Raw genomic sequence first — 57,671 nt, forward strand, 5'->3', positions numbered from 1 at the left:
CTTCTCATCACCTGCGTTGACCACCTTTCGCCTAAGCTATGGTGCCATTTTGATGTCGTCTCTATTGGTGATACAAAGAGAGCGATTGAAAATAAGTTACTTTCTGCAGATGTATCTAGTAACGGCCAGCAGTATATGAATTTTTTTGTGCTTTGTCATCTGGCAACTCACATTAGCTGTTATCAACTGCTTATATTTTATGCTGAATTAACAAAAAGGCGCCGAGTTGGCGCCTTTTGTGTCGTAGAGTAGCTACTTACTCGTCTAAGAAGCTTTTTAATACTTCTGAGCGGGAAGGGTGGCGTAACTTGCGTAGCGCCTTGGCTTCGATTTGCCGGATCCGCTCGCGCGTTACGTCAAATTGCTTACCTACTTCTTCCAGCGTATGGTCGGTATTCATATCGATACCAAAACGCATCCGCAGTACTTTGGCTTCGCGGGCCGTTAAGCCAGCTAAAACTTCGTTAGTCGCGTTTTTCAGGCTTTCCATGGTGGCAGAGTCCAGTGGTGATTCACCACCTGAATCTTCAATAAAATCACCTAAATGCGAATCTTCATCGTCACCAATAGGGGTTTCCATGGAGATTGGCTCTTTAGCGATTTTCAGCACCTTACGAATTTTATCTTCTGGCATTTGCATGCGTTCTGATAATTCCTCTGGTGATGGCTCGCGCCCCATTTCTTGCAGCATTTGCCGTGAAATACGGTTTAGCTTGTTAATGGTTTCAATCATATGCACCGGGATCCGGATAGTCCGGGCCTGGTCCGCAATAGAGCGGGTGATGGCTTGACGGATCCACCAGGTCGCATAGGTTGAAAACTTATAACCACGACGGTATTCGAACTTATCTACTGCCTTCATCAAGCCGATATTACCTTCCTGAATTAAATCCAGGAACTGTAAACCACGGTTGGTGTATTTTTTGGCAATAGAGATAACCAAACGTAAGTTCGCTTCTACCATTTCTTTTTTGGCGCGGCGGGCTTTGGCTTCACCAATCGACATACGGCGGTTAATATCTTTAATTTTAAAGATACTTAAGCCGGTTTCTTCTTCGACTTTTTTCAGCTTTTCAATGCTGCGCACCAGCTCTTCCTGCAGCTCTAACAGCTTCGGAGAATAAGGTTTGTTGGCCGCAATTTCAGCTGATAACCAAGCCGTTGAAGTTTCAAAACCAGTGAAAGCTTTAACAAAGTTTTTCTTCGGCATTTTGGCGTATTCAACGCAATGCTTCATCACTAAGCGCTCTTGCACCCGCACCCGGTCCATCATTTCGCGCATGTTTTTAACTAAGCGATCGAATTGTTTCGGTACCAGGCGGAAACAGCGGAAGACTTCGCTTAGTTTCTCAATTTCTTCTTTGGTTGTAGGATGCTCACGGCCATTCTTAACGATTGAATTGCGCGTAGTATCGTACTGAGTACGCAGCTCAGTGAATTTAATCCGTGCCAGTTCAGGATCCGGACCAGTATCACCATCATCGCTGTCGGCATCACTATCTTCATCGCTGTCGTCATCGGTATCAGGAGTATCTGCCTGATGTTCTTCTGGCAAATCAGAACCGATGTTGCTACCCATTACCGGTGCTTCATCAATTTCATTCGGATCAATAAAAGCAGAAACAATATCGCTTAGGCGAATTTCTTCTGCTTCGTATTTGTCCCATTGCTCCAGCAGGTAAGTGATGGCTTCAGGATACTCGGCGACCGAGGTTTGTACCTGATTGATACCGTCTTCAATACGCTTGGCGATGTCAATTTCGCCTTCACGGGTCAGTAGTTCTACTGTGCCCATTTCACGCATGTACATCCGCACCGGATCGGTGGTGCGGCCAAGTTCTTTATCTACGCTCACCAATGCTTGCGCGGCTTCTTCCGCGGCATCTTCATCGGCGGCGGCGTCTGACATAATCAGATCATCGGCGTCGGGTGCGCTTTCGAACACCTGAATACCCATATCGTTGATCATTCGAATAATATCTTCGATCTGATCAGAGTCGATAATGTCTTGTGGAAGGTGATCGTTCACTTCGGCAAAGGTAAGATACCCTTGCTCTTTACCTTTAAGGATCAGGAGTTTTAACTGCGACTGAGGACTTTGCTCCATAGAGACTTATCTTCCACCAAAGTTGTTAATCTAAAAATGCGAACTAGTGATTATAACAAAGCGCGGCTTTTCTAGCCAGCCGCAGTTAGCTCACTGGACGCGGTTTTTTGCTTTTTAACGCTTTGAGCAGCAATACATACTCATGTTGCTCGGTTTGCGTTAGCTGTTTTAGCTTATCTTTACGCTCTAGCGCTTCTAGGCGCTGCTGTAAATATAAATCCTCGATGCTATGAAAGGTATCAAGGAAATCTTGGCTTAGCTGTTCTGGTTCAATCTGATGTTCCCAAGTTGCTAACTTTAATAGGATGGCATGCTCTGGCAGATCTCGCCAGTATTCCAACAATTGTGCAGTGGTTAGCTCTGGTTTTTCTAGTAAATGGCGCTGCACAGCCAGTAACAAACCAATACCCGGAATATTGGCATCTGCCAGCTCCGGTGCGTACGGCATAACTTTCGCTAGTGCCGGATATTGAATTAATAACGCGATGGCGCGACGCATCGGTGTTATTTTTAATGCTGAACTTATCGGCCGGTTCACCGCTCTGCTGGTATTGACCTTAAGGCGTTGAGTTTTACGCCCTAATAAATTATCCAATTTTTCAGTAAGCTGTTCTTTATAAAAGCTACCCGGGATCAGCTTAATAAGGTCGGTGCCTTTGTTGGCTAATGCCGATTTACCGGCATCAGTATTCGCATCAAACTCGGCTAATAAATGTTCAAACAAATATTGGCTGAGTGGTTGTGCTTGCTCTAACCGTTGTAAAAAGGCTGCTTTACCCTCTTTTTGCACCAGTGAATCAGGATCTTCACCATCGGGCAAAAATACAAAGTTTAGCTCTACACCATCTTTCAATTGTGGCAGCGCACTCTGTAAGGCGCGCCAGGCAGCATCTCGACCTGCTCTGTCACCGTCGTAGCAGCAAATCACCTGCGGTGCATAACGAAATAGTGTATGCATATGATCAGAGGTAGTTGCCGTTCCCAAGCAAGCTACAGCAAACTTAATGTCATGCTCAGCTAACGCAACCACGTCCATGTAGCCTTCAACAACCAAAATACGGTTGAGATGGCCAGGTTGCTGCCTCACCTCGTATAGGCCATAAAGTTCACGGCCTTTATGAAACAACCGGGTCTCAGGCGAATTTAAGTATTTGGGTTGACCATCACCTAGCACTCTGCCACCAAAAGCAATAACCCGGCCGCGTTTATCGCGGATAGGAAACATTAGCCGATCGCGAAAAAAATCAAACTCGCGGCCATTGTCATTGCGGCTGATAAGCTTTAATTCATAAAGCTGGTCACGTAATACTTTACCAGAATAGCCACCTAGGGCTTTGAGTAAGGCATCCCAGCTTTCGGGAGCGTAGCCCAGCTGAAAGTCTTGAATCGTTTGTGCACTTAGCCCACGCTTTTGCAAATATTGCTGTACCTCAGGCGCTCGGACATCTTGTTGTAATTGCCGCTGATAGAAATCTGCGGCTTGTTGCATTAAATGATAGTCGTCAGCCTGTGGCGCTGGCCTGTTACTGTGAGAGCCTTTTTCACGTGGTACTTCTAAGTGGAGGTCTTTGGCCAGCTCTTCAATCGCTTCAACAAACTCTAACTGTTCAAACTCCATCATAAAGGTAATGGCATTACCATGGGCACCACAACCAAAGCAATGGTAAAACTGCTTATCCGGGCTTACGGTAAAAGACGGACTTTTTTCATTATGGAATGGGCAACAGGCAGTATAGTTGCGGGCACCGGCTTTTTTAAGCGGCACACGTTTGTCAATCAGCTCTACGATATCAGTACGCGCAAGCAGATCATCGATAAATTGACGGGGGATTTGTCCTGCCACACTTGTCCTTTTTATTCAGGCTTCAGAAAAAGACAAACCGTGTTACGGGAACACGGTGTGCAGATAAAGCATTTTTTAGGGTAGCAAGACTAAATATTTAGCGATGCTTTTGCCAGCCTGGCAAATAACCCTATGCCGGTACCCTAAGACTGTAGATTAGTACAGGCGGATACGACGTGCATTTTCGCGAGACAGCTTCTTCGCGTGGCGTTTTACCGCGGCAGCTTTCTTGCGTTTACGAATCCAAGTTGGTTTTTCATAGAACTCTTTAGCGCGAACGTCAGCTAATACGCCGGCTTTTTCGCATGAGCGCTTGAAACGACGTAAAGCTACGTCAAAGGGTTCGTTTTCTTTTACTTTAACTACAGGCATTAAATTCTCACCTCAGGCCAAAAACTGGTTATCGTTAACCAATACGATTAAAAATGGTGCGGTATTTTACGCAAAAAGCACCACCAAAGTAAAGCGCTTAAGTGATCTTAAATCAGATCCTCTGGCTATGGGGTGTGCAAGCCGCTACAATGCGCGTTTTCAGGGGCGCAATGATAACGAAAAAACGAGCCTTGTGTTGGTTTTTTAGCAATTATTTGTCGAACAGTCATAGAAAACTGCCATGCGAAGTGCAGCAAAGGTCTTAACAATGCGAGTTTTAGGTATCGAAACCTCTTGTGATGAAACCGGCATTGCCATTTATGATGGTAAGCTGGGCTTACTTAGCCATGTGTTATATAGCCAAATTCCTATTCACGCTGATTATGGTGGCGTTGTCCCTGAGCTGGCTTCACGAGATCATGTACGTAAGACCTTACCTCTGATTAAACAAGCGCTAAAAGAAGCTGGGCTTACTGCCGCTGATATCGATGGCGTGGCTTACACCGCCGGGCCTGGCTTGGCTGGCGCACTGCTAGTTGGTGCAACTTTAGGGCGTAGTTTAGCTTTTGCCTGGCAAAAGCCCGCTTTGGCGGTACATCATATGGAAGGCCATTTATTGGCACCTATGCTGGAAGAAGAGGTGCCCGAGTTCCCTTTTTTGGCATTGCTGGTATCAGGTGGACATACACAGTTGGTTGGGGTTGAAGGCATAGGTCGTTACACCTTACTTGGCGAGTCAATTGATGATGCTGCCGGTGAAGCCTTTGATAAAACCGCTAAATTGATGGGGTTGGATTACCCTGGTGGCCCATTATTGGCTAAGTTGGCTAAAACGGGTGATGCTAAAAAATATGCCTTTCCAAGGCCAATGACTGATCGCCCAGGCTTAGATTTTAGCTTTAGTGGCTTAAAAACGGCAGCCTCGATGGTAATTCAAAAAGAAGGTAGCTCAGCGCAAGTGCAAGCGGATATCGCCGCTTCATTTCAGCAGGCAGTGGTAGATACCTTGCTGATAAAATGCCGTAGGGCCCTGCAACAAACCGGTTTTAAACGTTTGGTCATTGCCGGTGGTGTAAGTGCTAATGAGTCTCTACGCGAACAATTGGCACTGATGCTGAGTTCACTGGGCGGTAAAGTGTATTACCCACGCAAAGAATTTTGTACCGACAACGGTGCTATGATTGCTTTTGCTGGTTATCAGCGGTTAAAGGCCGGGCAGCAGCAGGACCTTACCATCGGGGTTACACCTCGCTGGCCATTAGACTTACTGCCTGCTGTGTAACGTTATTTAACGTGCTTTTGTAATCAACTCAGGTTGTGTAGCAATATTGCTGCAGCTTTAAGTGTGGCAGTCGTTACTCCCTGATGCGTTTTGATTTATCCCAAATTTTACTTTCTTGTCGCCGGTACAATCTTATAATATTTTCCCGATGACGTATGATAATCAATATGCTTAACATGAATACTGGCAGGGTATATAAGGGTTTAATCCACCAGGTAAACAACGGTGCCAGAGCCACGGTGAGTAAGGCGCCAAGTGAAGAATAACCGGTAACTAACACTACGATAAGCCAGGTACCTATCAGTAAACCGGCTAAATCCAAGCCGATAGGCATCATGGCACCAAAGGCGGTAGCAACAGCTTTACCTCCTTTAAAGCCAAAAAACAGTGGATAAATATGGCCAAGACAAGCACAAATACCAATAACACCTAGCCAGAGAGGCTCTATTTTTAGAAAATAAGAGCCCCAAACCGGAATAGTGCCTTTCAATATATCAAACAGCAGTACCATCACCGCCGGGAGTTTACCGCCTAAGCGCAGCACATTAGTGGTCCCTGGGTTACCTGAACCATGAAAGCGCGGATCGGGTAAACGAAACAGCTGGCAAACCAACACGGCCGATGAAATCGAACCGAGCAGATATGCAATAACCATCATTATCAGGATTAGCAAGGTCATTCCGTGGTTCCTCAGCACCCATTTTTGCGCTACTATTGCAACAGATTTATTCGGGTAGCAAAATAACGGTTTTCTTGCATTTTGCCTATGGCACCAGCCTACCTGAAACGAAAAATAACGCAATGCGGAATTAACTTAATGGACATGGTTTTTATCAAGCAGTTACAAGTTGATACCGTAATTGGCGTGTACGACTGGGAAAAGACGATTAAACAACGTTTGGTATTAGACATTACACTGGCCACAGATCAACGAGCTGCAGCGAGTAGCGATGATATTCGCTTAACTCTGGACTATGCCGTTATCAGCGAGAAAGTGATTAAACTTATCACGGCCCAACCTATAGAGCTGATAGAGACCGTTGCCGAGCGGGTAGCCCAGCTGTTACTACAAGAGTTCGCAACATCGCGAGTTGAAGTTACAGTGTGTAAGCCAGGCGCGGTAGCTGAAGCGCAAACAGTCGGTGTACAGATAACACGTTATGCCCCCGGAGCAAACAGCTAATGGTACTGGTTTATATTAGTGTGGGCTCCAATATCAATCGAGATTTTAATATTCGTGGCGGATTGCGCGGACTAGCAGAGCATTTTGGAGCCTTAACGCTGTCTTCAGTTTATGAAAGTGAAGCCGTAGGGTTTTGTGGTGATCCTTTTTACAATATGGTTGTTGGTGCTGAAACTGACTTGTCGATTGGTGACTGTATTCGTTTGCTGAAACAAATTGAAGATCAGTATGGTCGGGTTCGTGGCGCAGAAAAGTTTTCTGGCAGGACTTTAGATCTTGATTTGTTGACCTATGATCAGGTCATTTGTGATACGCCGGTGCAGTTACCCCGGGGTGAAATTACTGAAAATGCTTTTGTATTGTGGCCATTGGCTGAGATTGCGGCGGAACAAATTCATCCGGTAACCGGACAAAGCTATGCCGCTTTATGGCAAGCTTATAATAAATCCCAGAAGCTCTGGCCTATCGATTTTTCATGGAGTGACTAATCTTGAGCATTATTGAAGTTATCATCCTGTCTATTCTTCAGGGTATTACCGAATTTTTACCTATCTCTTCTTCAGCGCACCTTATTTTACCTTCCGCTATTTTGGGCTGGGAAGATCAGGGTATCGCCTTTGATGTGGCGGTACATGTGGGTACCCTATTGGCGGTGATGTTGTACTTTAGGCAGGACATTGCCAATTTGACGGTAGGTTGGGTCAAAAGTCTTGGTGGTCAGCATAGTACCGATAGCAAGCTGGCGTGGTGGGTGATTTTGGCGACAATTCCGGCAGGGTTAGCGGGTTTGCTAGCAGCTGATTTAATTGAAACGTTTTTGCGTTCTCCTTGGGTGATCGCCGTAACGACCATTGTGTTTGGTTTACTACTCTGGCTTGCGGATGCGACAGCAAAACAACAAGTCGCTATGGCGCAGATGAGCTGGCGCCAAGCGCTGATTATTGGTATTGCCCAGGCTGTAGCACTGATCCCCGGCACTTCACGTTCGGGTATCACCATGACTGCGGCTATGTTACTGGGGCTAGATAAAGTCAGTGCCGCGCGTTTTTCGTTCCTGTTATCTATCCCTATTATTGTGCTAAGTGGCGGTTACCAAACAACCAAGCTACTCGGTGAACCGGCGCAATATGATATCAGTGGCATCCTATTCGGGGTCTTGCTGTCCTTTGTTAGTGCCTTGATTTGTATTCATTATTTTCTAAAAATCATCAGCAAAATGGGCATGTTACCCTTTGTTATTTACCGGCTGTTATTGGGTGTCGGCTTAATTATTTTTCTTAGCTGGTCAGCCGCCAGCTAATTCACATCTACCTGTCGTAGGCGAGCTTAGCCGTGTTGATTCTGGTTAATCTTGCCTGCTGCAGGGCTTCTTTAATCGCCGGCCCTGTTATGCCCTGCGCCATGATCTCTTGCGTATTGACCTGCTGTGCCGCTGTTGCCAGTTGTTGCAAGTAGGCGGCCTGGGGATATGCTGCTTGCTCAAAGCCAGTTCGCCCGCGGAGATCGGCTGTGCAGCACAGCAAAATATCATCAAGTCGTCCGGGTTTGCGCCACAGATCAATAGCATTAAAAAACTTCAGCACTGTGCTGGCTTTTAGCTCCTTTGCTCGGTGAATCAGTTGATGATACTCGCATACCAGTAACGCCAGCTCGCGGCACTGGTTGGGTACTCGTAAGCGATCACAGAGTTGGTTTATCAAGGGTAAGCCGGTATGTTCATGACCATGATGCGACGGCAGTAATTCACTGGGTGTTATACCTTTGCCCAAATCATGCACCAGGCTGGCGAAACGCACTTCTAATTTATCAGACAGCAAAGCCGCTTGCGCTAAAACCAATAAGGTATGAATGCCGGTATCAATTTCCGGGTGCCATTTTTCTGGTTGCGGCACCCCCCATAAGTTTGCCAGCTCTGGCATCAGGGCTTTTAGTGCGCCGCAGTCATACAACAACTGAAAATAAGCTGCCGGGCTTTGGCTGCTCAGGGCTTTTGCGGTCTCTACCCAAACCCGCTCTGGGCTTAGGGTATTAAGCTCACCACTGGTACTAAGCTGTTGCATTAGCGCCAAAGTTTCTGGGGCAACCTTAAAACCTAAATGAGCATAGCGCGCATAAAAACGGGCCACGCGCAGCACTCTAAGCGGGTCTTCTACAAAGGCATCAGACACATGGCGTAATAGCTTTTGAGCAAGATCCTGTTGTCCGCCATAAGGGTCAATCAGCTTGCCATCAGCCGTTTTAGCAATAGCATTAATGGTTAAATCACGGCGCGCTAAATCTTGTTCCAGCGTGACATCGGTGGCGGCATAGACCGTAAAGCCGGTATAGCCATTACCACTTTTACGCTCGGTGCGGGCCAGTGCATATTCTTCTTTAGTTTGGGGATGCAAAAAAACCGGGAAGTCTTTACCTACTTGCTGATAGCCTTGCGCCAACATATCTGTTGGGCTGGCGCCCACAACCACCCAGTCTTTTTCGTGAAAAGGATAGCCTAAAAGTTCATCGCGAACGGCGCCGCCTACAAGATATATCTGCACATGCTTTCCTGATTGCATATTTTTTGCCATTATACCCTTCTTGCCATAAATTGCAGTGCTGAGAAACAGGATAGCGATGTATACCGGATTTTTTGGTTTAACCAGCCCGCCATTTTCCATAGCGCCTAACCCCGACTTTATGTATTTAAGCCCGCGGCATACCGAGGCGCTGGCCCATTTACGTTATGGTTTGGGTGATGCAGGTGGTTTTGTATTGTTAACAGGGGAAGTTGGTACCGGTAAAACCACGGTATCGCGCACCTTGCTGCAGGAGCTAGATGAACACACTGAGGTAGCTTTTATCCTAAATCCTACCTTATCTGAGTTGGAATTACTGGCCGCCATTTGTGATGAGCTAAAGATACGTTACAAAAAAGCCGACGCCAGTTTAAAGTTGTTAAGCGATAAAATTACTCAGCGCTTACAAAAAAACCATGCTGCGGGTAAAAAAACGATTTTAATTATTGATGAGGCCCAGCATTTACAACCAGCTGTACTTGAACAATTAAGATTGCTGACTAACTTGGAAACCAATACCAAAAAACTGCTGCAAGTTATTTTGATTGGTCAGCCTGAATTGCAGCAATTGCTACAGCGTAATGATTTGCGGCAACTCGCTCAGCGAATTACTGCTCGTTATCATTTGTTGCCACTAAATTTTGCTGAAGTGCAGCATTATGTGCGTTTTCGGTTACAGGTAGCGGGTTGTCAGCGCCCGGTGTTTAGTGACAAAGCTGTGAAACGACTGTTTGAGCTAAGTGGCGGTATTCCGCGGTTGGTCAATTTACTGGCCGATCGCGCCATGTTAGCAGCCTATAGTCAGCAGCAGCCGTTAGTCGAAGCACCTGAGGTGCAGCGTGCTGCTACCGAAATTCTGCCTCCCGTTGCTAGTGCTGGAAATAAGACATTACCCATATGGTTATGGCTGCTATTGGCGTTATTCGGTATACTGCTTGGGCTTTTACTCGCCATACAATTGCTGCCACTATTTCGCGGAGATTAACACTTTATGTCCATTCTGATGGATGCATTAAAACAGCAGCAGCCGACAGTACCCGCGCCTGCTACTTCTGCTTTTTGGCGTAATCTTGCTATTGCTTTAGCATTGCTCTTAGCTATTGGCATTGGGTTCGTAGCAGGATATTTATTGCTACCTCATGGTCAGCAAGCTCAAGTTGAGTTGGGGTCTACCGTTGCAGCGCCTGAACCTTTGCCAGCCGCATTGCCGGTTGAAATTGCGAATTTGTTGTCAACCGCTAAGGTTCCTGAACTGGCTGCAGTAGCTAGGACTGAGGTTGAGCCGGTTGTTGAAACCTTACCTGCGGAACCTGCAGTAGTCAGTTTAACAGCTAATACTGCTAGGGCAGAACCTGAACCTGAAATTCCTACCGAATTACGCGAGCGCTTTGCTAGTGCGCTTGCGCAAAGTGCCCAGAACAATTCGCCATCGACAAACACCTTAACCACCCATAGTGCTCCAGCGCTGGATGTAGGTCTGCTGGACCTTACGTTGCAGCGGCAGTTACCCAAGCTAAAATTTGAGGCTCATGTGTATGCAACTCAGCCAGCTCAGCGTTGGGTTAAAGTGAATGGTAAATCTTTACAAGAAGGACAATGGGTCACGGCAGATGTTCGTTTAAGAGAGATCACACCCCAATACGTATTATTAGAATACGGGCAACAGCTATTTAGTATGCGGGCCCTCAGCGAATGGTAATTTATAAGTAATTGTGAGGCTCTAAGCTGTAAGTCTTTAAGTCAACACAGGCTTCAATTTGTTCTTCTTGCTGGCGTGATAAATCAATAATCTTACTGGGAATGTGATGATGGTGATGGCTGTGATAAAACACCTTCACCTTTGGTTGCATTGGCTTTTTAATATTATTTTCCAGCACTAAAGCCAAGCGCCCGGTGGTCAGTTTTACGACGGTGCCGGGTGGATAAATACCCATGCATTTAATAAATAACTGTAAATAATCGTTATCCAGTTTTTCAGGCGCCATAGCAAGGAGTTGCTTAATCACGCTAAGTGGATTGCTATAGCCTGGTTGTTGGCTGCTAAGTTGTTCGTATAAATTGACGATAGCAAGCATTCGGCTGCCATTATCAATTTGTTGTTGTTTAATACTCGGTGTACCACTGCCATCTAAGTACGCACAATGTTGGCTAATCCAAAGCGAAATACTGCCAGCGAGCACGGTGCTCTGTTGCAGAACTGCCAGGCTGGTATTAATAGCAGCCGCATCGGGTCGTTTTAATAAGGCAGGATTTTGCGCCTTACCAACGTCATGTAACAAGGCTGCGGTAATCAGCGCTTCAATTTTATGCTTAGGAAAGTTTAAAAAGCGTGCAAAAGCAGCCATATAAACGGCACAATTAATACTATGTTGTAACAGTTGATCACTTTCGGTGGCAATACGTGTTATACAAAGTAATACATCGGGATTGCGACTAACAGAATCAGACAAACCCGCGCTAACTTCATGTATCAATGTAAGATCAACCGGCTCAGCTTTAGTCGCAGCGTGCAAAATACGTTGTTGTGCTATTTTGGTTTGTTCAAGACAGCGTTCTGCTTTAGGCTGCTCATCGGCAAATACCGCACGAAAGGCTGCGGGTTCGGCTTTTTCTATTGGTGTCGCTTTAATATTTTGATTATTTGTGACCAGTTGCTTGGCAGGATCGATGGCAACGACACGAACGCCTTTGTCTTTTAATGCTCTGATCGCTTGCTGAGTTCTTACCCAGCCAGCATGTTTAATTTCCAGCTCACCGCTTTGTTCCAGCACTTGCACCACATAGCTGCCAGGCTGAAGTTTATCAATCGACACTTTCTGGTAAGTCATAGTGGTATTTACGTCCTGTGCAGTATGCAGCTGAGGCAAATAGAAAAGCTGGTGCATACATAGCAATATAGCAAAAAGCCCACATTGCGGTGGGCTTTTTACGCTATTTTAACATGGATTTATGTTTAATCCGTTGCTGATCACTGTTAAAGACAGCGGTTGACGCCAACGTTAACCAATATTATCTGCCATAGTCATAAGCGAAGCATTGCCTCCTGCGGCAGTAGTGTTGATGGTGATGGTTTTCTCAGTTACTAAGCGGTGCAGCATCCTCTCATCAGCCGGAGCGGTAATAAGCGGCAAAATAGCACCTTCACGGGCAGCGATTAACTCTCCGGCTAGTGGCTTTAAGGCGCTACTCACTTCAATGATAGCACCGGCTAAGTCGGTATGTGCCAACAGAGTAGTTAAACAATCTAAGCGTACTACGGCTAATAAGTGCTGTGGCATACCGGCCGCAATTAACGCCTTAATACAGGCTTCCGCTTCTGCTAAGTCAGCTTCTTCTACTGCAGTGATTACCGCGTTACCAGCGGCTAGCGCGGTGATAATGCTTAATAACCAATGACTAAAGCTGCAGCTGTCATCGCGTAGCAGGGCTAAGATGCCGCGTGGATCTAATGTCAGAGTATTGCTCTCTCCGGTTGGGCCAGGCAAATTAATGGGGCGCAGTAACTCCAGCTCTACCCGCTGTAACTTGCTGCGTGCCATGCTTAACACTTGTTCTAAATCGGGTTCTAGCCGGCTGACGACCTTATTAGATGCCAGTGACGCCAAAAACTGGCGTAGTACCGAGGTGCGTTGATTAATGGGAGCTAAGGCCCATTTATACTGGGCTATAGCGGCCGCTGGCATAGCGTACGCTACAGCACTGCTAGTCGTTTCTGCTAGTAGGCGGCTTTTCTTCGCCTCATCTAACTCCGGACAGGCCACGCTTAAATTATCTTTGACTAAGCGTTGTAAATATAGGGGGCCACCGGCTTTGGGGCCTGTGCCTGATAAACCGCGGCCACCGAAAGGCTGTACGCCAACCACAGCACCTATCATATTGCGGTTAACATAAACGTTGCCGGCTTTAATTTCGCGGGTCACTTTCCGGGTTAGCTGTTCAATACGGCTATGCACACCCATGGTCAGGCCGTAGCCTGTGGCATTAATTTGTGCAATCACTTTATCTATTTCATCGGCTTTAAAGCGAATAATATGCACAACAGGGCCAAAGACTTCGCGCTCTAACACTGTTAAATCGCTAATCTCATACAGATGTGGGGCAAAGAAAAAATGCTCACCGTCGGTTGGGATCTTACAGGCATAGTGCAGTGTGGCTTTATCCTGCAGATAGTGCACATGGTTCGTCAAACGCTCATGCGCTTTGCTATCAATCACCGGTCCTAAATCGGTGCTTAACCAGGCTGGATCACCCACATGCAGCTCGGCCATGGCGCCTTTAATCATGGTAATGATTTTATCGGCCACGTCTTCTTGTAAAAATAACACCCTTAGTGCCGAGCAGCGCTGCCCAGCACTTTGGAAACCAGAAGAGATCACATCATCGACAACTTGTTCGGGCAGGGCCGTTGAATCCACAATCATACAGTTTTGACCACCGGTTTCGGCAATCAATGGCACGGGTTCACCGCCGCGTTCGGCTAATTTGCGGGCGATCCAGCACCCGGTTTCCGTGGAGCCGGTAAACATCACACCTTGTATGCGAAGATCTGGCACTATGTGCTCGCCTACCTGACGACCCGGAGCTATCACTAATTGCACCACATGCTCTGGCATGCCGCATTGTTGCAATAGTTCTAAGGTACGCACCGCCACCAAACTGGTTTGTTCGGCGGGTTTGGCCAGCACGGTATTCCCTGCGACAATGGCTGCGGCAACCTGACCAATAAAGATGGCCAGTGGGAAGTTCCACGGGCTGATACAGAGGAATACACCACGAGCATGTTGCGGTGTAGCAAACAGCAGCTCGGCTTGATGGGCATAGTAGCGGCAAAAATCGATTGCTTCACGTACTTCGGCGACCGCATCAGCCAGCACTTTACCGGCTTCTTTAACACATAGAGTCAGTAATTCATCGCGATGCTGCTCCATCGCATCGGCTAAACGCCGCAGCAGTTCGGCTCTCTCTGTTACGGCACTTTGTGACCAGCGAGTAAATGCTTGCTCGGCATTGCTAAGCAATTGCTGCATTGTTTCGGCATCAGCGTACTGTAAGTAGCCAATGATTTCTTGCAAATCTGCCGGGTTTACTACGGGCACGCTATTGGCTGGTGCCGTTTGCGTGCTTAGTGCTTTGGCAAATTGTGTCATATGCTGTTGTAGTGGTGTTAACTGATTAATATCGGTTAAATCTAAACCACGGGAGTTTAAGCGGCTGTTGCCATAGAGGTTAGCGGGTAGTGGAATAGACTGATTACGTTTTTTCTTCCAGCCTTTAACTTGCTCTACCGGATCTTGTAACAAGGATTCGACCGGAATGCTTTCATCAATAATATTGTTTACAAAGGAGCTATTAGCACCATTTTCGAGTAAGCGACGTACTAAGTACGCCAGCAGATCAGCATGTTCGCCAACGGGGGCGTAGATCCGGCAAGGGATCTTTTCATTGGCAACGACCAAATCATAAAGGGCATCCCCCATGCCATGTAAACGTTGGAATTCAAAACCGCTTAACTCACCGGCCATTTCGATAATAGTGGCGACAGTGTACGCATTATGGGTAGCAAATTGTGGGTAAATACTGTCGCGGTAGCTCAGCAATTTTTTGGCACACGCCTGATAAGAAACGTCAGTCGCTGGCTTACGGCTAAATACCGGGAAATCGTCTAGGCCTTCCACTTGCGAGACTTTAATTTCGGTATCCCAGTAAGCGCCTTTCACCAAGCGAACCATCATTTTCCGGCCGACTTTTAGCGTAATCTCGCGCAGCCATTCAATCACATAAATACCGCGCTTCTGATAAGCCTGCACGGCTAAACCAAAGCCTTCCCAGCCGTTTAGATCAGGATCGCTAAATACCGTACCGATCACATCTAATGACATATCCAGGCGGTCTGCTTCCTCAGCATCGACTGTAAAGCCAATATTGTAGGACTTTGCCGCTAAGGCTAATTGTTTTAAGCGCGGTACAAGCTCCTGGTGCACCCGGTCTAAATGACTAAATTCGTAACGCGGGTGAATGGCGGATAACTTAACCGAAATGCCAGGGCTCTTAATGGGACCTCGACCGTTAGCCGCTTTACCAATAGCATGAATCGCCAGCATATAGGCTTCAAAGTAGCGATCGGCATCGGCCATGGTACGGGCACCTTCGCCCAGCATATCGTAAGAATAGCTAAAACCTTTGGCTTCCATCTCGGTTGCACGATCTAGCGCTTTGTCGATAGTGGTACCCAAGACGAATTGCGATCCCATAATTTGCATTGCGTAACGCACAGCCTGACGAATCACTGGCTCACCTAAGCGACCACAGGTGCGCTTTAACAAGCCAAATTGCTGTTTTTTCTCTTCATCTGAGTAGTTCACCAGCTTGCCGGTCAGTAACAAACCCCAGCTCGACATATTAACAAAGACCGAGCTGCTGTTACCTAAGTGGGCACTCCAATCTCCTTGCGACAGTTTGTCGCGGATCAGTCGATCGGCAGTGGTGGTGTCGGGTACGCGTAATAGTGCTTCGGCTAAGCACATCAGTACCAAGCCTTCTTCAGTAGATAATGAAAACTCGTTTAATAGCGCATCTACGCCACCTTTACCGACCTGCGCCTGACGAATATACAACACTAACTGACGCGCTCTTTCCCAGGCGCGACTGCGGGTTTTCGCATCCACCTCGGCCAGCGGCAGCAAGAAATCCAGTACCTGATCTTCATCGGCACGGTAATGATCGCGGATAAGTTGGCGAATCGGGTCGGTAGTGACCAGTGAACCATTAAACAGCATAAGAGGTATCCTGAAATTAGGCTTTAGTTTGCTGCGGCATTTTAGTGAAAAGACCACAGAATAGGGTGGTTATTTTTCCGATTTAACCGTATATAATCTGGCATTAATGACCTTTAACCCGAAAAAATGCTGCCATGAACCAAAGCGTCAAAGCCAAAGCGTTAGACCGTATTGACATCAGTATTCTCGATACGTTGCAAAAAGAAGGGCGTATTGCCAATGTTGATTTAGCAAAGAAGGTGAATTTAAGCGCCAGTCCTTGTATTGACCGGGTAAAACGTCTTGAGAAAGAGGGATTTATTGAAGGGTATGGCGCCAGACTCAATAGCAGTAAATTGGGTTATGGTACAGCTGCTTTCATTCAGGTGACCTTAGATAGAACCACCAGTGATGTCTTTGATAAGTTCCGGGAAGCCGTAGTGATGATCCCGCAGGTTGCTGAGTGTCATATGGTTGCGGGCGGCTTTGATTATTTGTTAAAGCTAAGGTTACCAAATATGGAAGCTTACCGTAGTATTTTAGCACAGATAGTGGATCTGCCCGGGGTAGCGCAAACCCATACTTATGTAGTGATTGAGCAGGTGAAAAATGATCGGGGGTTACCGTTGAAACATCATGCTGATGCCAGTACCCCCCCGCTTTAACATGATTACATCCAGCGCTCGCTGTTGCGACGTTGTGGTATTAACTTCGGCAATAGCAAACCGAAAATGAGACCAAAGAACAAGATAGCGCCCCCCAATACCATAGGCTGCTGCCAGAAACTGGCTTCTGTTTTATCCAGTTCTGTCGTTAAACGCTCATTGCTACGGCTGAGTTGCTGTAGTTCTTGTTGCGCCTGATCTCGCTCCAAAGTTATCCGGTTTAGATCGGTTTGCAATAAGCTATTCGCTTGTTCCAGTTCGGCCAGTTTGGTGCTTTGTTCGGTAAAGGTGGCTTGCAATTCACTAAGCTGAGCACTGAGCCCCGGTGTAAAAGTTAAGTTCTCTTTTGGTAACCAGCCGGTTTTGTTTTCGTCATACTGAATTTGTGCATAACCATTTTCTTCACTAAGACGCATAACACTACTGCCTGCTGCCAGGGTGCCGATGATACGGTATTGATTACCTGGACCAGAGTGTAAATACACTACTAAAGCATCACTAATATAAGCCGGGGTTTGTTCGGTTTGGCTTTGCGCCGGCAGCCAGAAACAGAACAGGCCAAGAAAAAATAACGGGCGAACAGAGCTGCGAAATAAGCTAAACATAGGTATCCTGAGAGTTAATTTGAAAACACGCTCTAAAGCTTTATCGGCGATGATAGGGAGTTGTGTAGCAATTGACAAGGGCTAATATACCCAAGTATCTCAAGCCGAAGGAAAACGAGATGAGCATAGAGCTGGAATTAAAGTATTTAATAGGGGCAAGTGACGCTGCGCTGTTGCCTGAATTACTGCAGGTTTATGCTAAACCAGCGACGGGTACGACACAGCAATTATTTAATGCGTATTTTGATACGCCCGATAACTGGTTTCGGCGCCATGATATGGGGCTGCGTACCCGGCAAAAAAATGGCCGCTTTGAACAAACCATTAAACTGGCTGGGCAGCAACATGGTGCGCTGCAGATTCGCCCGGAATATAATGTGCCTTGTATCGGCGTTGTACCGGTATTGGCGGATTTTCCTGCAGAAATTTGGCCAGCGGCAACTGATATTGCCGAGTTGCAACAGCAATTAACTGAGCTATTTCGCACGGATTTTCAGCGGCAAAGCTGGCAGCTCAAGTTGCCAAAAGCCGAAGTTGAAGTGGTATATGATAACGGTGAGGTGCGTGCGCAGGAGCGCCGTCAGGCCATTTCTGAACTAGAAATCGAGCTGCTGACCGGGCAGCCAGATGAGCTGTTTGAGCTGGCAAGCTTCTTATTGCATGCAGTGCCGATGCGCACTGGTTGGTTAAGTAAAGCGGCCAGAGGTTATCAGCTGTATCAGCAAAAAACGACACCCTGGCCCTCGCCTTTGGCGACGATGACAGGCAATGTTCTCACTCATTTGCAGCGGTTGCAACAGCTAGAGAACTGCTATTTACAGCAACTTGCACCTGAGTTACTTACTGCTGCTGAGCTTGAACTTCAGGCTTTAGCTAATGCGTTAACTGATGAAGGTCAGCAATTGTTAGCGAGTGACGCCAGGGCTTTAGCTCGTCGCTTAGCAGAAGATGCGGGGCTGCTTTTTAACAGCCAGGCGTACCATTTGTTGTTGTTAAAACTTTCCAAACTGTTGCTTAAAACCGCTTAAAGGAAGTCTTATGATCGCATACTCAGCGAACGCTGCTTATTGGCAGGCTCAATATACTAGCCTGGCCGAGGGATTATCCGTCTCGGAGCAACAACAGCTTAGCCGTTTGCTCAAAGCTAGCAGTTTTATTGGGCGTACTTTACAGCAGCAACCTGAGCTATTGCCCATTTTTTGTCAAAGCCAGTTATTGCAGCAGCAATTAGCTAACGGTTTTGCCCCGCCTTTGCCAGCTACCCCAATCCCTGCGGAAACGCAGGCCTTCTCCATGTTAAGGCGTTACCGTAATGCGAGTTTAGCGCAAATTCTAGCGGCGGACATTCTTGGCTTGCAAAGTATTACGCAAAGTTTGGCCGCGGTCTCCGAGCTTGCCGAAATACTGATTAATAGCGCCTATCATTGGGCTTATCAACAGCAAGCTGCCGTCAATGGTACACCATTGGATACCAGCGGCGAGCCAATGCCGCTGCTTATTTTGGGTATGGGCAAATTGGGTGGGGGAGAGCTCAACTTTTCATCCGATATCGATCTGATTTTTACCTACCCCGCGAATGGTGAAACTGTGGGGGGGCGCAAAACAGTTGAGCATCAGCAATTTTTTACCAAAGTCGGTCAGAAGCTTATCGCCGCTTTGCATCAGGTTACCGCTGACGGTTTTTGTTATCGGGTAGATATGCGGCTTAGACCCTTTGGCGAAAGTGGCCCCTTAGTGCTGAGTTTTGCTGCTTTTGAAGATTATTATCAGGAGCAAGGACGTGAATGGGAGCGCTATGCCATGCTAAAAGCCCGGGTGCTGAATCCCGAGCCAAGACATACTTCAGAGTTGCAGGCATTGCTAAAGCCCTTTATTTACCGTCGTTATATTGATTTCTCTGCTATTGAATCATTGCGGCGTATGAAGCAGTTAATTGAGCAAGAAAACCGTCGTCGTAACCGGCGCGACAATATTAAGCTGGGTGCCGGGGGGATTCGTGAAGTCGAATTTATTGTGCAAACCTTGCAATTAATACGTGGCGGCCGTATCCCACAGCTACAACAGCCTGCTATTTTAAAAGCGTTGCCTGAATTGGTTACGCAAGAACTGCTAAGCGAAACACAAGTTGAGCAGCTACAGCAAGATTATCTATGGTTGCGACAAGTAGAGCAGGCACTGCAAGGCGTCGATGATAAGCAGACTCAAACCTTACCGGCGGATGAGCAGGGACAACAGCAATTGTTAGCCAGCCTTGGTCGGGAAAACTGGCTGGCCTTGCTTACCGAGATTGAGCAGGCGATGCAGCGCATTCATCAGCAATTTAAGCTAGTGATTGAGCCTGAGGAGCATATTGAGCCACAGGAACTGAGTTTAGGTAAATTACTTTGGGACAGTGAGCTGCCCGTTATCGAATTAGCCGAGCATATAGAATGGTTACCGCTAGAGGAAGCACAGGAATTACTTAACCAATTGATTCAGTTTAAGCAGGATTGTCAGCGTCGTTCTGTGGGGCCACGTGGACGGGAATACCTGGCTAAACTTGTACCGCAATTGTTACATTATTTACAGCTGCAACAAGCTTCGGCCACGGTGTTAATGCGGATCCTCGGGGTCTTTAAGCAAATTGTTACCCGCACTGCTTATCTGGAGTTACTGTTTGAAAACCCGCCAGCATTACAACAATTAGTGCTGTTATGCTCACAAAGTGGCTGGCTGGCAGAGCAACTGGCTCGCTACCCGATGTTGCTTGACGAGCTGATCGATCCTGCACAGTTATATCAGGTCGCCACTATTGATGATTATCGAGATCGCCTACGTTTGTATTTACTGCGCGTGCCAGAAGATGACTTAGAGCTACTGATGGAAACTTTACGGCAGTTTAAACAGGCACAGCAATTACGGATTGCGGCAGCTGATATTAGTGGGGTGTTACCACTGATGAAAGTCAGCGACCATCTTACCTGGTTAGCGGAAGTCATAGTTGAGCAATTGGTTAACCTGGCGTGGCAACAAATTACCGCCCGTTACGGTTTGCCCGCAGGTGCTACCGATGAAGATAAAGGCTTTGCCGTTATCGGTTATGGTAAGTTAGGAGGCCTAGAGCTCGGTTATGGTTCCGATTTGGACCTGGTGTTTGTGCACCAGTGTCAAAGTCAGGCCGCAACCTCAGGAGAGCGGAGTATCGACTCCTTACAATTCTACCTTAAATTAGTACAGCGTATTTTGCACCTCAGCACCACAAAAACCAATAGTGGCGTTTTATATGAGATTGATACCCGTTTAAGACCTTCGGGTAACTCTGGTTTATTAGCGATTCATATTGAAACCTATCAGCAGTATTTAGCACAAGAAGCCTGGACCTGGGAACATCAGGCCTTGGTAAGAGCTAGAATGATTGTCGGCTCGGCGCCTTTGCTCGCCAGATTTGTCGAAATACGCCAACAAATCTTAACCTTACCTCGCGACGCTCAGCAATTAAAAGCTGAGGTGAAACAAATGCGTGAGAAGTTACGGCAGCATCATGGTGCTACCAGCGAAGATGTTAAACACAGTGCAGGAGGCATTGTCGATTTGGAGTTTTTAAGCCAGTACCTGGTGCTCGCTTATGGTCGCGAACACCCAGAGCTCTATCGCTTTACTGATAATATTCGGATTTTAGAAGCTGCAACGGCCTGTGGCTTGCTAACGGCTAGGCAGGCTAACAGTCTTGCTGAGGCTTATCAGGTTTTGCGGGGAATCGGTCACCGCCAAACCTTGGTACCAGCCAGCATTGCGATTGATGCTCGCTTGGCACATCTTCAAGAACAGATTCTGACAGCGTGGCGCCTTTGGTTTGATAGTTAAACAAGGAGTATTAACCACGCTGTTGTGTATTGGGGCCAGTGGCAAAACAGTGTTGTTTTAAAAAAGGATCATCTAAATCAGTAATCACCAGTGCTCGAGATTTTGGACAAAAATAGCCGTAAACGGGTTTGGTAAAATCCGGGCCTATGCTCACTGCCATTTGTTGTAAGGTATCTAGCAGGCTGCCATTGGTTTCAAAAAATTGCTTGATAACATAGTCACGAGGTAGTGTCCAAAACAAGACCATTTGCTCTTGCTGGGCGTAACTTTCTAAACTGTCTTTTACGGTGACGCCAGCTTGAAAGCGACGGCGCGTTACTGCCCCACGCCAATTGATATTGGCAGGGATAACTTGTTGTTCACGCCGCCGCAGCTGAATGATTAATTCTTCACTGCTATCCCGTTGATTGATAACAAAGTCGCTTTTGTTATCTTGTTGCAGGCTATTGCGAAAATTCTGATAAAACCGGCTAAAGCCGTCTGCCGCCGCATTGGGTTTTTCCGGGTTAATTAATATTTCCGGTTTAATAATCAGTAGGTAAATTACTCCAACCACGATGATTAATAACAATAATTTTAAAATAATCTTCATAGTCCAGCTCTGATTAAAAGTTAATAAAGTGACGGAGCTTCTGGATCCGGACGCGTTTTAAAGCGTCGATGTAACCACATATATTGTTCCGGATGTTTTAACACTGCCTGTTCAACCCATTGATTTACTCTTGTTACATCGGCTTTATCATCGCCACTTGGAAATTCAGCAAAGGGTGGCAGAATTTCAACCTGATATCCTTGATAATTAGGTAAGCGCGATGAGTAAATTGGGATCACAACACAGTTAGCCGCTTTGGCAAATAACAAGGTACCTGTTGTCGTTGCCGTCTCATTTACCGCAAAGAAGGGCACAAACTCGGCACGATTTCTACCATAATCTTGATCCGGCAGATAAAAGCAAACTTCTTGCTGGTTAAGTGCTTGAATCAGCCCTTTTACATCCCTTTTGCCAATCATATATTTATTGCTGCGGCTGCGGCCATGGTACTGTAAGTAATCAAGCAAAGGGTTGTTATTTGGCCGATAAAAACCAATGCTTGGATGGGTTAAACCAAATACTCGCCCAGCTGCCTCTAAATGTAAAAAGTGCGCTGCCAGCAGTAAAACACCTTTACCTTCGGCAATCGCCTGTTGCAAATGTTCGTAGCCTTTAAAATGCGCTAACCGCCTTACGCGCCAATTAGGCCACCACCAGGCTATCACGGTTTCAAACATGGCCTTACCGCTTTCTTCTGCGTTTTGCCAGAGCAGGTTTTCACGTTCTTTATCACTTTTTTCCGGGAAACATAATTGCAGATTCCGCCTGGCTACCTTCTGACGCGACTTCATCATCCTGAAGAGTAGTTTGCCTAATTGACTACCCAGCCACATTAACACGCGATAAGGTAACCAACTTACCAGGTACATTACCGCTACACCGAGCCATAATAACCAGTATTGGGGTAATAAAAAACGCCAGCTAAACTTCGGAGAATTAACCACTATATTAAACCGATTAGAAAAAACTGAGGGTATTGTAACGAAAAAAACGCGCTAGGAAAGCGGTAACTGGTAAGAGGTATTGTTGCGGGAGGTATACCGCCATGGCGGTATACCTCTTTAAAGATTAATTAGTCAGTGCGTTGTTTATTGCTAACAAGTCGGCATCTGATAAATTTCCTGCCGCTTGTTTTAGCTGTAACTGCGCTAAGATGTAATCATAGCGAGCGCCTGAGAGGTTACGTTGGGCATCAAACAAATTACGGGTACTTAACAGCACATCGACGATAGTGCGGGTGCCTACCTCAAAACCGGCTTCGGTAGCTTGCAGCGCACTTTGCGCTGAAATAACGGCTTGCTCTAATGCCCGGATTTGTGACATTTGTGAGTTAACATTATTAAAGGAGCTGCGAATTTGTCTTACCACTGAGCGGTAACTCTGTTCAAGCGCCTGACTGACTTCAACATAGTTAGCTTGCGCCACGCGAACCCCCGCTTCAATACCACCGCCGTTGTAAATAGGTACTGATAAGCTTAAACCGATAGAGCTGCTATCTGCACGCTCAACGCCAGATGATTTAGATACACCCAGGCTAGCCGTGGCATCTAAGGTTGGTAAGTGACCCGCTTTAGCTAAATCAATATCCAGTGCTGACACATCTAAAGCAATACGCTGTGCTTTTAGAGTTAAGTTATTTTGCTCGGCAATACCAACCCAATCAGTAACAACGGCTGGGGAGGGACGCGAAGCAGAGAATTTGTCGGTATTTAGCTGAGCGACTTGCGCATGATATTGACCGGTAATTTCCCGTAAGGCTTCACGGGCGTTTTCCAGTTCGTTTTCGCTGCTAATTTCACGGGCAACTACGCTATCATACTGGGCCTGTGCTTCATGTACGTCAGTAATAGCGGTTAAGCCTACGGCAAAACGCTGTTTGGTTTGTTCTAATTGCCGTTCAACAGAACGTTTTTCAGCGGCGACGAAGGTCAAATTATCGCTGGCTTTTAACACATTAAAATAGGCTGTTGTCACACGTAAGATTAAAGATTGGACTTCCACATCGTATATGGTCTGGCTTTGTAAGGCGACTTTTTCAGCGCGCGATAAACTTTGCCAGTTACTCCAGCTAAAAACAGATTGTTTAGCTTGCAGGCCAGCACCTACAGTGTTAGTGCCGCTAAAGCGTAAATTATCGCGGTTCGCTCGGGTTACATCAGCGCCAAAAGAAATACTAGGCAGCAAGTTCGCTTTTGAAACATCGATGCGGGCACTGGCAGCATCACGGTTGGCGGCGGCACGCTGTACCACGGGGTCTTTTTGCGTCGCCAATTGATAAACAGTTTGCAGATCTTCAGCGTACAAATTTAAGCTGAACAAACTCAGGGATGACAGCACTAAGGTGCTTAGTAAGGTTTTTTTCATGCTAATAGATCCTGGCTTTATAAGGAAAGTGCCTAAATGATAACCTGTTAAAGTAAACTAGGTAACGATTAAACCGTAAAGTTACCCCGAAGAGTGTAACAAAATGTGAGGGCGCTAATGTCGCAATTCAAGGTAGAGCAGTATCCATCTTTTCAGGCTACAGATCTGGAGATAATCGATAAAAGCACGGTTTTTCAGGGTTTCTTTCGAATTGAACGCTGGCAGCTTAAACATAAGCTCTTCGCTGGGGGCTGGAGCCAGCCAATGATCCGTGAGATCTTTGAACGAGGTCAGGCGGTGGTTGTGTTACCTTATAATGCCCTAACAGACGAGGTGGTATTGGTAGAGCAATTTCGAGTTGGGGCCGTGGGACAAAGCCAAAGTCCCTGGTTGTTAGAGGCTATCGCCGGCATGATCGACCCAGGGCAAAGCGCCGAAGAAACGGCTATTCGTGAAGCTGAAGAGGAGGCTGGTTTACAATTAACCGAACTTTGGCCAATGCTCAGTTATTTCTCCAGTCCAGGGGGGAGTACCGAAAAAATCAGCTTGTTTTTAGGCCGGTTAACAATGCCTGTAAAGAGTGGTCTTTTTGGCTTAGACAGTGAACACGAGGATATTAAAATGCACGTAATAGCTCGGACAACGGCGATGCAACTCTTGGCATCACAGCAGATAGACAATGCTGCTACTGTGATTGCGTTGCAATGGCTAGCCTTGAATTTGCCACAAGTACAGCAGCAGTGGGGACAAGACGTTGCGTAAGGCCAACTATGTGCCAAAGTTACCCGACTTTTTAAGCTTATGTGAGCGCAATTACGCTGCTTTGTATCGGCTACTGCCGCAAAAATCAGTCGTTGGCGAGCGGGTGTTTATTCGTTTTACCGAGCGGGATGAGTACTGTTTGACGATATTGGCAGTTGCCCCTTTCACTACCCGCATCCAGATCGAACTTAGTGGTGGTTGGCATGGTTTTTTTCAGCCGAGTTTTGATGTGCAATTATATCATGATGCCCGCTTGGCTGAGGTGGTTAGGGCACAGCAGCAGTGGCACTTTGTCGCAGTTTATCCTTACCCCAATCAAACCATGTCGCAACCTGATGAAAAACGCCAAATTAATTTGTTATTAAAAGATTGGCTGAATTTATGCGCCCGCCACGGTTACCACGCTACTAGTGCTTAGATAAATGCTATCTAAGGTTTTTACGATGTCATTACATAGATGATTTATACGTGAATTTACTGCGATATACATGCTAACATCACTTAGTACTAAGTAACTAGGAAACGCTGAATGATACCGTCAAGCCAGCTAAAGCTGGGGGATTACATACTTTGCCCACTTAATCAACAGCTGGAATATGCAGAGCAACGGATTCCGTTGGAGCCGAAAGTATATGAAGTGCTCTGCTATTTGTTAGCACATCAGCAGCGCTTTGTCAGTTTAGAGGAACTGCATAAAGAAGTCTGGCAAGGACGGGTGGTAAGTGATACTGCGGTGCGGCGCACGATCAGTAAGCTTAGGGCCGCTTTAAATGATCAAGGGGATTCGCCTCGCTATATTCAATCTGCGGCTAAACGGGGGTATCGCTGGTTAATACCCTCCGAGTCAGTAACGCAAGAGGTTAACTTTGTACCATCAGTGAGTTTGCAACCCCGATCATTGGCTAGTCAGACAGAATTCACATCGATGCCTGGTGCTGAGGAGGCATCTGTTGCAACGGTTAGCTCTGCAATGGCGGCTGGAGCAAAAGTATCCCGCTCTGCTAGCCTTACCAGGTTTAAGTTTGCATCTGTCACCCTCCTGTCAGTTGCTGTGTTAGTACTAGTTTCGTCCCTGTTGGTAGCTTTTATCGGCAAAGGTCCTGACTGGAAGATGCAAACGGCCTTACCACTTATTGTCGGTGAAAAGCTTAGCATGGCAATTAGTCCAGATAAGCGCTTTTTGGTGTTTAGTTCAAATGCCGTTAATCACCATGGCCAGGAATTATATTGGTACAACTTAGCCACGCAGGAGCTAAGACAGCTGACTACTGGTGATAATCAGATCATGTATGTTGCCTATGCTGCCGACGGTAAACATCTGTTTTATCATAATTTTTATAATGGGGTGTATCAGCTTGTCCAAAGGCCGATTAGTGAACAGGGGCAGTTCACGGCCGAAGGGAAAGTGTTACTTGATGATTATGCTTCTATGTTCAAAATTTGGGTGCACCCAGATAATGAATCTTTGCTGCTTAACCTCGGCGATGCAGAGCAACTCAATATTCAGCGCTTACACTTGCCAACAGGATCATTAACGCCGCTTACCAGCTCAGTTACCGCAGGGGTGTACGATAGTACCTTTGCACCGGAAATCGATTCACAGCGGCTGGCTTTCCAGCGCTCCCCCCTAGGGCAAAGTAGCTCTTTGATTATTCAGGATATGTCTAACGGTAGGATCTTGCAGCAGTTTTTACATAAAGAGCGTATCTTTGATTTGCATTGGCTTACCGAGCAAGAGTTGCTGATTGTGGATGAGGAGGCAATAAAAACCTTTAATCTGCAAACCCGAAAAAGCATTCTGCTGCAACAAAACTATCAAACTGGTAATGCACTTACCCGCGGGCTAACCCGCATGCTAGTACCACTGCGAGATGGGCAGTGGTTGCAATTTCGGCATGAGGGCGATGTTAGCCGTATGATTCACCAACAAGGTGAGGTGGGGGTGCTATCCGGGCGCAGTTATATTCATACAGAAGTACAAACCCGAGCGGTATTTTTTAGCCAGGTGCCTCAAGAGTTCTTTTTACTGAACCTGGAAGGGGATAAACGCAGCTTACTCTCACGCCAGGCGAACGGCGAGCAGCAACTTTTGTTTGAAATACAAGACAGTAATGTGAGTTTTCAGCAGCAACACCCAAATGGCGAGAGTTTATTGCTGCTGCTTAATGGCAAACCAACGCTGTTCGATCTGAAACAACATCAACTAACGCCGTTGAATGTGGTGGGGAATAATTGGTTGTCGGCGCGTTTTAGCCATGACGGCCAGCAGATCGTTATGACGTCACGACAAAATAGTGAATACCAGAGTTGGCTGTACCACGTTGATACAGGTCTTAGCCAACTCTTGTACCAAGGATATCAAATAGTGATCCCTTATCAGGATAAAAGTTATCTGGCAGTGCACCCAGATTCCCGCTTTGTATTGCTGGAGGACGAGCACGTGACCGAATTACCTATTAACTATTCCCCACCATTTCCGGGCAGCGTGCATTTGCGAGGAACCTATTTATTCTGGGCCGAAACAGACTTAAAAAATACTACGGTGTTTCGCTTTAATTTGGAGAATGCTGCGTTGGAACAATGGCAGCAGGATCGGCGACAAATGCTACAAACCTTTGATGTTTCGGCAGATGGCTCAAAGTGGTTATTAAGACATATTGGGCATTTTGATACTAAAGTGTATCAAGTTTTAACAGATATTCGGTAGTTTAATGTTTAAATCTGGCTTGGTTATAGTTTAGTTATAAGCAATTCCGAGTTTCATCGCAGCGCTGTTATCGTTTGTTTCGTTATTGTCGTGCATGCTGTTTGCAAGTAACGAGTTTGCAGTAACAGGAAACGCTATGACAACAAAGCAACAGCATAAAAAACACACTAACCGCTACTGGTTTAGCGCCGCGGCGCTCGGTGTGCTCTGTGTAGCCTTAATCAGTGTCGTCACTTTTATTTGGCTGGTGCAGCCAGTATTTTCAGTACCCTGGCGCAGTTATTCGGTTGAATTGCTGCCAGATCAGGCTTATCAGCGCAATGTGCTTTGGCAAGCAAGTCAAAAACAACATCCCAGTTTGGCCACGCATCTGGCGGTACTGCCATTAAAACAGAGCTCGGAGCTTAGCGTGCCATCGTTAGGTATTTTTCATATTCCTGCGCGCTACGAACCGAATTTTTGCACCGGCGATCAGGTACTGCTGAAATACGGACAGCAACAAAGCCAGGGTATTCTTCGATTGAAAATCGCGGCGGGCGAAGGGCAGCAGCATGCTCAGTTTGGTATTGAATTATCGGATGTCACGCGGCATAACCATCCAACACTAGACAAAGTATCAATGCGGTTACAAAGGTTAAGTTACCAGCCAGGCGATTGGCAGACAGTACGATGTTCTGCTATTAAGTAGCCGTTACCCGGCATTCCAGTGATTTGCCTTAGGGAATCAATAACGCTGTTATGCGTTTTCAGGTAGAATGTGCTGCTTGTTACTTTAGAAACTGTGGTAGTGCTTAATGCAGGAAATTGTTTATTTACATGGTTTTGCCAGTTCAAGCCGTTCAGAAAAGGCTGTGCTGACAGAGCAATATTTCCAAGCCATACCTAAGGTGAGATTTCGGGCATTAGATTTGCCCTATACCCCTAATGAAGCCATGGCAACGCTAGAGATTATGCTGGCAGAGCCACCACTGGCAATTATCGGTAGTTCATTAGGTGGCTTTTTAGCTACGGTATTTGCTGAAAGGCTGGGGTGTCGGGCGTGTCTGATTAATCCGGCTGTTGCACCTCATAAGGTACTGAAAAATTATCTCGGTTCGTACGACCATCCTGTGCTGCAGCAACGTTATCAGGTTAGTGCTGAACATATGCCATTGTTGAAGGCATTAATGCCAGAATCTCTTCAGAACGCTAGTCAATATTTTGTGCTTTTGCAAACCGGTGATGAGGTGTTAGATTATCGGGATGCTGTTCAATATTATCAGGGTGCTAACGTGCAATTGGTAACAGGTGGCGACCACAGTTTTGTAGGATATCAGCACTATCTGCCGCAGATTGCCCAATTTTGTTTGCAAGCTTAACAGGAAGCAAAAAACATCATATGACAGAACAACTCTATAATGCCGAATCGATTGAAGTTCTAACCGGGCTTGAACCTGTACAACGTCGCCCCGGTATGTACACCGACACCACTCGTCCAAACCATCTGGCGCAAGAGGTCATTGATAACAGCGTCGATGAAGCCCTAGCCGGCCATGCTGATCTAGTACAGGTGATTTTACACGACGATCAATCGATAGAAGTGATTGATAATGGTCGCGGTATGCCGGTGGATATTCACCCGGAAGAGGGTGTGTCAGGTGTTGAACTCATCATGTGTCGTTTGCATGCTGGCGGTAAATTTTCCAATAAGAATTATCAATTCTCCGGCGGCTTGCATGGCGTAGGTATTTCAGTAGTCAATGCCCTGTCAAGCCGGGTGGATGTGAGTATTCGGCGCGACGGTCAGGTTTATGACATTGCCTTCGAGCACGGTAATAAAGTATCAGAGCTGGCAGTAACCGGCACTGTCGGTAAACGTAATACCGGCACCCGAGTTAGGTTTTGGCCAACCCCGTCCTATTTTGATTCCCCAAAGTTCTCTGTAAGTCGTTTATTGCATGTGTTAAAAGCCAAGGCTGTGTTATGCCCGGGTTTAACGGTAAAATTTGACGACAAAGTTAATCAGCAGCAATACCAATGGTGTTATGAAGCAGGTATTCGTGATTATCTGGCCGAAGCCGTACAGCAATTAATTGCTTTACCAGAGCAGCCTTTTGTAGGCAAGTTTTCAGCCACGACCGAAGCGGTAGAATGGGCGCTGCTTTGGTTGCCAGAAGGCGGCGAATTAGTTACCGAAAGCTACGTTAACCTGATCCCCACGGCACAAGGTGGTACTCATGTAAACGGTTTGCGGCAAGGCTTATTAGAAGCTATGCGCGATTTTTGTGAATTCCGTAATCTATTGCCGCGTGGCATTAAGTTGTCGCCAGAGGATATCTGGGATCGCTGTGCTTATGTGTTATCACTGAAAATGCAGGATCCGCAATTCGCCGGGCAAACCAAAGAGCGTTTATCATCACGGCAATCTGCTGCCTTTGTCAGTGGTATCGTAAAAGATGCTTTTAGTTTATGGCTAAATGAACAAACAGATATTGCGCTGGCCCTAGCCGATTTTTGTATTAACAATGCCCAAAAGCGTTTAAAGGCGGCAAAAAAGGTTATTCGCAAGAAAATCACTTCTGGCCCAGCGCTACCAGGTAAACTCGCCGATTGTTCGGCCCAGGATTTAGCCCGCACCGAACTGTTTTTAGTAGAAGGTGACTCGGCAGGAGGCTCAGCTAAACAAGCGCGCGATCGGGAGTTTCAGGCGGTGATGCCGCTTCGCGGTAAAATCTTAAATACCTGGGAAGTGGAATCCGGACAAATTCTTGCTTCACAGGAAGTGCATGATATTTCTGTGGCTATCGGTATTGATCCTGACTCTGCTGATCTGTCAACTTTGCGTTACGGTAAGGTCTGTATTCTGGCCGATGCTGACTCAGACGGTTTACACATTGCGACCTTACTCTGTGCGCTCTTTATGCGGCATTTCCGCCATTTAGTTGAGCAAGGGCATGTTTATGTTGCCATGCCCCCACTGTACCGGATTGATATTGGCAAAGATGTATATTATGCCCTTGATGAACAAGAAAAAAATGGTATTCTCGACCGAATAGAAGCAGAAAAAAAACGTGGCAAAGTGAATGTGCAGCGCTTCAAAGGTCTAGGTGAAATGAACCCGTTGCAACTGCGTGAAACGACCATGGATCCCAATACCCGGCGTTTGGTGCAGTTAACCATTGATGACACCGCACAGACCATGGAATTAATGGATATGTTGCTAGCGAAGAAACGTGCCACTGATCGCCGTGATTGGTTGGAGCTCAAAGGTGATAGAGCCATTATAGCCTAAGCTTCTTTGTTAGCCGGGCTTAATAAACAGGAGCGACGTGTGGGGAAAGTGCTAATAATATTGCTGCTGATCGTTGGGTTTTGTTGTCAGGCAGCCGCTGCGGCCAAAGACGCGCCAGACTGGTTAGTGCAGGTGGCGGCACAGAAACATCAGGCTCCGGAACAAATGTTAGGCATTCTAGAGGCACATGAAACAGAATTTGCCAGTTTAGCACCAGAACAACAAGCTTATTGGTTAAATCAACAAGCTGCAGTGTTAAGTTATTTAGGGCGCTTTCAGGAACAGCAAAATGCCGCACAACAGGGTATAGATTTACTCGGTGATGCGGCGACGGCGCTCAAAGCAGAGCTGATGTTTGAGCTTGGTTATGCCCGCGAGATGCAACTGGCATTAACTGAAGCACTCAGTTGGTATCAACAGGGAATGACGCTGGCGACAGAGCTTGCTGATGAAAAGCTGCAAGTCAGAGGCATGATCAATATTGCTGCAGTAGATTCGTTACAAGATCGGGATCAACAAGCATTACAAACCCTTAAAAAAGCCTACAGTATGGCGAAAGAATTAAAAGATAACGAATTACTGGCAGATGTAAACGCACAACTGGGTTTAATGTATTCCTCGTTAAGTTTTGAACAAGAAGCTCAGGAGTTTTTAGAGCGGGCATTAGCGCTTTACGCTGAATTAGGTTGGCAGAAAAATCGTATTTCCGTGTTGTATAATTTGGCAAGAAACTACAGCTATCTACAAAACTATGAACAAGCCTTACAGAGTTTTGAACTCATGCTGCAATCTGCATTAAAAGAGCAGGATGTCCTGAATTTATATTATGCCTACAGTGGTTTAGCCATTACCAATAATGAAATGGAGCGACCACAGGTTGCTTTAAATTATATGCAGAAGGCAGAAGAATATTTAGATTTGATTCAGTCAGACTATTATCTTGCTGGCCATCATTACGAAAAAGCCCTCATTTTTCAAAAACTGCAGCAAAGTACTCAGGCCATGCAGCAGCTGTTATTAGCGGAAGAATATTTTAAGAAATTAGAAGAGAACCAATCTGGTAATATGCTACTGGCTTTACACTTACTAAAGGCAGAACTGCTGGCTGAACAAGGTCAATACCAGCGCGCATATCAGCAGCTATTAGCATTTGTGCATGGTTTTCAACAATTTCGCGATAAAGAAAATGAGTTAGCTTTAGTCAAATCGCGCATGACCTTTGAGGCCGAGCGTGATCTAGCCAGGCAAAGCCTGCTGGAGCAGGAGTATCAATTAAAAGCGCTGCAGTTGGCTGAAATTGCCCATTCAAAACAAATTCAGGTGATGTGGCTGGGCATGGTTATCGTGCTTAGTGTGTTGTTGCTGGCGGTGATATTATTATTGCGCGCCAGTAAACGTAAATCTGCCCGCCAGTGTAATTAGCGACAACAGGAAAAGGCATGACAGAAACTGTACTTTTAGCCGATGGCACCGAGCAATTGCCATTGCGTCGTTTTACCGAAGACGCCTATTTAAATTATTCGATGTACGTCATTATGGACCGTGCCCTGCCGCATATCGGTGATGGTTTAAAGCCGGTGCAGCGTCGTATTATTTATGCAATGTCTGAGCTTGGCTTATCTCACCTTGCTAAATTCAAAAAATCAGCACGTACTGTCGGTGATGTTTTAGGTAAATTTCATCCACATGGTGATTCGGCCTGTTACGAAGCGATGGTTTTGATGGCCCAGCCTTTTTCCTACCGCTATCCACTGGTTGACGGCCAGGGTAACTGGGGGGCACCGGATGATCCTAAATCCTTTGCTGCGATGCGATACACTGAAGCGAAATTATCACGCTTTAGTGAAGTATTATTATCTGAACTCGGTTCTGGCACGACTGATTGGACACCAAACTTTGATGGTACCCTGGAAGAGCCAAAGGTATTGCCTGCCCGCTTACCCCATATTTTACTGAACGGTATTACCGGTATTGCCGTAGGTATGGCCACTGATATTCCACCGCATAATGTGCGGGAAGTGGTTAACGCTTGTGCTGCGCTGTTAGACAACCCCGAAACAAGCAATGCCGATCTAATGCAGTATGTGCAAGGCCCCGATTATCCAACAGACGCGGAAATTATCTCTTCTGCTACTGACATCGCTGCCATTTATAATACCGGTCGCGGCAGCATTAAAATGCGGGCGCTATATCAGCAAGAAGATGGCGATATCGTGATCACGGCTTTGCCGCATCAAACCTCAGGTGCGAAGATACTAGAGCAAATTGCCGCCCAGATGCAGGCCAAAAAACTACCGATGGTCAGTGACTTACGTGATGAATCTGATCATGAAAATCCTACCCGTATTGTGATAGTGCCGCGCTCTAACCGGATTGATGTTGAGCAATTAATGCAGCATCTGTTTGCGACCACTGATCTTGAGAAAAGCTACCGGGTTAATTTGAATATCCTGGGGATGGATCATCGGCCGCGGGTCCGTAATTTATTAGAGATCCTAACTGAGTGGCTAAGCTTTAGGCGTGATACGGTACGTCGTCGTTTGCAATACCGCTTAGATAAAGTGCTGGACCGTTTGCATGTGTTAGCAGGTTTATTAATTGCCTTTTTGAATATCGACGATGTGATTCGGATTATCCGTACTTATGATGAACCTAAGCCTGAGCTAATTGCTTTCTTTGGTATTACCGAGCGTCAGGCTGAAGCCATTTTAGAATTAAAGCTGCGCCATTTAGCCAAGTTGGAAGAAACGAAAATTCGCGGTGAGCAAGATGAACTCAGTAAAGAGCGTGACAAGCTGCAAGCCATCTTAGGATCTGAAAAGAAGTTAACGAAACTTATTCGTGACGAATTGATGGCGGATGCCCAGAAATATGGTGACGATCGTCGTAGTCCTATTGTCCAGCGAGAAGAAGCCAAGGCGTTAAGCGAAAAAGAGCTGTTACCCAGTGAAGCGGTTAGTGTGGTGTTATCAGAGAAAGGTTGGGTACGCTGTGCCAAGGGCCATGATGTGGACGGTAATGCTTTGAGTTATAAAGCTGGCGATGCCTATAAAGCAATGGCCAAAGGCCGTTCTAATCAACAGGCCGTCTTTATCGACTCTTCGGGGCGCAGCTTTGCCACTGAAGCACATGAATTACCCTCAGCACGCGGGCAAGGGGAGCCACTTAGCGGCCGTTTTACCATTGTTGCGGGTGAAACCATAGATCATGTGCTGATTGCCGATGAAAAGCAAACCCTCTTACTAGCCTGTGATGCGGGCTATGGTTTTGTAGCGGAGTTTAATGATCTGCTAAGTCGTAACAAGGCCGGTAAAGCCGTGCTGAGTTTACCGGTAGGGGCAAAAGTGTTACCTCCAGTGCCCGTTGCAGCACCGGAAAGCGATTTGTTGCTCTGTATCTCAAACGAGGGCCGCATGCTGATGTTCCCTGTGGCAGAGTTACCGAAACTGAGCAAAGGTAAAGGTAATAAGCTAATGTCCATTCCATCGGCCCGCGCTGCCAGCCGCGAAGAATACGTGTGTTTATTGGCCGTAGTACCAGTCGATGGCAGCGTAACCTTGGTTGCAGGCAAACGTAAACTCAGTTTGAAAATGGCTGATTTACTGCATTATCAAGGCGAGCGAGGCCGGCGTGGTAATAAGTTACCCCGTGGTTTGCAGCGGATTGATGAAATTATCGTCAATGGTCAGAGTGATCAAACCAGCCCTGTGAGTGAATAGCGCTATACTGAGCCCTTTGTCATAGTTGGGTTTACCAGATAAGGTTTTGCCTGTCAGACTGCAAAGCACTGCTTTAAAGATGACAGCTTAAACCATCGTTGCAAGGGGCGGGTTGTGATTGCTGTTGTACGTTTAATTTTGTTGGTTTTATTTTTTTTGATAAGTACCGTGGCCGGTTTGCTGATGTGTTTGTGTCGACCTTTTCACCCGAATAACGTCGCACTTTTTAGTAAGTGGTACGGCAGTGTTTCCTGGATATTAGGCATAAAAGTTGAAATAAGACGGGATCCCGCCATTCAAATTGGTGAACCCTATGTTTATATTGCTAATCATCAGAATAATTTAGACCTGTTTACCTTAAGTGGTTCTGTATTGCCACGTACGGTAACCATAGGGAAAAAAAGTCTGAAATATATCCCGTTTTTTGGCCAGCTGTACTGGCTAAGCGGCAATTTTCTGATAGACCGCGATGATAAAACCAAAGCCTTAAACACCATGCTGGCGGCCGCTGAGCGGATTGCCAATCAAAAAATTTCGGTGTGGATGTTCCCGGAAGGCACCCGTAGTTATGGTCGTGGTTTACTACCCTTTAAAATGGGCGCCTTTCATATTGCCCTGGAAGCAAATGTGCCCTTAGTACCGGTTTGTATGAGTACTACCCATCAACAGTTTAAGTTAAATCGCTGGAATAACGGTAAGGTGATTATTCAGATGCAGGCCCCGGTATTGCTGAGTAAAGAGCATAGTATCCGGCAGTTTGCTAAAGATTTGCGAACAAAAATGGCTGCTCAGATCAGCGAACTGGATGCGGAGCTGGCTGGGCAGCAGACTTCGCTGCGACAAGATTGATCAGCAGGATTCCGAGTGGGAACTAGCCAGGGACAGTACAGACTTAAGACTCGGGCGACAAGCCCGCCAGCTTTAAACTAAAGCGGGTACCTGTACCCAGTTTCGATGTGACAGTCAGCTCCCCGGCAAGATTTTTTTGTACAATGTTATAAACAATAGACAAGCCAAGCCCGGTACCCCCGCGGCCACGTCGTGTGGTAAAAAATGGCTCGAAGATCCGCTGCAAATGTTCACGCGAGATACCGCAGCCATTATCCGTTAGTTGCAATAGCAGCCGTCCGTCAGCTAAGGCTTGCGTTTCGATCCTGATCTGCGCTTTCGCAGCGGTTGGTGGTGGATCAAAGGCATGGATGCAGGCATTGGTGACTAAATTAGTTAATACCTGTGCAATAGCTCCTGGATAAGAATGCAGTGACAGGCCGCTGTTTAGTATCAGCTCTAATTCTACATGATGTTGTTTGCAGAATGGCAGCAAGGTTTGTAGCACGGCCTGCACATAATCATCAATTGCAAACTGATGCAACTCGTAATGCGATTGGTCAACCGCACTTTGTTTGAACTGAATAATGAGCTCTGCTGCGCGGTTTAGGTTGCGCTCGACTAATGCCGTAGAGTGTTGTAACTCAGCCAAAGTTTGCTCAAGCTGGGTCTTGCTAAGCATACCCGAGTTCACACTGTCCACTAAGGCCGTTAATAAGTAGCGACAGTGTGAAATACCGGTGAGGCTGATACCCACGGGGGTATTTACTTCGTGGGCAATGCCGGCAACTAAACTGCCTAAAGACGCCATTTTTTCCGATTCAATCAAATGTTGCTGAGTTTGTTTCAGCTGATCTAAGGTGTTCTGTAAATGTGCAGTCCGCTCATTAACTAAGCTTTCTAGTCGTTGATTGGTTTGTTCCAGTTGCTGTTGATAACGTTGTCGCTCTGCAGCGGCCATTACCCGGCCATAAAGATCCGACAGTACCCCAACAAAACCTGCATCATCATCACTCCAATCCCGATTTTGCCCGGTCTGTTCGCAGCAAATAATGCCAATAACCTCGCCCTGATAGCGCAACGGCACATCTAGCATAGACCAGATATCAAGCGGAATAAGGTAGGGTTCAGCAAATTCATGAGTTGCGCTATCGGTGCGGGCGTCCCTTGCTTTAATAACGCGCTTTTTATCCAGCGCCGCGAAGTATTGCGGAAACTGCTGTCGCGTTAAGGCTGGCAACTCACTGACATTCAGTTCTAGCGGGCAAATTTGCTGACATTGCATCAGATCCCGCTCCGTATCATAAAGCCAGATACTGGCGCGGGCGATATTTAAACCATCCAGACAGCGCTGCAAAATAGCACGTTCAGCCAGCATTTTATCACCACTATCTAATATCGGATCCATCGATAACGAAAGCAGTAAATTATCTTGTAGTTCCTTCATGTAACCTGTTCCAATCTTAGATGAAGCAGTATCGGCTTAAGCCATCTTAAAGCGAGCTGCGCCTTGCGAAAATTGAATCTTAACCACCTTGTAACTATGTCAACAAGTCACCAGCAAAATAAAAAGACTAGCACTAGAACCGCTAAAGAGTTTGCTACCGACATTGAGGTTTTGCATAAATGTAGTTAAAGCAGTCATCTGACAATTCCTATTTGTTTTATCATTATTTTTTGCCAGGAACTGCAGGCGTAACCTAAGTGCACAAGCGAAAGATAAACTAACAAGCGTTGCGCGGGTCATCGTTTTGTATACTTAAAAGTATAGCCTATCAAGCGCAGAATGTTGGCCTTCTCAAATGCAAGGTATGAGTATCAGCCTTTGCTGCAACTGAGGAACAAGTAGTGTCGACCATGACAGCCTTCTTAACTAAGTAGTTGCCCCTTTTAGTCGCTGCTGAAAAATCTGTACCATAAAATGCCATAGCCAATGCATACCCTTGATGCTGAGCTTGGTAACGACTAAACTGCGCAGCAGACACAGCCAACAGAGTAATACTATGGAAAACTGGAAAGAATTTACTGACGAAACCATCTCGGCTTTATTGGAAGATGGCAGCGATCCGGATGCGCTTTATACCATCGAGCATCACTTTTACGACAAAGACTTTAATAAACTGGAAAAACTGGCGGTAGAGCTGTTTAAACTGGGTTATGAAGTTACCGATGCCGAAGAAGTCGAGTTTGAAGATGGTGCCAGTGCCTGGGTATTTGATGCCATTTGCGAGCAATCATTAGATGGTGTGGCTATTACCGCCGATGCAATTAAACTGGAAGCCTTGGCAAAAAAACATCAGGTAGAATACGACGGCTGGGGCACCTATTTTGAAGGTGATGAAGACGGCGTGGAATGGGAAGACGACGACGCAGAAGAGTAACGTTATCTGTAACCTTGTAAGACCCGGTGTGCTCAGCCTACCGGGTTTTCTTTTTCTACCACTGCTCTTCACATAACCTGTCATGTGTCTCCTGCTGGCGGTTACTCAACGTTATTTTAACGCGTCTTGTTCGCTATTCGGTATACTAGTCGTCTTCCCAGTATTGTCTGCTGTTTGCTATGAAAAGCCTTGATAATGTGTCTGCTGTACTACCTTTATCTGCCACTGACCTTGCTGTTGGCAAGGACATGAGCGAAGCACGTCCACGACCAAGTCCAGAAAAATTGGTATTACCCATCGTTGGTGCCGTGAGTTTTGTGCATCTGCTCAACGATCTGATTCAAGCGATTTTGCCTGCAATCTACCCTATGTTGAAAATCCAGTACGCGCTCAGCTTTACGCAGCTAGGCCTGATCACCTTGATTTTTCAGGTTACCGCTTCTTTGTTACAGCCGGCTGTAGGGTTTTATACCGACAAATACCCGAAACCGGCACTCTTGCCGTTGGGGATGGGTTTTACCTTACTTGGCTTGCTGCTGCTCGCCGTAGTGAACAGTTTTCCGCTATTACTGTTGGCCTCAGCGCTAATTGGCCTTGGTTCTTCTACCTTTCATCCAGAGGCTTCCCGCGTGGCAAGGATGGCATCGGGCGGGCGTTTTGGTTTGGCGCAGTCTTGCTTTCAGGTAGGAGGTAATGCTGGCTCGGCATTGGGGCCTTTGCTCGCTGCGCTGATTATCATTCCGCGTGGTCAGGGCAGTATCGCCTGGTTTTGCTTGTTTGCTATTGTCGGGATTATGGTGCTACTTCGCGTCAGTCGTTGGGTAGTCAGTAGCCAGGCTGCGGGTAGTGCGCGCAAAAATGCCAATATAGATAGCGGCTTATCAAAACAGCAAATACGTCGCGCATTGTCGGTGCTGGCGTTATTGGTGTTATCAAAATATGTGTATATGGCTTGTCTGAGTAATTACTACACCTTTTATCTGATTGAACATTTTCAGGTATCGATAGCACATTCTCAGCTATTTTTATTCTTGTTTCTGGCAGCGGTGGCGGTTGGTACTGTGATTGGCGGCCCGGTTGGCGACAGAATTGGCCGTAAGCAAGTGATCTGGGTTTCTATTCTGGGGGCAGCGCCGCTAACGCTGCTATTGCCTTATGCCAATTTATATTGGACTGCCGTGCTAACGGTACTGATTGGTTTAGTATTATCTTCTGCCTTCTCGGCTATTATCGTGTTTGCGCAAGAACTGGTACCCAGCAAAATTGGGATGATTTCAGGCATTTTTTATGGGCTGATGTTTGGCATTAGCGGCATCGCTGCAGCAGGGCTAGGAGCGCTGGCGGATGCGACCAGTATTATCACGATGTTTAAGTTCTGCGCCTGGTTACCCTTACTTGGCATTCTGGCGATCTTCTTGCCTAAGATGCGTCAAGTTAACCCAGGCAAGTAGTTTTACAAACTCCAGCCCTGCTTAAAGGCGCTGGCCTGACGGCGGGAAATTTCTACCTTAAGGTCGGCACTAAGGCCGACCTCAAAACCGCCACTGATGTTAGGCTCGATCTGCCGGATATATTGGGTATTAATAATCCAGCTGCGATTGGCCCGAAAAAAGGCGTCTGCCGGTAGTTTTTGTTCCAGTGCGCTTAGATTGCGGTAAATCATCGGTTTACCGGCGGCAAAGTGCACCCGGGTGTAGTTGCCTTGCGCCTCAAAGGCGTAAATATCGGCCAGCGTAACAAAATAGCAGCGGTCACCGTCTTTGAGAAAAACCTGGCTTTGCAAGGTCATCTGTGGGCGTTGGCTGGGTGCTGGCACCTTTGCCAGCGCGGCCTGTAAGCGGGGTAGAGTAACAGGTTTTAGCAGATAGTCAGTAGCGTGGTAATCAAAGGATTTTAGTGCGTATTGGTCAAAGGCGGTGACAAAGATCACATGCGGCAGCGTACTCTGCTCCGCCAGTTGCTCTAGCAGCTGAAAGCCATCGGCCCCCGGCATATCAATATCCAATAGCAATAAATCCGGGTTGTTGTCTGCGATCTGTTGTAATGCCTGGCTAACATCGGCCGCTTCACCAACAATCTCAATATCCGTACAGTGTTTTAATTGATTTCGCAGTTCCAGCCGGGCTAAGCGGCTATCGTCAACCAGCAATACTTTCATCTAGTGACTCCATGGGTAGACAGATCTCGGTTAGCACCTTTTGCTGTTGCTGTGTTAGCTGCAAGCTGGCGCGGCCCTGATATAGCAAATCAAGCCGTTGCCGGATATTGGCCAGCCCCACGCCAGTGCCGCCGGTATCTTGCTTAAGCTGGCCATCATTGCTAACCGTTAAACATAACTGATTATCGGTAATCCGGGCGCTGATCGCAATGCTGCCGCCGGCCGGTAGCTGGCTAATGCCATGCTTAATCGCATTCTCTACACAGAGTTGCAGCAATAACCTGGGTACGGCCAAGGCCAGACAGGCATCCGGGATCTGCTGTTGATAGTGCAAACGTTGTTCAAACTGAATCGAGCACAGCGCCAGATAATGCTGCACAACTTCCAGCTCCTGCGCCAGAGGCACTTTAACACCAGCTCGTGGGTCCAGATTGTAACGCAGCATATCGGCCAGGATGCTTAACATCTCGCGGGCTTTTTCCGCATCTTCCAGGATCAGCGCGCGGATATTATTTAGCGCATTAAATAAAAAATGCGGCTGTAATTGGTTAAGCAAAGCATCCAATTGGGTGGCTTGCAGTAAGTCGGTGGTTTGCTGTAGTTGCCGCACCTTGGTTACAGCAAAGTACAGCGCTGACCAGAGCCACATGGCAATCAGCATACTAACAAAGTCGCTGCTGAAAATTCTTTTGATCACAAACCAGCGCTGTGACTCTGGGATGGGAAAGCTGTATTGCGTGTTACTTATCAAAAAGAACACTATGACTAGCAGGCTGGTTGCTATAACAGCGATTAGTATGCTACCAAAGAGCAAGCAGGCTGCCTGACGCAGCACGCCAGCTTGCTGCAGTTTATGTCGGTAGATGCTACGTAACAAATGCGAGCCAAGCGCAGTACTGCCAACCAAAATGGCGGCATAGAGCAGATTAATAGTAACAAAGATGGGATTGGTATAAATAACCAGGCTAAGTAGAACGTATAGCAGCCCCCAGCCACTGCATTGTAATAGGGCGTAACTTGCTTGCCGGCTTAATGTCATGGTTGGGTTTCCGGTGCTGAGCGGTTTTCGGCTGGCGTAGCCAACCAGTCGGCAAATAACGCCAGGCCTTGTTCAGTAACAGGTAGCGCCATATTGGTCAGGATCACCAGCCCTTTTTGCTGAGTGGGTTCAAACACCACCAAACTGCTAAAGCCGGCAGTCTGGCCGGCATGCCAGTACCAGCCCTGAGTAGTGAGCATCCAGCCGGGTGTCATGGCCGGTTGGTCGTTAAGTGGTAGCGGTGATAGCCATAATTGCAGCAGCGGATCCGTGTTGGCAGTTGAGAATAGTTGTTTTAGCATGCCCGCCATATCCTCAATACTGGCGACGACCGCGCCTGCGCCCGCCAGGCTATCAAATTGCCAGTTAGCCACCTGCTCAGCGTTAATCGCATAGCCGTTGGCAAGTTTGGGTAGGGGGGTAGCTACTCCAGAGTTATCTGTGGTCGACATTTGCACCCTGGCTGTTGGCATCATCAGTGGCTGGAATACCCGCTGCTGCATCAGCTCAGCATAGGATTGCTTTGACTCAGTAGCCAACAGCCAACCCAGCAGACCATAGCCATAGTTGGAGTAAGCGAACTGGCGCTCAGTAAAGTCGGTCATTGTCAGCGCCTCAAGCAGCTGGTTATCGTGGTAGCTGGCGTAGGGGTTACGTAAATCATCCAGCGGTAAATTGGCTGGCAGCCTTGGCAAACCACTACGATGAGTCAGTAAGTCGGTAAGATTATACTGATGTAAAGCCAGTTCCGGGAGGGCAAACTGCTGTGCCAGTGGCTGGTCGAGTTGCCAGCGCCCTTGCTGCACCAGGCTTAGCACCGCCAGCGCCGTTAGGGGTTTGGTTACCGAGCCAATTTCAAATAAGGTGTCTAGATTAACGGCTTGACTGAGCGCTGGGCTAACAGTTTGTTGCTGCCCAGTATCTGCCAGACCATGTAGCTGATATTGCACCTGCTGCCCGTCCACCAGTGCGATAGCAACGCCGTGCTGGCCAAACTCTTGTTTCAGCCAGCTGGGCAATTGCTGTAGCGTCAGTGGCTCAGTCGGTGTCAGGGCTTTTTTTTTAAATTAAGCGGCATGGCCCGGCCCTGAACAAAGGTGCCTTGCCACTGGTCTTGTTGCCATTGCCCCTGATAGCTGGCGTTGATCATTTTGGCGCTGAAATTAAGCTGGTTTTCGCTGACGCTAAATTGGTCGACCGGAATACCATAGCTTTGTTGTTTTGGGCTATCCAGGGTCACATGATAGTCGCCGGCAACCACTGCGACATTTAATACCAACGGCAAGCTGGCGTTATTACCAAGCGCTAAATCACCTGCCCACTGCTGTTCGTGCTTTAGGCGTGCTAAATCCTGGCTGGTTAAGCGAGTCAGGGTAATGGGCATGGCACGACCTTGCGTGAAAAACCCTTGTAGAGTCTCCCCGGCAAAGTTGCCTTCAAAGCTTGCCTTAAGTGAGTCGGCAGCAAATTTCAAGTGAGTGCCTTCCAGCGCCATGCTTGTCGGCAGGATAGGTTGCTGGTGTTGATTGGGGCTTAACAGCGACAGTTGGTAGCCGTTATCTGCTGCAGTCAGGGTTACTCCCAGTACTATGCCGGCACCAGGCGCCAACTCAAGTACGCCGCGCCAGTGGCCGCTGTAATCCTCCGCTAGGCTGCCAAAGCTGGCCAGTAACAGGCTGCTGCTAAGTAAAATCTTTTTCATGACATGTCCTCCGTGCTGTTTTAGCTTACAGCATAACGCCCTAAATTGTCTGCCTAAGACATTTTATGATGAAGGGTAAGGCTGTCAGGATAACTGGTTAAAATTCGTGATGAAGGGCCTGTTTCTTGTAAATCTGCCGGTATCAAAGAGATACCGGCACAGTAGTGATGAGTTGTTAACCGCCACCCAAACGGTTAAGTAAACGGTCTCTCACCTGATCCTGCAGATTCCCCATTTTTGCGCCTAACAGCTCTTCCAGTTTGGCTTCCAGCGCCTTGCTATCGGTTTCTTGCTGCTGTAACAGGCTTAGCCATTCTTGTTGTGGCCCCAGTTGTTGCGTCAGGCGGCTATCCAACTCAGTGCGCAGTTGGCTTTGCAGCTGCGCGATTTTTTGTCTGGCTTCGCCAAGCAAGGCGTCACCTAGCATGCGATCTAAAGAAGAACGAATAGTCACCTGCGGATTCGAAATTAACCCTTCGGCCAAGACGTCAAAAGGGACCTGACTTTGTTGATTCAGCAGGTTTACCAGCGGATCGAGATAGCGGTTACCGGTTTTCTCAAAGTTGGCATTTTTTAACAGCACCTTAGCTTGCTGCTTTAGCTTATCATCTGTAAGTTTTAAAGAACCATTGGCACTAAATAACCCAGCCAGTAAGGTCAGCGCATTTTGCTCACGGCCCAGGGTTAAGTTCTCTAGCGCCATACCGTCTAACTGCCAGCTAAGGTTGGTAATCATCTGTTCTAAAATAGCGAAATCGCCGTTTAGCTTAAAGGTGTTGAGCTTAGGTAAGCCGGCCACATCTAAATTAAAGCGGGTAGCGACGTTATTGATCAGCTGATGCTGGGTGGTAATGTCCTGCATGGTAATGGTGCTTTCAGTACCGGCTAACAGCAAATGCAGTTTGGCGTTTTTCACCCAGAAATTTGGGTAGGGCTGGTTTGGATCCAGTGGCTTCGCCGGTGAGGGTTCACCTTCTTGCTGTAAATAGGGTTTAGCCAGTTGATATAGCGCTTCCAGTTTTTGAATTTCCCGTGCCCAAATATCGCCTAACAGGATTTGAAAAATCGGTGCCAGGCCACCGTCCTGGATATTGGCCAGTTGCTGCAGTTGCTGCCAATCTTGCTCGGCGGCTTGGCGCAAGGCTTTTACTGCGTTACTTAACGTATCGCGACTTTGCGTCAAACTTTGTTGCAGCTCACGCAGTTTATCGCGCTCGCTGCGTACCTGCTGCTGTAACGTATTTAGCTGCTGAGTTTTTGCAGCTAAATCGGCAGCATCGCTAATACGGCTGTCAGTTAGCGCTTTGATGCTGCTCTGCAATTCTGCCAGCGTTTCGGCGGTAGGTAGTTGTTGCCGCAGCTCGCTAAACCTTTGTTGTTGGTTTTGTGCCAGTTGTTTGAGCTGCTCACCTTGTTGCACAGTTTGTAAATTGGCACGTGCCAATATTTCCGCTGACGTTGGGATCTCTACCTGCAACAGCGAGGCTAAGTCTAGTGCATTGTTGTTCGGTACCGGCTCCCGATAGACTTTACCGGGGTTTGTCCTGCTAATGCCGTACGCCAGCTCGCTGATCTCCAGTTCTTCCACAATATAATAGCCTTTTAACGCAGGCCAGGGATCCACCCGGGCATAGGCTTTAGCAAAGCTTAGGCTGTTAAATTCCGGTTTGGCCGGATCGGTTAACTGCACACCGTTGATTTGTAGCGACACCGGCATTAGGCGCAGCGAAACACTCTCCACATTTACTTCGGCGCCAGTTACTTCCTCCAGCTCACTAATCATTACGCTTTTAATAATGGTATTGGCCAACAGCCAGCCAATAAGTAGCAAGGTGATCAGGCTAATAGGAATAAGCCATAGGAGTTTTTTCATTGGAAGATCCTTATCAAAAGCAATGCAGGGACAATTTGACCAACACAGGCCAACGGGCCTTAGTTTAAAGCAAAAGGTTAAATTCCGCATAGTCTTTGGTTAACAATGCCAGTTTAAGTTCCGTTTACGGTCAGTTGCGACCAATAACAGCTGGCTGCGGCGAAACCGCATGCCACCAAGGCACTTAGTGATTATGCTAAACCAAGGTTAGCTTTAAGAGATATGTTATGCGAGTAGTTTGTTTAATCTTAGGATTTTTACTATTAGGCTGTAAACCAGTCGCAGTGCCGGAACCCGTGGTAGTTAGAGACACAGCTTGGTTGGATGCGCGTGGTGCGCAGCAAGCACTTGCTGCTGGTGAGCTAAGTAGTGAACAGTTAGTCACTTATTATTTGTCGCAAATCGAAAAGCATAATACTGACGGCCATCAACTGCGTGCCATAACGGATATTAATGCCGATGCATTGGCTCAGGCGCGGCAACGGGATCAAGAGCGCGCTGCCGGAAAAATACGTTCCTCTTTGCATGGTTTGCCTGTGGTACTAAAAGCCAACATCGCTACAGCAGATCAGCTGCCTACTACGGCTGGTGCTTTAGCGCTAGAAGGCCATCTTACTCAGTCTGATGCCGAACTGGTGCAACAATTGCGCGCTGCAGGAGCAATTATTCTGGCAAAAACCAATTTATCCGAGTGGGCGAACTTTCGCGGTGAAAACTCGGCCAGTGGTTGGTCCGCTTTAGGCGGGCAAACTCGTAACCCCCACTTATTGACGCATACCCCTTGTGGTTCCAGCTCGGGATCTGGGGTGGCAGTAGCCGCGGATCTGGCCTTATTGGCGGTTGGCACTGAAACGGATGGCTCCATCATGTGCCCAGCTGCCATTAATGGCATTGTCGGCATTAAACCCACCCGAGGTGCTGTTTCCGGTGAAGGCATTATTCCTATTGCCAGTGCGCAGGATATCGCTGGCCCTATGGCCAGACGGGTTTATGATGCGGCGTTATTACTGGAAGCCATGTTAACCCCAGAGGCGCGCCAGCAAATTCCTGCCTCGTTAACCGCCGCCGCTTTGCAGCCGGCCAATAGTGGTAAAGTCTTGTTGGTGCGGGCTTATGATCAGCGTGATCCGGCTTTAGCCGATATTCTGGATAAAACGGCAGCGGCCCTTACTGCAGCAGGCATTGAAGTGGTAGAAACTGACAATTGGTCTTTACCGGCAGAGCTCTATCAGGCGGAGTTTACAGTACTGCTTTATGAGTTTGCTCGCGATTTACAGCAGTGGCTTACCAGCTATCAGGTATCGGAAAAGGTGAATACGCTACAAAAAATCGTTGATTTTAATCAGCAGCGTGGTGCAGAGGCGTTGGCATTTTTTGGGCAAGAATATTTAATACAGGCTGCGGCGGTTGATTTAGTGACAGAGCAAGCCGCCTATGAACAAGCGTTGTTACAAAGCCGCACCCTGGCAGAAACGGCGTTAAACCAGTATTTACAGCAAGGCTATAGCGCTATTATTCTGCCTTCTTATGGCCCAGCCTGGCCTATTGACCATGTAAAGGGTGATAGTTTTAACTTTGGCACCTCAACGGCCGCTGCAGTGGCGGGTTATCCGTCTATTACGGTACCTGGCGGCGCCAGTGGTTTGCTGCCACTGGGGCTTAGTGTGGTTGGCTTACCCTGGTCTGAGCCAGAGCTGGTGCGACTTGCTGCGCTACTAGAGCAGCAGTTAGCGGCCTATCGTCGGCCAGGCTTTGTTGCCGATGTAGAATAAAGTGTAGAGTCAAACGTAGCTTTACGCTTGACTCTGGAGTTACTCCAGAGTGCAAAATGCGCTAAATGGTATTTTTTAGTGCAATACGGCCAGCGTTAAGCTATAACAAGCAGGGCGTTGACAAGGCGCCTGTGTCGCTACTTCGGTTTTGACATAGACAACAAGCGCTCCTATTGTTATTTATAACGCCCTTAGATTTGGAAGAAACGAATAAGCATGTTAAGCACCTTGGTACAACGCCAAAAAATCTTGATTATGCCGCTGTTAATCAGCCTGGCATTTTCTTGGTGCTTAATGCTTTGTGAAAATCTGGCGCTGGCGGCGCCTGTTCAAAACAATAGCGCTACTAGCCAGGTTGCTACACCGCCTTGCCATAGCCAGCCAGGCAGCCAGCATACTGAGCCCAGTAGTCACAAGCTGACTATCGAACACTGTAGTGGTTGTGATAATCAGGCTGCCGCGGCTGAGTCCTTAGTATTGGCTTTTGCTGCTGTGCTGGTGACTTGGCAAGGTGCCGCGCAGCTGCAGTGGCCATCGACAGCGCAGGTTCATTTAGCCTTCGAGATGCCGCCCCCCCGATCCGGTGTTCCGCTTTATTTGGCGAAAAACCTGCTGTTAATTTAAGCCTTTACTATTTTATCTGGGTCCCGACGCTGGCGTCGGCTGTTGGTATTTTTAGTAAAGGTTAGCAATTTCATTATGTTTATACCTCAAGATTCCTGTTTCCAAGCTGTTGGCACTCTGCCACAGAAAACCTTGCTGCCGTTGTTAGCTGCGCTATTGCTAGCGCCACAGACCTTGGCTGTACAGAATATGCAGCAGCATGCTCATGGCCATACACATAATCACGCAACCACGCCCGCTTCTCAGTCTGCGGTGGTAGATCCTTTAGCAGCACTGCAACCGGAAGCGCAAAGTTATACTTGCTCGATGCATCCACAGATTCGTTTTACCGATCCAAATGCTCGTTGTCCAATTTGTGGCATGGCGCTCATTCCAGTACCACAAGATGATGACACGGCAAATGATGCTGCCAGTGTGCAAACTGAATTGCGCTTAAGCCCCCGAGCGGCCGCCCTGTTGCAAACAGAGGTTATACCAGTGAAAAAAGCCGCTGCAACCCATCACTTTACCCTACCGGGACGTTTGGCTGCAGATCAAAGCCGGATACAAACCATTAGCGCCTGGACAGGAGGGCGGATCGAGCAGGCTTATGTTAATCGCACCGCACAGCAGGTTACCGCTGGCGAGCCGCTGCTGGAGATCTTTAGCCCGGATCTGATTGTGATCCAGCAAGAGCTGCTGCAAGCCAAGCAATTAGCCGGCCGCGCAGGCAGCTTGCCCGCTGGAACTACCTTAGACAGTGCCCGTCGCCGTTTGCGTTTACTCGGGGTGCCGGCAACGCAAATTGAGCAGATTTTAACACGGGAACAATTGCAGGATACGGTAACACTCAGTGCCCCCGTGGGGGGTATTGTCACCGAGAAGTTCGTAAATCAAGGCGCTTATGTCACGGTAGGGCAACCCTTGTTTACGGTATTAGCGCTGGATAAGCTCTGGTTAGAATTAGAGGTGTTTGAAGCGCAGTTGCCACTAATAAAGCAGGGGCAAGCTTTTACGGTTGCCTTTGCTGCTTTTCCAGGCGAGCAGTTTGCCGGCAAGGTTGAGTTAATTGAGCCACAGCTTAGTAGTAATAGCCGTACTGCACGTGTTCGCGCCAGTTTAAGCAATACTGATGGCCGTTTAAAGCCGGGTATGCTGGCGTTGGCAACGCTAAGCCATCCCTTAGCAGAGACTTTGCTGGTGCCCGCCAGCGCGGTCTTGTTCACGGGTAAGCAATCACTGATTTATGTGCAACTTGATGCCGAAAAACCACATTACCAGCCAAGAATCGTCACGGTGGGCCAGCGGGTGGGGGAATATTATCAGGTGCTAAATGGTATTGATGAAGGCGAGTTGGTGGTAAGTAAAGGTGCTTTTCGCTTAGACAGTGAGCTGCAGATCCGTGGTTTGCCAAGTATGTTATCAGCAGAGCGTCTTGCCAGTAATCCGCCAATCCCTTCGGTTGCCACCCCTGCTACCACGCCCGTTGCAATAGATGGTTTTGTTGTTAGCGCGGCCTTACAAGCGCCATTGTTGGCAGGCTACCAACAAGCCTACGCTGGTTTGATCCAGGATGATTTAGCACTATGGCAGCAAGGGACGCTCGCCATGCAGCAAGCGGTAAGCAATATCGCCTGGCCAGAGCGATTTCCACGTATAGTACTGGCGCTGCAAGCCGGCGCGGATGAGATTAACAGCATCACGGATCTCGAGGAAGCCCGGGCACTGTTCTATCGACATAATCTAGGCTTGCTGCGTTTTGCCGAGCTCGGTGTCTTAGCCCAAGGCTGGTATGAAGCTTATTGCCCAATGGCCCGAAGTGGTGAAGGCGCCAGCTGGCTGCAGTCTGATAGTGAGCTGCGTAACCCTTACTTTGGTGCCATGATGCTGCGCTGTGGCGATATGGTTCGTCAATTCGCTGTGGAGGACTAACCATGACACCGCGTATTGCCGGCTTTGGCCGGGTTATTGCCTTGCTGCTGCAACAAAAACTGTTGGTCCTGTTAAGCGCATTGATCTTGGTATTAGCCGGTATAGGGGGTTCGCCCTTTGCATGGCAACATGGTATACCGCTAAAACCGGTGGCCGTCGATGCGATACCTAACTTGGGTGAAAACCAGCAAATTGTCTTTGCTGATTGGCCCGGACGCTCACCGCAAGATGTAGAAGATCAACTCACCTATCCGCTAAGCAGTGCCTTGATGGGCGTGCCAGGGGTAAAGGACGTGCGTTCTTTATCGATGTTTGGCTTTAGCACTATCGCCTTAATATTTGAGGAAAACATTGAGTTTTACTGGGCACGCTCGCGCATTTTAGAAAAGCTGGCTAGCTTACCTGCCGATACCTTGCCCGTGGGCGTGCAACCCGCCTTGGGACCAGATGCCACCGGTTTGGGGCAAGTGTTTTGGTATACGCTAGAGGGGCGCACGCCAGAGGGCAAGCCTAGTGGCGGCTGGTCTTTGGAAGAGTTGCGCTCGGTGCAAGATTGGTATTTACGTAGTGGGCTGTTAACGGCCGAGGGCATCAGCGAAGTGGCGGCTATCGGCGGCTATCAGCGCGAATACCAGGTTGAAGTAGATGCCAATCTGCTGCGGTTGTACGATGTCACGCTGGAGCAAGTGACGGCGGCGGTGATGGCCGCGAATTTGGATGTGAGTGCTGGTAGCCGCGAGCTAAATGGGGTTGAGTACCTAATTCGAGGTGTAGGTTTTATCAAACAGTTAGCCGATTTAGAGCAGGCTGTTGTGCGCTTAGGGGCCAATAACACTCCGATTAGAGTAAAAGATGTGGCCAGCGTGAATACCGGGCCAGCGCCTCGCCGTGGTGCCTTAGATGTGGCTGGTGCCGAAGCGGTTGGCGCAGTCGTTACGGTGCGCGAAGGCTACAATCCGCGACAAGCGATTAGTCATTTGCAAGCGCGTATCGCCGAACTAAGCCCTGGCTTACCGGCAAAAGCTGTGGTGGATTGGTCTCAAGTAACCCTTACTGAGGTTGCGCAATTTGCGCAAGTACAGCAGCTTCCCGCTTTTAACCCGGCGGATGCCGCAGCATGGCTCACTTGGCTAAAGGCGCATCCGGCAGCAATGTGGCCGGATTGGCTGACCTTAAGCCAGCTGCAAATTGTGCCGTTTTATGATCGCTCAGCGTTAATTGACGAAACAGTCGGCACCTTAGAAACCACCCTAGGCTTACAATTGCTGCTAACTACCGTGGTGGTGCTGGCGGCGCTATGGCAACTACGGGCGGCCTTTGCGATAAGTTTGCTGTTGCCAGTAACGGTGCTTGGTAGCTTTTTGCTGATGCGGTTTTTTCAGGTCGAAGCCAATATCGTGGCTTTGGCCGGCATTGCCATTGCCATTGGTACCATAGTCGATTTGGGGATCATCTTCACCGAAAATGTGTTGCGCCAGCGCAGCGAGCAGCCTTATTTGCCGGTGCAGCGTGCTCTACAGCAAGCTGGGCGGGAATTAGGGCCTGCTATGTTAACGGCCATTAGCACCACCATTATCAGTTTTTTACCGGTGTTTTTTATGACCGGTGCCGAGGGCAAATTATTTGGCCCGCTGGCGTATACCAAGACCTTTGTACTGCTTAGTGCTGTTTTGCTAGCGGTTACCCTGTTGCCGGTGGTGCTGTATCTGTTGTTTGCACCTGGTAGTGCGCCATTGCGACGCAGTGTGGCCAGCCTCAGGCGGCGTGTTGCGCGCGCGTTAAGGCTGCGGGGTTTACCTTTATCAGCGCAGTTGGTTTGGCGTTTGCGCGCCTTAGTGTTAGTTGCGGTGTTAATAAGCAGCCTGATCTGGCTGTCGCAACTCTGGTTACCACTGGGGCCTGCGGCGGGGTTTTGGCAGAACCTGCTGTTTGTCAGTAGTTTATTAGTCGTGGTGTTAGGCGGTTTCTGGCTGTTCCATCGCCTTTATTTACCCTTGCTGGCAGCTTGTTTACGCTTTAAAACGCTGTTTTTACTGCTGCCCCTGTGTGTGCTACTCAGCGGTTTAAGTATTTGGTTGGGTGCTGAGCGCGTGTTGCCCGGGGTAAAAGCCGACAGTGCGCTGGCACAGCGCTTCCCAGGATTAGGCCGCGAGTTTATGCCGGCGTTAGATGAAGGTGCGTTCTTATTGATGCCAACCCTGATGCCGCATGCTGCAATAAGCGAAGCGCTGGCCGTATTGCAACAACAGGATAAAGCCATTGCTGCGATTCCTGAGGTAAAAAGCGTAGTAGGCAAAATAGGCCGTGCCGACAGCGCGCTCGATCCGGCACCGCTATCGATGATTGAAACGCTGATCCAATACCATAGCGAATATAAAACCGATGCCCATGGCAAAAGGCAGTATTTTCGTTTTGACCGCCAGCAAAACCAGTTTGTACGTGACAGTGCGGGGGCGTTAATCCCGGATCCTAAAGGGCGACCTTACCGGCAATGGCGTGATCATATTCACTCACCAGATGCAATCTGGCAGGAAATTGTGCAAGCGGCGCAGTTACCCGGTGTAACGTCAGCACCGAAACTACAGCCGATAGAAACCCGTTTACTGATGCTACAAACTGGGATGCGGGCGGCGATGGGGATAAAGCTGCAAGCGCCGGATCTGGCGACCTTAGATAAACTGGCACCTGAGTTTGAACGCTTATTGCGCCAGGCACCTGGCGTAGAACCGCTGACGGTAAATGCTGAGCGGGTGGTGGGACAACCGTATTTAACCATTGTACCTAATCGTCAGGAAATCGCCCGCCACGGGCTGAGTATGCAGCAGGTTCAGCAGACTATTAGCACCGCGTTAGCGGGTATGGATGCCGGTCGCACAGTGGAAGGGCGCGAGCGTTATCCTATTCGGGTGCGTTATCAGCGCGAACAGCGCGACAGCCTGGAAGCGCTAGCCGAGGTACTGATTGCCACGCCAGCCGGGTATGCGTTACCGCTAAGTCAATTAGCCGAGATTCACTATGAGCGCGGGCCACAGATGATCCGCTCTGAAAACAGCTTCTTAACCGCCTATATCACCTTTGGTGCTGTGCCGGGTGTGGCCGAAGTCGATGCGGTGGCCAAGGTGCAAGCTTACTTGGCGGCGCAAATCAACAGCGGTGAGCTTACACTGCCGCCTGGTGTGAGTTATCAATTTGCCGGCAGTTATCAACAGCAACAAAGCGCTGCGGCTACCTTAAGCTGGCTGATCCCGCTAGCTTTATTGCTAATTTTTATGCTGCTGTATCTGCAGTTTAAAGCGATAAGCACGGCGCTGATGATCTTTAGCAGTATTGCCATTGCCTGGGCCGGTGGCTTTATTGCGCTGGATGCCTTCGCCCAGCCACATTTTCTGCATACCGAGTGGTTTGGCGCTAATTTGCGTGAGCTGTTTAATCTGCAAAGCTATAACCTAAGTATTGCCGTCTGGGTGGGCTTTCTGGCGTTATTCGGCATAGCGGTAGACGATGGCATTGTGATGGCGACGTACTTAAAGCAACAATTTGCCGCAGTTAAACCACAAAGCCGGGCAGAGATCCGGCAAGTGGCCTGTGCCGCTGCCGCCAAAAGAATCAAACCTTGTTTAATGACCTCCGCTACCACTATCTTGGCATTATTGCCGGTACTCAGTTCCAGCGGTCGCGGTGCGGACCTGATGATCCCGATGGCCGTACCAACACTTGGCGGTATGCTGTTTGTGCTGCTTAGCGTCTTTATGGTACCGGTACTCTATGCCGCACGGGAAGAGTGGCGGTTAAAGGTGTGATGTGATGATATAAGGCCGAAGTGCTAACACGCCGGCCTTATCATTTATCGCAGAGCTTAGCTGTGATAGCTAATATGCTGATGGAAACGCACGGTTAAATCATCGCGCTCTGGTTGCAGATTAACTGCTTTTGCAAAGCGGCGTAGAGCGCTTTCCACTTCATTCATAAAGCGGCCATAGCCCATATCGGTTTGATCTGCGGGCGTGGCAAAGATCACCAGCTGCATCATTTCTACCAGCTTATCACCTTGTAAATCGCTAATAAGTTGGCCGTTTTCAATGCTGTGATCAAAACCAATCATTTGCAGCTCTTGGCCATGACTGCTTTTATCGTACTGACTATTGCGCACTAAAGGCAATAAACCATTGGCCAGCACTGCTAAATGCTGCAGTTTTTCTTGTTGGCAAGCGCTAACAAACTGCTCTGACACATGCTGATACAGTGGTAAATAGGGTGCTGTGCTTTGCAAATCAATTGCCACTTGCTCCTTTAAGCGCCGGCTTAAGGGCAAATTAACGATCACATAGGTTAAGGCACTATGCTTGGGTAGCTCGCACTTCCTCGCCTTGTAACGAGCATCGATAGAGCGCAGTTTAAAGCCATAACTCTCTTTACTACCTTTGGCTTTAGCAAACAAATCATAGGTGAGGTGTTGGTGATCCCGCACTTTAATTTGTAAATTTGCCAGAGCTAAGCGATTTTTAAACTCGGTAAGTAAAGCGGTAACCTGCTGATGGAAACTGGCGGCATTAGAGCGTAGCGGCTGCTCGGTAGCTAAAAATAATAAAGAAATTTTGCGCGTTCTAACCTTAGGATCAAAAAAGCTATGATGGGCTTCATGATAGCTAGGGTTGTAGAAAAACAAAATTTGCTCGGCAGTTTGCAGTACATAGGCTTCCTGGTGAAAGCGCACTACCGGTGTTTTGCCGTTGGCAATAAAATGGACATTGCGTAAGCCAAATTGATCAGTTAAGGCAAATAGCTTTTGCGCTAAGTCCTGATATAAGGCTTGATAAGGGGCTTCTGTGGATGAAGAAGGAAAGCGTGCAACAAGTTCATCACTGAGTACAAATTCAGCCAGTAAATATTGATTGTCGCGGGCTGCGGCGGGTAAATAGACTTTATGTTGCGAACTCACGGGCATAACCTAACTCCTGTACAGACTAAAATTTCAGCGATTGTAACAAAAAGATCTTAGCAAAGGCTATTTTGTTGAAATTATATCAATTAGGGCGTGTTGACGTTTGCTAATTAACTTCATCTTTGGCTTGCAGAAATTTGCTAGAATAGCGCTTTTGCTGTCGTAACCTTTTGGATATGTTATGTCTGTGACTTTATTAATCGATTATTGGTTAATTGCCATCACGGCGTTGTTTGTAGTGGTTAATCCACTGACCACCGCCTTTATTTTTGTTTCCTTACTACCCAATGCTACTGCTTTGCAGCGCCGGCGAGCAGCTAAGCGCTCGACTTTGGTGTCTGCAGGTATTTTTCTGGTATTTGGCTTGTTAGGTAGTTTTATTTTTAAGGTCTTTGGTATTACCTTAGAAGCGTTTCGGATAGCGGGTGGCTTAATCTTATTTGGCATTGCGATGAGTATGATGCAAAAAGGCTTAGATGACGGAGAAGAAGCGACAGGTAAGGAGCCGCATCCGGATGGTAAGTTAGCAAAGGATGTGTCTATTATTCCGCTAGCTATACCTTTTATTGCTGGGCCCGGTGCTATTGCTACGGTGATGATCCTCACCAGTGAAGCGCAGTCAGTGGCGCATTTTATTACTGTGTTATTAGCCATAGCAATAACCACCTTTTCTTGTTATTTGGCGATGATTTATGCGCATGTGTTGGTGCGCTATGTGGGTGAGACTGGCAAAGAGATAATGACCCGGTTGTTTGGCTTAATTTTATCGGTTATTGCGGTGCAGTTTGTGATTAACGGGGTAGTGGATGTTTATCGTAGTTTGTAAATAGAGTTTATAAATATAGGTTTGCATTGCCATATCAAAGTGATGTGAGTATAAACCCCAAAATAAAACAGGGCGCCTCGGCGCCCTGTTTGCTTTAACATAAAACGTTATGCAATAACGATAAAGCCGACAAAAGCCAGTACTGCCGCAATAAAGGCGTAAGGGAACTGAGTTAGCGCATGGCTCATTAAATTACAGCCAGAGCCTTGTGCGGCTAGCACCGTTGAGTCACTGTAAAAACAAGCCTGACTACCAAAAGAGCTGGCAGATAATAGGGCACCTATCACCAGCGGAATATTTGCATCTACCGCTACCGCCAGTGGCATCACGATAGGGATAGACACCGCGAAAATCCCCCAGCTTGAGCCTGTGACAAAGGCTAGAATAGCCATAGCAACGAATACCAAGGCCGGTAACATTTGCGCTGTCATATAGGGTGCAAGATTTTCTATCACATAAAGCGGTAAACCCAGTTGGTCGCACACATCTTTAAAGGTAAAAGCGGCAATCACCGTACAGATAGCCGGTAGCATGGTTTTAAAACCGTGCATCATCAGCTCCATCATCTCGGTAAATGGCATTAAACGCTGCGCCATATACATGGGGATGGTAAGGATAAAGGTTAAAATTAAGGCCGGCCAAATTTCGGCTTCAAACCAGATGGTAAAGCCAATCAGCATTAACATGGGCAGCAAGAAGTTATATAACTTACCGCCTTTTTTATCTGAGGCATCAAACTCTTCTTCGAACGCTTCTACGGCAAAATCATCGCTGGTATGGGTATGCGATGCGGCAGTTTCCGCTGGGGCGTCAACGTTACCGCTAGATAGCTGCGCAGCCAGCTCGGCTTTTTTCATCGGGCCTATCAGTGGCATGATACCTAGTATGACTAGCGGCACCATTATCAGTGCTAACCAGGCATACAACATATAAGGTATAGCGGTAATGTAGGTTTTAATACCATTTGGATCTGTTTCCGGTGCGATACCATTAGCGACTAATAAACCACCAAAGAAAATTGCCCAGGTAGAAATGGGTACTAATACGCACATAGGGGCGGCGGTTGAGTCCACCACATAAGCTAACATTTCCCGCGAAACCTTGTATTTATCGGTAATACGCTTCATGGTTTCACCCACGGTAAGCGCATTTAAGTAATCATCGATAAAGATAATTAATCCTAATAAATAAGTCATAAACAGCGAGGGTTTACGGCCACTGGCATATTGCTGGGCCATCCGGCCAAACGCAAAAGCACCACCGGTATGCACTAACAGCGCAATTAAGGCACCAAAGCCACCACAAACCAGAATTAACCAGCCAATGGTTTCATCTTGCATTACCCGTACTGAGGTTTCGCCTAAATTAAATAAGGCATCTTTTGGCGAACCCAAAAACAGCAAGCCTGAAGCCGCGCCTAGCACTAACGCCAGAATAGGGCGCTTTAGCCAGATAGCGAATAACAGTACAACAATAGGTGGAATTAAACTGATTGCGGAAGGTGATACAGCGGCCGCTTCGGCCGCCGCAGCAACAGGCTCGGCCAAACTCCCTAAGGTTTCATCTGCTGACATGGTTTTTATTCTCGTATAAAAGTCCGGCAAGCCGGCAAAAAGTTAAGGTAACCGTTGCAGCAGATCTGACAACTCAACGGTGCTAGGCCCTGCGCCAGTGACTGCTTATGCACTTGAAAAGTATGCATTAGTGGCAGTTGCAGGGGGTGTTTGATCTTTATTCAAACAAACCGATGCATCATAGCAAAAAATCGCTTTTGTACAATTGGAATCTTTAGCGTAAGTTATAATGAAAAGCCAGTCTGAGTCTGTCAGACTGGCTTTATTTTTTTCAAAATAGGCTTGGCTTTAAAGCGCAGCAATTTCCGCTTGCTGTGCCTGTAACTTGGCGACGGCCTGCTCCAGCTCGCCTTGCTTAGCGCGCTCTTTTTCCAGCACGGCCTCTGGCGCTTTGGCTACAAAGCCTTCGTTGCTAAGTTTACCGGCGACACGCGCTAGCTCTTGCTGGGTTTTTTCCAGTTGTTTGGCAATGCGGCTTAGCTCAGCCTCTTTGTCAATTAAGCCGGCCATCGGGATCAACAGATCCATACTGCCAATTAGCTGGGTGGCGCAAGCAGGGGCTTTGGCGTCGGCTGCCAGCACGTCCAGCGTTTCTAACTTAGCCATGACCATCAGGAAGTTACGGTTCTCAGCTAAGCGGCGTGTTTCTTCGGCATTGAGATTGCGCAATAGCACATTAAGCGGCTTGCTTGGTGCAATATTCATTTCACCGCGCACATTACGAATGGCGGTAATCACCGCTTTTAGCCACTCTAAATCGGCCAGTGCGGTTTCATCCACCAGCTCGCTTTGATACTCAGGGTAAGCCGCCAGCATAATGCTATCGCCGCTAATACCTGCCAGCGGTTTCACCGCTTGCCAGATACTTTCTGTCATATAAGGCATTATCGGGTGCATTAAGCGCAATAAGCTTTCTAGTACCGTAATGAGCGTATGGCGCGTGCCGCGCTGCTCGGCTTCGCTGCCTTTAAACAATACCGGCTTGGTCAGTTCTAAGTACCAATCGCAGAACTGGTTCCAGGTAAACTCATAGAGCGCGGTAGCGGCTAGATCAAAGCGATAGGTATCAAAGTAATGCCGCACTTGTTTTACGGTTTGTTGATACTGGGCCAAAATCCACTTATCGGCCAGTGACAGTACTTTATCGTCACTGCCAAAGCCGCAATCTTTTTCTTCGGTATTCATTAGCACATAACGGCTGGCATTCCATAGCTTATTACAGAAATTCCGATAGCCTTCTAAGCGCTTCATATCCCAATTAATATCACGGCCGGTAGAGGCCAGTGCGGCTAGAGTAAAGCGCACCGCATCGGTACCGCTGCTTGGGATCCCTTCTGGGAATTGCTTGGTGGTGCGATCAGCAATTTGCTTGGCTAATTGCGGCTGCATCATATTGCTGGTGCGCTTGGCCAGTAA

Annotated in this window: 46 protein-coding genes (1 of these 46 running past the window's edge); 26 read left to right on the top strand and 20 right to left on the bottom strand. The window is 47.6% G+C overall.

All coding sequences use genetic code 11. The annotated features are described in order from the left end of the window. Window positions 1-252: hypothetical protein (locus IE163_RS17720; RefSeq protein ID WP_229833407.1), on the top strand; the 252-nt coding region annotated here is incomplete at its 5' end. A gap of 4 nt (window positions 253-256) precedes the next feature. On the opposite strand, the gene rpoD is transcribed toward IE163_RS17720, so the two are convergent. The 3 genes from rpoD to rpsU form a co-directional block, all read right to left on the bottom strand. Next, window positions 257-2,107 (bottom strand): RNA polymerase sigma factor RpoD, encoded by a 1,851-nt coding sequence (gene rpoD / locus IE163_RS03035; RefSeq protein ID WP_189430028.1) that lies wholly within the window; start codon window positions 2,105-2,107, stop codon window positions 257-259. 85 nt (window positions 2,108-2,192) lie between these two features. Beyond that, a complete protein-coding gene (dnaG, locus tag IE163_RS03040) occupies window positions 2,193-3,950 on the bottom strand; it encodes a DNA primase (protein ID WP_189430029.1) in 1,758 nt (585 codons plus the stop codon). Window positions 3,951-4,106: 156 nt separating this feature from the next. Then, a complete protein-coding gene (rpsU, locus tag IE163_RS03045) occupies window positions 4,107-4,322 on the bottom strand; it encodes a 30S ribosomal protein S21 (protein WP_189430033.1) in 216 nt (71 codons plus the stop codon). Window positions 4,323-4,590: 268 nt separating this feature from the next. Between rpsU and tsaD the strand changes: the two genes are divergently transcribed. Next, window positions 4,591-5,604: a tRNA (adenosine(37)-N6)-threonylcarbamoyltransferase complex transferase subunit TsaD gene (tsaD, locus tag IE163_RS03050; protein WP_189430035.1), complete on the top strand. Its 1,014-nt coding sequence runs from the start codon at window positions 4,591-4,593 to the stop codon at window positions 5,602-5,604. A 73-nt stretch (window positions 5,605-5,677) separates the two neighbouring features. Here the strand turns inward: tsaD and plsY are convergent, their stop codons facing one another. Further along, window positions 5,678-6,283, bottom strand: a complete 606-nt coding sequence (gene plsY / locus IE163_RS03055; RefSeq protein WP_189430037.1) for a glycerol-3-phosphate 1-O-acyltransferase PlsY — start codon at window positions 6,281-6,283, stop codon at window positions 5,678-5,680. Between the two features lie 138 nt (window positions 6,284-6,421). Here plsY and folB point away from each other — a divergent pair, with 138 nt between their 5' ends. From folB to IE163_RS03070, 3 genes are read left to right on the top strand one after another with little or no spacing between them, the layout of a single operon-like run. Beyond that, the gene (folB, locus tag IE163_RS03060; protein WP_189430039.1) at window positions 6,422-6,787 is read left to right on the top strand and encodes a dihydroneopterin aldolase; all 366 of its coding nucleotides are present in this window, start codon (window positions 6,422-6,424) and stop codon (window positions 6,785-6,787) included. After that, the gene (gene folK / locus IE163_RS03065) at window positions 6,787-7,275 is read left to right on the top strand and encodes a 2-amino-4-hydroxy-6-hydroxymethyldihydropteridine diphosphokinase (RefSeq protein ID WP_189430041.1); all 489 of its coding nucleotides are present in this window, start codon (window positions 6,787-6,789) and stop codon (window positions 7,273-7,275) included. The genes folB and folK overlap by 1 nt, the downstream gene beginning before the upstream one ends. 2 nt (window positions 7,276-7,277) lie before the next feature. Further along, window positions 7,278-8,087, top strand: a complete 810-nt coding sequence (locus IE163_RS03070; protein ID WP_189430043.1) for an undecaprenyl-diphosphate phosphatase — start codon at window positions 7,278-7,280, stop codon at window positions 8,085-8,087. Window positions 8,088-8,094: 7 nt separating this feature from the next. On the opposite strand, the gene IE163_RS03075 is transcribed toward IE163_RS03070, so the two are convergent. Beyond that, window positions 8,095-9,324, bottom strand: a complete 1,230-nt coding sequence (locus tag IE163_RS03075; protein ID WP_189430045.1) for a multifunctional CCA addition/repair protein — start codon at window positions 9,322-9,324, stop codon at window positions 8,095-8,097. Between the two features lie 76 nt (window positions 9,325-9,400). On the opposite strand from IE163_RS03075, the gene IE163_RS03080 reads away from it, so the two are divergent. Continuing rightward, complete coding sequence (locus IE163_RS03080; protein ID WP_189430048.1) at window positions 9,401-10,327, top strand: ExeA family protein; 927 nt, start codon at window positions 9,401-9,403, stop codon at window positions 10,325-10,327. 6 nt (window positions 10,328-10,333) lie between these two features. Next, window positions 10,334-11,041 carry a general secretion pathway protein GspB gene (locus tag IE163_RS03085; protein ID WP_189430050.1) on the top strand — a complete coding sequence of 236 codons (708 nt, stop codon included), beginning with the start codon at window positions 10,334-10,336 and terminating at the stop codon, window positions 11,039-11,041. A 1-nt stretch (window position 11,042) separates the two neighbouring features. Here the strand turns inward: IE163_RS03085 and IE163_RS03090 are convergent, their stop codons facing one another. Further along, window positions 11,043-12,170, bottom strand: a complete 1,128-nt coding sequence (locus IE163_RS03090) for a cyclic di-GMP phosphodiesterase (protein ID WP_189430053.1) — start codon at window positions 12,168-12,170, stop codon at window positions 11,043-11,045. Between the two features lie 171 nt (window positions 12,171-12,341). After that, a complete protein-coding gene (putA, locus tag IE163_RS03095; RefSeq protein WP_189430055.1) occupies window positions 12,342-16,118 on the bottom strand; it encodes a bifunctional proline dehydrogenase/L-glutamate gamma-semialdehyde dehydrogenase PutA in 3,777 nt (1,258 codons plus the stop codon). A gap of 134 nt (window positions 16,119-16,252) precedes the next feature. Here putA and IE163_RS03100 point away from each other — a divergent pair, with 134 nt between their 5' ends. Next, window positions 16,253-16,762 (top strand): Lrp/AsnC ligand binding domain-containing protein, encoded by a 510-nt coding sequence (locus tag IE163_RS03100; protein WP_189430057.1) that lies wholly within the window; start codon window positions 16,253-16,255, stop codon window positions 16,760-16,762. Between the two features lie 5 nt (window positions 16,763-16,767). Here IE163_RS03100 and IE163_RS03105 read toward each other — a convergent pair whose 3' ends face one another. Beyond that, window positions 16,768-17,367, bottom strand: coding sequence for a TIGR04211 family SH3 domain-containing protein (locus tag IE163_RS03105; protein WP_189430059.1), 600 nt, complete (start codon window positions 17,365-17,367; stop codon window positions 16,768-16,770). 119 nt (window positions 17,368-17,486) lie between these two features. Between IE163_RS03105 and IE163_RS03110 the strand changes: the two genes are divergently transcribed. After that, window positions 17,487-18,395 carry a CYTH domain-containing protein gene (locus IE163_RS03110; RefSeq protein WP_189430061.1) on the top strand — a complete coding sequence of 303 codons (909 nt, stop codon included), beginning with the start codon at window positions 17,487-17,489 and terminating at the stop codon, window positions 18,393-18,395. A gap of 10 nt (window positions 18,396-18,405) precedes the next feature. Continuing rightward, window positions 18,406-21,210, top strand: coding sequence for a bifunctional [glutamate--ammonia ligase]-adenylyl-L-tyrosine phosphorylase/[glutamate--ammonia-ligase] adenylyltransferase (glnE, locus tag IE163_RS03115; protein ID WP_189430063.1), 2,805 nt, complete (start codon window positions 18,406-18,408; stop codon window positions 21,208-21,210). Between the two features lie 10 nt (window positions 21,211-21,220). Here glnE and IE163_RS03120 read toward each other — a convergent pair whose 3' ends face one another. The 3 genes from IE163_RS03120 to tolC form a co-directional block, all read right to left on the bottom strand. Next, window positions 21,221-21,802 carry a TcpQ domain-containing protein gene (locus IE163_RS03120; protein ID WP_189430065.1) on the bottom strand — a complete coding sequence of 194 codons (582 nt, stop codon included), beginning with the start codon at window positions 21,800-21,802 and terminating at the stop codon, window positions 21,221-21,223. A 20-nt stretch (window positions 21,803-21,822) separates the two neighbouring features. After that, the gene (gene lpxL, locus IE163_RS03125) at window positions 21,823-22,746 is read right to left on the bottom strand and encodes an LpxL/LpxP family Kdo(2)-lipid IV(A) lauroyl/palmitoleoyl acyltransferase (RefSeq protein WP_189430067.1); all 924 of its coding nucleotides are present in this window, start codon (window positions 22,744-22,746) and stop codon (window positions 21,823-21,825) included. A 124-nt stretch (window positions 22,747-22,870) separates the two neighbouring features. After that, a complete protein-coding gene (tolC, locus tag IE163_RS03130) occupies window positions 22,871-24,166 on the bottom strand; it encodes an outer membrane channel protein TolC (protein ID WP_189430068.1) in 1,296 nt (431 codons plus the stop codon). Window positions 24,167-24,283: 117 nt separating this feature from the next. Here tolC and IE163_RS03135 point away from each other — a divergent pair, with 117 nt between their 5' ends. The 9 genes from IE163_RS03135 to IE163_RS03175 all read left to right on the top strand — a co-directional run bounded on the left by IE163_RS03135 (window position 24,284) and on the right by IE163_RS03175 (window position 35,474). Continuing rightward, window positions 24,284-24,928 carry an NUDIX domain-containing protein gene (locus IE163_RS03135; RefSeq protein WP_189430070.1) on the top strand — a complete coding sequence of 215 codons (645 nt, stop codon included), beginning with the start codon at window positions 24,284-24,286 and terminating at the stop codon, window positions 24,926-24,928. Further along, the gene (locus IE163_RS03140; RefSeq protein WP_189430072.1) at window positions 24,921-25,346 is read left to right on the top strand and encodes a DUF1249 domain-containing protein; all 426 of its coding nucleotides are present in this window, start codon (window positions 24,921-24,923) and stop codon (window positions 25,344-25,346) included. Before IE163_RS03135 ends, IE163_RS03140 begins: the two co-directional genes overlap by 8 nt. A gap of 111 nt (window positions 25,347-25,457) precedes the next feature. Further along, window positions 25,458-27,635, top strand: a complete 2,178-nt coding sequence (locus IE163_RS03145; RefSeq protein WP_189430074.1) for a winged helix-turn-helix domain-containing protein — start codon at window positions 25,458-25,460, stop codon at window positions 27,633-27,635. 136 nt (window positions 27,636-27,771) lie between these two features. Next, window positions 27,772-28,323 carry a hypothetical protein gene (locus IE163_RS03150; protein ID WP_189430076.1) on the top strand — a complete coding sequence of 184 codons (552 nt, stop codon included), beginning with the start codon at window positions 27,772-27,774 and terminating at the stop codon, window positions 28,321-28,323. 106 nt (window positions 28,324-28,429) lie between these two features. Then, window positions 28,430-28,993, top strand: a complete 564-nt coding sequence (locus tag IE163_RS03155; RefSeq protein ID WP_189430078.1) for a YqiA/YcfP family alpha/beta fold hydrolase — start codon at window positions 28,430-28,432, stop codon at window positions 28,991-28,993. 20 nt (window positions 28,994-29,013) lie between these two features. After that, window positions 29,014-30,906, top strand: a complete 1,893-nt coding sequence (parE, locus tag IE163_RS03160) for a DNA topoisomerase IV subunit B (RefSeq protein ID WP_189430080.1) — start codon at window positions 29,014-29,016, stop codon at window positions 30,904-30,906. 39 nt (window positions 30,907-30,945) lie between these two features. Next, window positions 30,946-32,328 (top strand): tetratricopeptide repeat protein, encoded by a 1,383-nt coding sequence (locus IE163_RS03165; protein ID WP_229833408.1) that lies wholly within the window; start codon window positions 30,946-30,948, stop codon window positions 32,326-32,328. Between the two features lie 17 nt (window positions 32,329-32,345). Next, a complete protein-coding gene (parC, locus tag IE163_RS03170) occupies window positions 32,346-34,625 on the top strand; it encodes a DNA topoisomerase IV subunit A (protein ID WP_189430082.1) in 2,280 nt (759 codons plus the stop codon). A 114-nt stretch (window positions 34,626-34,739) separates the two neighbouring features. Further along, window positions 34,740-35,474, top strand: a complete 735-nt coding sequence (locus tag IE163_RS03175; protein WP_189430084.1) for a 1-acylglycerol-3-phosphate O-acyltransferase — start codon at window positions 34,740-34,742, stop codon at window positions 35,472-35,474. A 43-nt stretch (window positions 35,475-35,517) separates the two neighbouring features. Here IE163_RS03175 and IE163_RS03180 read toward each other — a convergent pair whose 3' ends face one another. Beyond that, window positions 35,518-36,900, bottom strand: a complete 1,383-nt coding sequence (locus IE163_RS03180) for a GAF domain-containing sensor histidine kinase (protein WP_189430086.1) — start codon at window positions 36,898-36,900, stop codon at window positions 35,518-35,520. 556 nt (window positions 36,901-37,456) lie between these two features. Here IE163_RS03180 and rraB point away from each other — a divergent pair. Both rraB and IE163_RS03190 read left to right on the top strand, forming a co-directional pair. Continuing rightward, the gene (rraB, locus tag IE163_RS03185; protein WP_189430088.1) at window positions 37,457-37,834 is read left to right on the top strand and encodes a ribonuclease E inhibitor RraB; all 378 of its coding nucleotides are present in this window, start codon (window positions 37,457-37,459) and stop codon (window positions 37,832-37,834) included. Between the two features lie 179 nt (window positions 37,835-38,013). Next, window positions 38,014-39,285 (top strand): MFS transporter, encoded by a 1,272-nt coding sequence (locus tag IE163_RS03190; RefSeq protein ID WP_373297851.1) that lies wholly within the window; start codon window positions 38,014-38,016, stop codon window positions 39,283-39,285. Window positions 39,286-39,287: 2 nt separating this feature from the next. On the opposite strand, the gene IE163_RS03195 is transcribed toward IE163_RS03190, so the two are convergent. The 5 genes from IE163_RS03195 to IE163_RS03215 form a co-directional block, all read right to left on the bottom strand. Further along, a complete protein-coding gene (locus IE163_RS03195) occupies window positions 39,288-39,992 on the bottom strand; it encodes a LytR/AlgR family response regulator transcription factor (protein WP_189430089.1) in 705 nt (234 codons plus the stop codon). Then, entirely contained in the window at window positions 39,973-41,031 is a 1,059-nt protein-coding gene (locus tag IE163_RS03200) for a sensor histidine kinase (RefSeq protein ID WP_189430092.1), read from the bottom strand. Before IE163_RS03200 ends, IE163_RS03195 begins: the two co-directional genes overlap by 20 nt. Beyond that, complete coding sequence (locus tag IE163_RS03205) at window positions 41,028-42,050, bottom strand: serine hydrolase domain-containing protein (protein ID WP_229833409.1); 1,023 nt, start codon at window positions 42,048-42,050, stop codon at window positions 41,028-41,030. Before IE163_RS03205 ends, IE163_RS03200 begins: the two co-directional genes overlap by 4 nt. A 29-nt stretch (window positions 42,051-42,079) precedes the next feature. Next, a complete protein-coding gene (locus tag IE163_RS03210; protein ID WP_189430093.1) occupies window positions 42,080-42,733 on the bottom strand; it encodes a hypothetical protein in 654 nt (217 codons plus the stop codon). 175 nt (window positions 42,734-42,908) lie between these two features. After that, a complete protein-coding gene (locus IE163_RS03215; RefSeq protein WP_189430095.1) occupies window positions 42,909-44,606 on the bottom strand; it encodes a TIGR03545 family protein in 1,698 nt (565 codons plus the stop codon). A gap of 227 nt (window positions 44,607-44,833) precedes the next feature. Here IE163_RS03215 and IE163_RS03220 point away from each other — a divergent pair, with 227 nt between their 5' ends. From IE163_RS03220 to IE163_RS03235, 4 genes are all read left to right on the top strand, one after another. Further along, window positions 44,834-46,378 (top strand): amidase, encoded by a 1,545-nt coding sequence (locus IE163_RS03220; RefSeq protein ID WP_189430097.1) that lies wholly within the window; start codon window positions 44,834-44,836, stop codon window positions 46,376-46,378. 216 nt (window positions 46,379-46,594) lie between these two features. After that, on the top strand, window positions 46,595-47,002 hold the full coding sequence (locus IE163_RS03225; protein ID WP_189430099.1) for a hypothetical protein: 408 nt from the start codon (window positions 46,595-46,597) through the stop codon (window positions 47,000-47,002). 75 nt (window positions 47,003-47,077) lie between these two features. Beyond that, window positions 47,078-48,913: an efflux RND transporter periplasmic adaptor subunit gene (locus tag IE163_RS03230; protein WP_189430101.1), complete on the top strand. Its 1,836-nt coding sequence runs from the start codon at window positions 47,078-47,080 to the stop codon at window positions 48,911-48,913. A 2-nt stretch (window positions 48,914-48,915) separates the two neighbouring features. Continuing rightward, on the top strand, window positions 48,916-52,713 hold the full coding sequence (locus tag IE163_RS03235; RefSeq protein ID WP_189430103.1) for an efflux RND transporter permease subunit: 3,798 nt from the start codon (window positions 48,916-48,918) through the stop codon (window positions 52,711-52,713). A gap of 56 nt (window positions 52,714-52,769) precedes the next feature. Here the strand turns inward: IE163_RS03235 and IE163_RS03240 are convergent, their stop codons facing one another. Next, the gene (locus IE163_RS03240; RefSeq protein ID WP_189430105.1) at window positions 52,770-53,858 is read right to left on the bottom strand and encodes a DUF3083 family protein; all 1,089 of its coding nucleotides are present in this window, start codon (window positions 53,856-53,858) and stop codon (window positions 52,770-52,772) included. Between the two features lie 178 nt (window positions 53,859-54,036). Here IE163_RS03240 and IE163_RS03245 point away from each other — a divergent pair, with 178 nt between their 5' ends. Beyond that, on the top strand, window positions 54,037-54,681 hold the full coding sequence (locus IE163_RS03245) for a MarC family protein (RefSeq protein WP_189430107.1): 645 nt from the start codon (window positions 54,037-54,039) through the stop codon (window positions 54,679-54,681). Window positions 54,682-54,788: 107 nt separating this feature from the next. Here the strand turns inward: IE163_RS03245 and IE163_RS03250 are convergent, their stop codons facing one another. After that, window positions 54,789-56,255: a Na+/H+ antiporter NhaC family protein gene (locus tag IE163_RS03250; protein WP_229833410.1), complete on the bottom strand. Its 1,467-nt coding sequence runs from the start codon at window positions 56,253-56,255 to the stop codon at window positions 54,789-54,791. Between the two features lie 288 nt (window positions 56,256-56,543). Next, a protein-coding gene (locus IE163_RS03255) for a valine--tRNA ligase (RefSeq protein ID WP_189430116.1) crosses the window boundary here: on the bottom strand, window positions 56,544-57,671 show its 3' end. 1,731 nt of this gene lie beyond the right edge of the window; 1,128 of the gene's 2,859 nt are visible here — the last part of the coding sequence; its start codon lies off the right edge, out of view; the stop codon is at window positions 56,544-56,546.

The sequence above is a fragment of the Alishewanella longhuensis genome (genome assembly GCF_014653435.1).
Lineage (GTDB): Bacteria > Pseudomonadota > Gammaproteobacteria > Enterobacterales > Alteromonadaceae > Alishewanella > Alishewanella longhuensis.

What these genes read in the sequence shown, in the direction of transcription:
- glnE (WP_189430063.1), top strand. Translation starts at nt 18,406, where the DNA reads ATGATCGCATACTCAGCGAACGCTGCTTATTGGCAGGCTCAATATACT.
- IE163_RS03250 (WP_229833410.1), bottom strand. Translation starts at nt 56,255, where the DNA reads ATGTCAGCAGATGAAACCTTAGGGAGTTTGGCCGAGCCTGTTGCTGCG.
- IE163_RS03235 (WP_189430103.1), top strand. Translation starts at nt 48,916, where the DNA reads ATGACACCGCGTATTGCCGGCTTTGGCCGGGTTATTGCCTTGCTGCTG.
- IE163_RS03210 (WP_189430093.1), bottom strand. Translation starts at nt 42,733, where the DNA reads ATGAAAAAGATTTTACTTAGCAGCAGCCTGTTACTGGCCAGCTTTGGC.
- parE (WP_189430080.1), top strand. Translation starts at nt 29,014, where the DNA reads ATGACAGAACAACTCTATAATGCCGAATCGATTGAAGTTCTAACCGGG.
- rraB (WP_189430088.1), top strand. Translation starts at nt 37,457, where the DNA reads ATGGAAAACTGGAAAGAATTTACTGACGAAACCATCTCGGCTTTATTG.
- IE163_RS03090 (WP_189430053.1), bottom strand. Translation starts at nt 12,170, where the DNA reads ATGACTTACCAGAAAGTGTCGATTGATAAACTTCAGCCTGGCAGCTAT.
- IE163_RS03220 (WP_189430097.1), top strand. Translation starts at nt 44,834, where the DNA reads ATGCGAGTAGTTTGTTTAATCTTAGGATTTTTACTATTAGGCTGTAAA.
- parC (WP_189430082.1), top strand. Translation starts at nt 32,346, where the DNA reads ATGACAGAAACTGTACTTTTAGCCGATGGCACCGAGCAATTGCCATTG.
- IE163_RS03155 (WP_189430078.1), top strand. Translation starts at nt 28,430, where the DNA reads ATGCAGGAAATTGTTTATTTACATGGTTTTGCCAGTTCAAGCCGTTCA.
- IE163_RS03085 (WP_189430050.1), top strand. Translation starts at nt 10,334, where the DNA reads ATGTCCATTCTGATGGATGCATTAAAACAGCAGCAGCCGACAGTACCC.
- IE163_RS03245 (WP_189430107.1), top strand. Translation starts at nt 54,037, where the DNA reads ATGTCTGTGACTTTATTAATCGATTATTGGTTAATTGCCATCACGGCG.
- IE163_RS03200 (WP_189430092.1), bottom strand. Translation starts at nt 41,031, where the DNA reads ATGACATTAAGCCGGCAAGCAAGTTACGCCCTATTACAATGCAGTGGC.
- IE163_RS03110 (WP_189430061.1), top strand. Translation starts at nt 17,487, where the DNA reads ATGAGCATAGAGCTGGAATTAAAGTATTTAATAGGGGCAAGTGACGCT.
- rpoD (WP_189430028.1), bottom strand. Translation starts at nt 2,107, where the DNA reads ATGGAGCAAAGTCCTCAGTCGCAGTTAAAACTCCTGATCCTTAAAGGT.
- IE163_RS03135 (WP_189430070.1), top strand. Translation starts at nt 24,284, where the DNA reads ATGTCGCAATTCAAGGTAGAGCAGTATCCATCTTTTCAGGCTACAGAT.
- rpsU (WP_189430033.1), bottom strand. Translation starts at nt 4,322, where the DNA reads ATGCCTGTAGTTAAAGTAAAAGAAAACGAACCCTTTGACGTAGCTTTA.
- putA (WP_189430055.1), bottom strand. Translation starts at nt 16,118, where the DNA reads ATGCTGTTTAATGGTTCACTGGTCACTACCGACCCGATTCGCCAACTT.
- IE163_RS03190 (WP_373297851.1), top strand. Translation starts at nt 38,014, where the DNA reads ATGAAAAGCCTTGATAATGTGTCTGCTGTACTACCTTTATCTGCCACT.
- IE163_RS03145 (WP_189430074.1), top strand. Translation starts at nt 25,458, where the DNA reads ATGATACCGTCAAGCCAGCTAAAGCTGGGGGATTACATACTTTGCCCA.
- IE163_RS03100 (WP_189430057.1), top strand. Translation starts at nt 16,253, where the DNA reads ATGAACCAAAGCGTCAAAGCCAAAGCGTTAGACCGTATTGACATCAGT.
- folB (WP_189430039.1), top strand. Translation starts at nt 6,422, where the DNA reads ATGGACATGGTTTTTATCAAGCAGTTACAAGTTGATACCGTAATTGGC.
- IE163_RS03215 (WP_189430095.1), bottom strand. Translation starts at nt 44,606, where the DNA reads ATGAAAAAACTCCTATGGCTTATTCCTATTAGCCTGATCACCTTGCTA.
- IE163_RS03225 (WP_189430099.1), top strand. Translation starts at nt 46,595, where the DNA reads ATGTTAAGCACCTTGGTACAACGCCAAAAAATCTTGATTATGCCGCTG.
- plsY (WP_189430037.1), bottom strand. Translation starts at nt 6,283, where the DNA reads ATGACCTTGCTAATCCTGATAATGATGGTTATTGCATATCTGCTCGGT.
- IE163_RS03120 (WP_189430065.1), bottom strand. Translation starts at nt 21,802, where the DNA reads ATGAAGATTATTTTAAAATTATTGTTATTAATCATCGTGGTTGGAGTA.
- IE163_RS03080 (WP_189430048.1), top strand. Translation starts at nt 9,401, where the DNA reads ATGTATACCGGATTTTTTGGTTTAACCAGCCCGCCATTTTCCATAGCG.
- IE163_RS03180 (WP_189430086.1), bottom strand. Translation starts at nt 36,900, where the DNA reads ATGAAGGAACTACAAGATAATTTACTGCTTTCGTTATCGATGGATCCG.
- tolC (WP_189430068.1), bottom strand. Translation starts at nt 24,166, where the DNA reads ATGAAAAAAACCTTACTAAGCACCTTAGTGCTGTCATCCCTGAGTTTG.
- folK (WP_189430041.1), top strand. Translation starts at nt 6,787, where the DNA reads ATGGTACTGGTTTATATTAGTGTGGGCTCCAATATCAATCGAGATTTT.
- IE163_RS03195 (WP_189430089.1), bottom strand. Translation starts at nt 39,992, where the DNA reads ATGAAAGTATTGCTGGTTGACGATAGCCGCTTAGCCCGGCTGGAACTG.
- IE163_RS03150 (WP_189430076.1), top strand. Translation starts at nt 27,772, where the DNA reads ATGACAACAAAGCAACAGCATAAAAAACACACTAACCGCTACTGGTTT.
- IE163_RS03240 (WP_189430105.1), bottom strand. Translation starts at nt 53,858, where the DNA reads ATGCCCGTGAGTTCGCAACATAAAGTCTATTTACCCGCCGCAGCCCGC.
- IE163_RS03230 (WP_189430101.1), top strand. Translation starts at nt 47,078, where the DNA reads ATGTTTATACCTCAAGATTCCTGTTTCCAAGCTGTTGGCACTCTGCCA.
- tsaD (WP_189430035.1), top strand. Translation starts at nt 4,591, where the DNA reads ATGCGAGTTTTAGGTATCGAAACCTCTTGTGATGAAACCGGCATTGCC.
- IE163_RS03105 (WP_189430059.1), bottom strand. Translation starts at nt 17,367, where the DNA reads ATGTTTAGCTTATTTCGCAGCTCTGTTCGCCCGTTATTTTTTCTTGGC.